We start from the raw sequence: 57,671 nt of genomic DNA, 5'->3' as shown, positions 1-57,671 counted from the left end.
CGATTTTGCGAGCGGCGCCCATCGGCAATCTGCACGTGATGTTCCCGATGATCGCGACTCTCGACGAACTGCGCGCCGCGAAGCGCATTCTGCAGGAGGAGGCCGGCGAGCACATGAGCCGCATCAAGGTCGGCGTGATGATCGAAGTGCCATCCGCCGCGATGATTGCCGAGCCGCTCGCGCAGGAAGCCGATTTCTTTTCCATCGGCACCAACGATCTCACGCAATACACCCTCGCGATGGATCGCGGACACCTGAAGCTCGCGAAGCAAGCCGACGCGCTGCATCCCGCCGTGCTGCGTCTTATCGGCATGACCATCGACGGCGCACACCGGCACGGCAAATGGGTGGGCGTGTGCGGCGGCATTGCGTCGGATGCGATGGCCGTGCCCGTGCTTGCCGGCTTAGGCATCGACGAGTTGTCGGTCAGCGTGCCGGCCATCGGCTCGATCAAGGCCCAGCTCGCGCGTCTCACGATGGACGAATGCCGCGCGCTCGCGGCCAAGGTACTGACCCTCGGCACGACGGCGGAAGTGCGCGCGCTCCTCGCTCGATACGCGGAATAGGTAAGAGGCGATCACCGGAACAAGCGGAGAGACAGCATGTTCAAGAACGCTTTCGGCGTGGTGCAGAAAGTCGGCAAATCGTTGATGCTGCCGGTCGCGGTGCTGCCGGTCGCGGGGTTGCTGCTCGGCCTCGGCTCCACCGACTTTCACGGCTATATCCCCGGCATCGTGCTCGCGCTCATGAAGAACTCGGGCGACGTGATCTTCAGCAACCTGCCGTTGATCTTCGCCATCGGGGTCGCGCTCGGCTTCACGGAGAACGACGGCGTGTCGGGCATCGCCGCGACCATCGGCTTTCTCGTGATGACGGCGACGCTCGGCGTCATCGCGACGTTCCAAGGCGTGAAGCCCGACACGATCATGGGCATTCCGTCTATCCAGACCGGCGTGTTCGGCGGCATTCTCGCGGGCGGCCTCGCGGCGTGGATGTTCAATCGCTACTACCGCATCACGCTGCCGCCGTATCTCGGCTTCTTCGCGGGCAAGCGCTTCGTGCCGATCGTCACGGCAATCGGTTCGATCGTGCTCGGCGCGATTCTCTCGGTCATCTGGCCGCCTATCGGCAGCGCGATCAAGGCGTTCTCGCACTGGGCGGCGGTGTCCGATCCGCGAACCGCTGCGACCATCTATGGTTTCGTCGAACGGCTGTTGATCCCCTTCGGCCTGCATCACATCTGGAACGTGCCGTTCTTCTTCGAAGCGGGCAGCTATCTCGATCCCACGACAGGCAAGGTCGTGCACGGCGACATCACGCGCTTCTTCGCGGGCGACCACACCGCTGGCATTCTCGCCGGTGCGTATTTCTTCAAGATGTTTGGCCTGCCTGCGGCCGCCATCGCAATCTGGCATTGCGCGAAGCCGGAAAAGAAAGTGGCGGTCGGCGGCATGATGGTGTCCGCCGCGCTGACCTCGTTTCTCACGGGCATCACGGAGCCGATCGAGTTCGCGTTTCTATTCGTCGCGCCGGTGCTGTACTTCATCCACGCGTGTCTCGCGGCATCGGCGCAGTTCGTCGCCAATACGCTCGACATGCACATGGGCTTCACGTTCTCTCAGGGCGCGATCGACTTCGTGATGTTCAACCTGATCGGCAACAAGGCGACCCACGCATGGTATGTCTTCATTCTCGGGCCGATCTATGCGGTGATCTATTACGCCGTGTTCCGCGTCGTCATCACGCGCTTCGATCTGAAGACGCCGGGACGCGAGGACGATACCGTCGAAGCAGCCGCGGGCAGCACGGCCGAGATGGGCGGACGCTCTCGCGATCTCGTGCTCGCGTTCGGCGGGCGTTCCAACATCAAGAGTCTCGATGCATGCATCACGCGGCTGCGCATCTCGGTGAACGATCCCGCGCTCGTCGACGATGCAAGGCTCAAGGCGTTGGGCGCGGCAGGCGTCGTGCGCGTCGGCAACGGCGTGCAGGCGATCTTCGGGCCGCTCTCGGAAAACATGAAGACGGACATGCAGGACTATCTGAAGCGCGCGGGCGCCGAGGCCGATCTGCCGGCGGCGGGCGCAAAAGCCGATGCAGGCGCTGCACAGCCGGCGAGTGCTGCGCCACCACCGATTTCTGCGTCCACGTCAAACGATTCGGCCTATGCGGCGCGCGCCGACAAGATTCGCGAGGCGCTGGGCGGCGGCGCGAACATCGTCAAGCTACAACCGCTCGCAGCGACACGCCTGCGCGTCCTGCTGAACGATGCATCGCGAATGGACAACGCGGCGCTGACGACCGCCGGCGTCCCGGCGACACAAAGACTCTCGAACGGCGAAGTCGATCTGATCGTCGGCCTCGACGCCGAAGCGCTCGCGGGCGCGATGCACTAGCACGGCATCGGGTGAAGGGCTTCGCGATGACGTTCACCCGTCGGGCGACGCGGCTAACATCGGAACTCCGCGTGCTTATTGAATTGCTTACGCAACGCCAGCGCCGTAGGTCCTTCTTTCGGAGTCCACATCATGCCCGCGCGCTCACTCAGGTTCATTGCGATCGCAACCGCCATGCTCGCCTTGTCGTGGCCTGACATCGCTCTGCCGACGCAGCAGGCGCAGCAACGCCGCGCCGGGCGCGATGTGCGCCAGGAGACGCGCCAGAGCGCCCGGCATACCAAACAGGACTGCCGCGCCGCGAACCAGCAATCGAATGCGCAATGCCGGCAGGACAAGCGCGAGACGAAGCAACATGGGCGTCAGGCTGCAAGAGAGATCAAGTACTGAATGCGCTCTTTGCGCAGTCAGATCAAACATCGTGGAGATCGCGCGCCTTGAATCTTGAACAGCGCGGCATCGCATGATATCGAATCGATAAGGCGCATAAGAACGAGCACAACAGAGCGCACCTACCGACCTAGCGAATCTCGCGCAGCGCGACGCCCCGTGACAACGCACGACGCGCGTTCCCATGCGCCCTTATTGAAGGAGACGTCGATGAACGATCGTTCCAGCACCCATCCGTCTGAAGGAAGTACGATAGAAGACGACGAACTACGGCTCATCGATGCATGGTGGCGCGCGTGCAATTACCTATCGGCGGGCATGATCTTTCTCGCGGAAAACCCGCTGCTGCGCGAGCCGCTCAAAGCGGAGCACGTCAAGCACCGGCTGCTCGGACACTGGGGCGCGAGCCCTGCGCTCTCGTTCGTCTGGGCGCATCTGAACCGCGTCATCAAGCGCGACGACCTCGATGTCGTTTTCATGGCCGGTCCCGGACACGGCGCGCCCGGCGTGCTCGGCCCGGCCTATCTCGAAGGCACCTACTCGGAGGTCTATCCCGACAAGAGCGAGGATATCGAAGGCTTGCAGAAGTTCTTCAAGCAGTTCTCGTTTCCCGGCCATATCGGCTCGCACGTGACGCCGGAAACGCCGGGGTCCATTCATGAAGGCGGCGAACTGGGTTATAGCCTGTCGCATGCGTATGGCGCGGTGCTGGACAATCCCGGGCTCATCGTCGCGTGCGTCGTGGGCGATGGCGAAGCGGAGACCGGACCGCTCGCGACCGCATGGCATTCGAACAAGTTCATCAATCCCGCACGCGACGGCGCGGTGCTGCCCATCCTCAATCTCAACGGCTACAAGATCGCGAACCCGACGATCCTCGCGCGCATCAGCCATCAGGAACTGGAGGCGCTCTTCGTCGGCTACGGCTACACGCCGTGTTTCGTCGAAGGATCGGACCATGCGCAGATGCACCGGAAGATGGCCGAGACACTCGATCGCGTCACCGCCGACATTCGCGCGATATGGGAGAACAGTCGCGCAGGCAAGGGCGCGGAACGCCCACGTTGGCCGATGATCGTGCTGCGCACGCCTAAGGGCTGGACCGGACCGAAGGAGATCAACGGTCACAAGGTCGAGGGCTCGTGGCGTTCGCATCAGGTGCCGTTCTCGGACGTGCATACGAACCCCGCGAATCTCGCGGTGCTCGAACGCTGGATGCAGAGCTACGAGCCGGAAACACTCTTCGACGCGAACGGCCGGCTGCGCGAAGAAATCCGCGCGCTTGCGCCGACCGGAACGCGGCGGATGAGCGCGAATCCTCATGCAAACGGCGGCGTGCTGCGCAAGCAGCTCAAGCTCCCCGACTTCCGCGACTATGCAGTCGATGTCGGCCAGGCGGGGACCGTCCAGCATGAGAACACTCGCCCGCTCGGCGAATTTCTGCGCGACATCATGCGCGCCAACATGGACACGTTCCGCGTGTTCGGTCCCGATGAAACGGCCTCGAACCGGCTACAAGCGGTTTATCAGGCAAGCAAGAAGGTCTGGATGGCCGACATGCTTCCCGAAGATGAAGACGGCGGCGAACTCTCGCGCGACGGCCGCGTCATGGAGATGCTCTCGGAGCACACCTTGCTCGGCTGGCTCGAAGGCTACCTGCTGACCGGGCGTCACGGCTTCTTTCATACATATGAGGCTTTCGCGCATGTCGTGGACTCGATGTTCAATCAGCACGCGAAATGGCTCGACATCTGCAAGAACCATGTGCCGTGGCGAGCGTCCGTCTCGTCGGAGACCATCCTGCTGTCGTCCACGGTCTGGCGTCAGGATCACAACGGCTTCTCGCATCAGGACCCGGGGTTCATCGATCTCGTGACGAACAAGAGTCCGTCCGTGACGCGAGTCTATTTACCGCCCGATGCCAATACGCTTCTCGTCGTGGCCGATCAGTGCCTGCGATCGACCGATTGCATCAATGTGATCGTCGCGGACAAACAGAAGCACTTGCAGTTCATGACGATCGACGAAGCCATCGTGCATTGCGCGAAGGGCATGGGCGTCTGGCGGCGCGCGAGCAATGACGAAAACGAAGAGCCCGATGTCGTCATGGCGTCGTGCGGCGACGTCGCGACGCAGGAAGCACTCGCGGCGACGGCCATCCTGCGCGAACATCTGCCGGAACTGAAGTTGCGCTTCGTGAATGTGGTCGATCTCTTCAAGATGCAGCCCAACACCGAACATCCGCACGGATCGAGCGTGCGCAACTTCGAAAGCCTGTTCACGCTGGACAAGCCCGTGATCTTCAACTTTCACGGCTACCCGTGGCTCATCCACAAGCTGGCGTACAAGTTTCGCAATCACGAGAACCTACACGTGCGCGGCTATAAGGAGAAGGGCAACATCAATACGCCGCTGGAACTCGCGATACTCAATCAGGTGGACCGCTTCAATCTCGTGATCGACGTGATCGACCGCGTGCCTCGCCTGCGCGGAAGCACTGCGCATTTGAGGGAGGACATGAAGAACGCGGTCATTCGCCACCTGGATTACGCGCATACGCATGGCACCGATCCGGACGAGATCACCGAATGGACGTGGCCTTATTGAATGCAGGCTCAGTCGCTGCGCTTTCTGGGGGCGCGCTCAGATCAGCCACCGCGCCGCATCGTCGAGCGCGCCGTCCGCAGCCGGCATGTCTCGCCGCGCGACGCGCACCAGCTGCACCGCGCGGATCTCGGGAGGCTGCATCGGCAAATGCGCGAGATGGAGCGTGAGTTCAGCGGCCCGCTCATCGCTGCGCGCTTCGACGACGAGGTTCATGCGGTTCAGGCGCAGCGTCTTGCGATCCACACGTATGAGCGCGGCAGGATGGCCGAGCACGTCCGCGAGCGCGCCGAGCTGCTGCTCCACGCCTTCCGCGCGCGAACCGAGCGATGCGAGCGCGGCCTCGTTTTCGGCGATCTCGCGCTCCAGTCGCGCGACGTCCGTCGATGCATTCCCGTATGCAGACGACACGCCGCTCATGCCCGACATGCCCGCGCCACGCCGTCCGAGCATCTGCATTCGCGCGGCGAGCAGTGCGCGCGTCTCCTTCAACGCCTCGCGTTGCGCCTCGTGCGCCGAGACGCGCGACGTGGCTTCCAGAGCCAGTTGCTCGATGACTCGCAGCACGATGTCATCCCTCAGCGCCGCTTCGGTCTCGTCGCAAATGCGCATGCGCTTGTCGTCGAAGCTCACGGCGATGCGCGGCACGTCCGAGCGCACCACGCCGGCCTCATCGGCCACGCCGAGCACGCGCCGCTCGATGAGGCGGCTACTCAGCACGGCATAGGCGTATTCCGCGGCGTAATGCGCGTCGAACCAGGTGCGCAGATCGTGCGATTGCCCGATGACGCTCGTAATGTCTTCCGAGGTCGCGAACATCGCGCGCAGATAGGCGTCGTCGGCCCAGGCGGAAGGCGTCGCATCGCGCGGCGGGGGAAGCGCGTCGACGAGCTCGCGCGCATAACGGAGCGCCCCGCGAACGAGCGGCCCGAGCCGCGACTCATAGCGATTCGCGAGGCGCACTTGCGGCGCGATTGCTGCGATGCGATCTAGCGCCTCGCGAATGTCCTCGGTGGAATCGGCATCGCTACGCGAGCGACCGAAACGCTGGCGTAGCCAGCCGAACGCGCTCATCGCGTGATGCGGACGCTGCGGTCCGAGCCTCGCGACGCAAGCCGTGTAACGTGCAAGGTCATGTCGATGCCTCTCGCGAACATGCCACACTTGCATAGATACCATCGGCATGTCATGCGCGCAACGTCGCATCGCGCGGGACGTCATTCGCGATGAATCACAGTTGCGATTCTATCGGCAGAATGCCGAGCATCCAGACGCCCGCGCGCTTGAGCGCCGACACGCCCGGCTCGCTGTCGAGCAGCGTCGTCCTTCCGTCGGCGTCGGTGTCGATCCATACCATGTGCGTGTCACCGTTACCGTCGTCCTGTAGCTCTACACGCCACGCGATGCGATCGATATTCGCGCCGATACCGTCCGCCACCTGTCCGGCCGCCGCCGCGCTTTCGCAATAGACACCGATCTCCGTATTCAGCTCGATGGAGCGCGGGTCGAGGTTCATGGAACCGATGAAAATGCGCGTGCGGTCGAACACATAGGTCTTCGCATGCAGCGACGCCTTCGACGAACCGAATGTCGATTTCTTCGTACTTTCGTGCTCGTCGGTCGATGCGACCGGCTTCAGCTCATACAAGCGCACGCCCGCTTCGAGCATCTCCTTGCGATAGCGTCGATAGCCGGCGTGCACCGCCGCGACATCCGTGGCCGCGAGGGAATTGGTGAGAACGGTCACGCGCACGCCCCGCGAGGTCATCGAGCGAAGCCAGCGCACGCCCTCTTCGCGCGGCACGAAATAAGGCGACACGATCAGCATGTCCTTCTCGGGATGCAGCTTCAGCGCCTTGAACTGCGAGATCAGATGGCCTTCGGCATCGCCGGGCGCGCGCGTGATTTTCGCGGGATCGTCGTAGAGCAGCGTCGCCTTGCCCCATGAGAACGAGGTGTCGCGCTGTTGAATGACAGTCGCGAGACGCTCGCGCACGTTCGCCACATAAGGCGAATGCTCTTCCGACAGAAGATAGGCATCGAGCTTCTCGCGATAGGCCGCTAGCGTGTCGGCGTCGGCATGACGTCGCATGAGATTTTCGATTGGATACGCCGCATCCGAATTCCAGTACAGATCGAACGCACTCGACACTTCGCGCACGACGGGGCCGTGCACGAGCACATCGAGATCGCCGAACGCGACCGTGCTCGATGCGCCGAAGTACTCGTCGCCGATGTTGCGTCCGCCGAGAATTGCGGCCTGATTGTCCGCGATGAGCGCCTTGTTATGCATGCGGCGATTCACGCGAAAGAATTCCGCTGCCGAGCCGAGTCTCTTGAACGTGCGATTCGCCACAGGATTGAAGAGACGCACCTGCACGTTCGGATGCGATGCGAGCGCAAGCAGAAACTGATCGTCGGCGTTCGTGCCGAGATCGTCGAGAAGAAGACGCACGCGCACGCCGCGATCGGCCGCGCGCAGGATGGACGCGGCCATCTCGCGGCCGGTGAGATCCGCGTGCCAGATGTAGTACTGGAGATCGAGCGTGCGATCGGCGGTCTCGCTCAGGATCACGCGTGCGATGAGCGCGTCCATGCCGTCCGACAGCAGGTGAAACGCGTTGTCGCCAGGATGCGCGGCCTCGCTCGCCGCGAAGGCGCTGCCGAGCCGCGTGCTCGCGGTGTCGGTCAAGGCGTGTGTTTGCTCGCGTGCGGCTTGCGGCGGAAGACTTGCACATGCCGTCATCAACAGCATGAGCGCAACCGTGATCCACTTGCCGAGTTTCATGGCGCACCCTCTGTATGGCGTGGCGAACCGTGTAGTCGCGCGCTATGTAGCAGCCGATGGCGGTAGATTCACGCATTTCAGGAGCGCAGCAAGAAGACGATGGGCCCGAGTCAGCGCCAGGCCCAAGTGCATCGATGAAATGACGGTCGTGTTCGCGGCTCGTTATAGCCCTCTATGGCTCGCCAACGCCCGCTGCGGCGCGCAAAAGTTCTGCCAATTTCTCGTTCTCGTCGATGCGCGCCTGTTCCACGGCCACGTCCGCGTCACTGCCCGCGCGCTGTGCCCACTGCTGCCGCTCGCGCGCGAAGATCAGGCGCTCGTGCACTGCGCGCAGCGCACTCCAGATCGCGTTATCGGCGGTTTGCGCGGTGGCTTCTTCCAGCGACAACACGGAGTATGCATGCCCGGTGTGGCATCGGTAGCGGAGCGGGCGGTCGTCGTTCAGCCGCCAGAGGGCGCCGTTGCAGCTGGGGCAGGTGAGCGCCGAACGCTGTCCGATCTCGTCGAGCACCTGCGGTTCGACGAGCCCACTCTCAGCAATCTGTGCCTCGCGGTCGAGGTCGGGCCGATTAGTCATGGAATGCTCCTTCCGCCGCTTTGCCCCCTTGACGGCCGCAAGAAGGACCGCCGGGAGGTCGTCCAGCTTCGCGATGACATCCGCGCCTCCGGCGGCTATCGCGCTGCGCGGCATCGACGGGGCCTCGCAGTCATCCGGATGCTGCACCACGCCGTAACCGCCCCGCGCGTGCACGGAGGCGAGGCCCGCGGCGCCGTCATCCAGGTCGCCACTGAGCACGACGCCCACGACGCGGCTTCCGTATTCGATGGCGGCCGATCTGAACAGCGGATCGGCGGCGGGCCGTGCGAAGTTCTCCGTCGCGGTGTCGAGCAGGCATAGCATGCCGTCGCGCAAGACCATGTGACGGTCGGGTGGCGCCACGTAAATTCTGCCACGCTGTAGCACTTCCTTGTGCTTCGGATGCGTCGCCGTATGAGAGCCCCAGCGCGAAAGCAACTCGGGCAGGACGCTCGGATGTCTGCCGATGTGCAGCACGATGCAAAGCGTGGCGTCCAGGTCCGCAGGCAACTGTGCCACGAGCGTCCTGAGGACGGGAAGTCCGCCGCGAGACGCCGCAATGACAACAATATCTCGATGATCCATAGGGCCTCCAACTCATGTAGGCCGCATTATTTGCGCCAGCCCTCGTTCGTACCCGTCGCGACGTCAGACCGGTGTGCTACGGCGGGCAGATTGCACGAAGCAGTTGATTCAATGCCGCCACGCGCCCGCGACACACCCGCGCCGATGCCCTAGCCGGTGGCCTGGCTTCCCTGATCGCGCGTCAAAACGCCCAGCGCATCCATCAGTTGCGAGAAATCCAGCGGTTTAGCCAGATGCACATCGTAGCCCGCTTCATGCGCGGCCTGAATGTCTTCATGCCGGTCGTGTCCACTGAGCGCGACGCAGCGCAGCGCAACCCATCCCGGATTCGCGCGGATCCGGCGCACCAGCTCGTAACCGTTCATGCCAGGCAGGTCGATGTCCGACACGACTGCGTCGATTGGCTTCTCCCCGAGAATCTGCAATGCCGTGTCCGCGTCCGTCGCGGCTTCGACCACCGCGCCTTCGAGTTCGAGCAGCGTAGTCAGCGATGCGCCGGTATCTTCGTCGTCTTCGACGAGCAGGATGTGCAGCCCGACGATACTCGCATTGTCTCGCGTGATGACGCTGACCGGCGGCGGGGTGTCCGCCGCCGGGAGCCATACCGACATCGTCGTGCCCATGCCGTGGCCTTCCGATGCCGCGGCGACCCTGCCGCCATGCTTCTCGACCAGTTGCTTGACGAGCGCGAGGCCGATGCCCAGACCGCCGCGAATGCGATCGCGCGGTCCCTGCCGGAACATGTCGAATACATACTCGACCATCGACGCGTCGATCCCCTGCCCGTCGTCGGCGACGTCGATGCGCAGCATGCGGCCTTCGTGCGACAGATTCAGCTTCACATGGCCGCCCGCATGGGTGAACTTCAGCGCGTTCGACACGAGGTTCCAGATGATCTGCTCGCACCGGACCGGATCGGCGAGCGCGATCGCAGGTCCCTCGGCCAGATGCGTTTCGAGCGAAATGCCGCGCGCGCCGGCGTCTTCCTCGCAAGCATCCGCGATGCTGCGCAGGATAGCGGACAGGTCCACCCGCTGCACTTCGAGCGTGAGCTTGCCCGTTTGAATGCGCGACCAGTCGAGCAGATCGTCGATGATCTGCGCCTGGCTGCGCACCGCCTGCTTGATGGAAACGGCCGCTTCGCGCACGGCGTCGATGTGCCGGACCTCCGGCAAGCGCGGCAGCATCTCCGACTTCACGCCTATCAGATTGAGCGGATGCTTCAGTTCATGCGACAGCACCGCGATGAACTCGTCCTTCACCTGATTGGCGCTCAACGCCTGCTCGCGCGCCCGCTGCTCCTGCTCCAGCGCTTCGCGGCTCGCGTCCTCGCGCTGCTTGCGCTCGGTCAGATCGCGAACGATCTTGCCGAAGCCGCTGAACGAGGCGTCCGATATCGGCGTGACCACGCCGCTGCAATAGATGCGCCGGCCGTCCTTCGTGCGATGCCAGCGCTCGTCGTCGGCGCGGCCTTCCCGCAGTGCGGTTTCCCGCTCGTGCGCGGGCACGAACGCCATCCGGTCGTTCGTCTCATAGATCAGCTCGATGTCCCGGCCGATCACTTCTTCTTCCGTGTACCCGAAGATTCTCTCGGCGCCCGCGTTCCAGCTCACGATCAAGCCGTCGCGGTCGTGAATGATGATCGCGTAGTCCTTGGTGGACTGCGCGACGAGACGCAGCCTCTGCTCGTTCGCGCGCGCCGCCTCTTCGGCGTGGTGCCGGTCCGTGATGTCGATGAGCGTGATCACCGCGCCGTCGATATGATCGTCGGCCGTGCGATACGGCAACAGGCGCATCAGATACCAGCGGCCCGACTCGCTCTGGATCTCGCGCTCGGTCAGCCGCAACGACTGGAACGACTGCCGCACGTCGTCGGCGAGTGTCGGGTAGCGCAGCGAATGCGTGATGTGAAAGAGCGAGCGGCCAATGTCGCTGTCGATGAGATTGAAGATCGCCGTCGCGTTCGGCGTGAAGCGCTTGATGCGAATCTCCTTGTCGACGAACACCGTCGCGATCTCGCTCGATTCGATGATGTTGTGCAGGTCGTCGTTGGCCTTCGCGGTGTCCTCGATGCGTGCCTGCAATTCCGCGTTCGCGGTGGTGAGTTCTTCGTTGACCGACTGGAGTTCTTCCTTGCTGCTTTCGAGTTCTTCGCTGGTCGAGCGCAATTCTTCGTTGATCGCCTGCAGTTCTTCGTTCGACGCCCTCAGCTCCTCGACCGACGTTTCATACTGCTCGATGATCGTCGCCAGTTGCTCGCGGCTCTGCTGTAGTTCCTGTTCTAGCTGCGCGAGCACCGGGTCCTGACCGGCGGCGTCGGCGTGTTCCTCGTCGGTCATGCGAGCCGACACTTCATCGAACACGATCAGCAGGAACCCGGCATTCGCGACCTTGTCGTGGAACGGCCGCACCGTCATGTTGATCCACGACGCGCGCGGCTCGTGTACCCACTTCACGCGGCGCGCCTCGACGCTCGTGCCGGTTTGCAGCGCACGGAAAATCGCGGTGCGAAGTTCGAGACGCAAGTCCGGCAGCACCAGCGACATGATGTTGCTCGACAATTCGCCGCCCGGATGGCGCAGGAAACGGCCCGCGTTGTCCGACAGATGCACGACGTTCGAGTCCCGGTCGATGATCACGCTCGGGGGCGCATACGTTTCCAGCGCGCGCTGATGCAGCTCCGTGAACGAGAAGCTGCGCTGCGCCGGACTGGCCGGCGCGCGCCGCGGCGCGGTAGGCACGCTTCGTTCGTCGGCGCTGGCCGTTTCGTGCTGCGACAGCGGCGGAAATCCGACCGGAGGCTTCGCGCGATGCGCGACCGTGCGCGCCCGGTAGATGCGCCATTTCTTGTCCACGACGACGAACAGGTCGTCGGCGGCATCGGCCGATTCGGCGGTGCCGAGAAACAGGTAGCCGTTCGGCCGCAGCGCAAAGTGGAATAGCTCGAGAATCTGCCGCTGCACCGCGCGTTCGAGGTAGATCAGCACGTTGCGGCAGGAGATCAGATCGAGGTGCGAGAACGGCGGATCGCGCAGCAGGCTGTGCGAGGCGAACAGGATGCGCTCGCGCACCGACTTGGCGATGACGTAGTGTGCGGACTGGCGCACGAAATACCGTTGCAATAGCGCGGGCGGCACGTCGTTCGCAATCGCGAGCGGATACGAGCCGGCGCGCGCGCGCGAAATCGCCGCTTCGTCGATGTCGGTGGCGAACACCTGAATCGAGCGGGCCGAGGCCGCCGCGTCGCGCGCCTGCGCCAGTTGCAGCGAGATGGAATAGGCTTCCTCGCCGGAGGCGCAACCGGCCACCCAGACGCGCACCTGGCCCTCGCCCGGCTCTTCGGTGAAAAGCGTAGAAATGACCTCGCGTTCGAGATAGTCGAACGCGCCGCGGTCGCGGAAAAACTGCGTCACGCCGATTAGCATGTCGCCGAGCAAGGCGTTCGCTTCGTCGGGCGTCGCGCGCAGGAAGTCGCGATAACCCATCAGATCGCGCTGTCCGTTGACCTGCATGCGCCGTTCGATACGCCGCAGCACGGTGGCGCGCTTGTACAGCCGGAAGTCGTGCCCCGTGCGCACGCGCAGGTGCATCAGTATGTCGGACAGCGCGCGCTCCGGGTCGTTGGCCAGCCGACGCGTGCGGTCGTTCGCCGGTTCTGCGACTTCGAGGCTTTCCAGTTGAATGCGCTGGGCATTCGCCGATAGTTCGATCAACCGCTGCGGCATTTCGGAGGCGGGCAGCACGATGTCGACGTGGCTCGTCGCAATGGCGTGCTGCGGCATCTCCGCGTACTCGGCATCGCTGGGCGTCTGCGCCATCGTGATCCCGCCCGCTTCCTTGATGCGGATGAGACCCGCCGCGCCATCCGATCCCGCGCCGGACAGCACGATACCGATCGCATGCTGCTCGTGTGCATCGGCAAGCGTGCGGAAAAAATGGTCGATGGTAAACGGCGGGCTCTCGGATGCATCGCGGTCGGTGGCTCTCAGGCAGCCATCCGACATTTCCAGCCGCTTGCCGGGCGCGATCACGTACACATGGTTTTTTTCGAGCGGCAGCGTGGAAGTCACCTGCCGCACCGGCATGCCGGTGGTGCGCTGCAGGATCTCGTCGACGTGACTCGCATGTTCTGCCGCCAGATGCACCACGACGACGAACGCCATGTCCATACTGCTTGGCGCATTCTCGAAGAAGGTCTGCAAGGCTTCGACGCCGCCGGCCGACGCGCCGATACCTACCACCGGAAACTGCAAGTCGCTCTTGACCGCAATGGGGGAACCCGTCGCTCGCTGGAGCGTCGACTTTGGCTTTGACACTGCGCCTCTCCTCGTCTAATGCGCGGCTGTGTTATCCACGAGCGATGCCGAATTGTGTACTGAAGTACCTATTGTAGGACCAGCGAAACGGCACAGCTATTGTAGGGCAGCCGTCGGGTCTCGGTCTCGCTTAAAGCATGACTGAACGGATGTCCTGAACGACCGATCGGACGGAGTTTAACGGAGGGGAGACTGCGAGACAGAATGAAGCCGACTGCGTGCTCGCGCCCGCGAGCCCTCGTCTTGCCCGCTTCGTGAGCCATGAAGTTCGGCCGCCCGACCGCCGTTCCGTGGCGCTTACACCGCGATCGTCTCGAAACTGCTTGTATTGATGTGAAACGGGGAATACAACTGTTGCTTTAGCCAGATCTCTAACGTGTGGTGCCGGCACGGAAACTGGGGCACGAATCGCAACTGCGGTTGGAGCAAGCGGGCGGCCAGGAGGCGCTATGACACGTCGCGTACCGTTGGACGACGAACAGGAGTGCGCGTTTTGGACGACGAACGTTGGGGCCAAGGGGACAACGGCCAATTGCCGTGTTCTCATCGGCCATCGCGATGAAGCTATTGGTGCATCGCTCGCCTTGCTCCTGACGCTCAAGAAGTACCAGGTCCTTTACGCCACGAACATCGCCACGCTACAGCGCCAGATCGCGAGTTGGCGCCCCCATGCGCTCTTGCTGGATACCCGGCTGGATGCGGATTCGCGTTATGCGTTCGTGCGCAGACTGCGCCAGGACGACCAGACGGCCCGATTGCTGATCCTTGCGATGAGCAACGTCTATCCGTTGGATTCTGTCGCGACGTTGAAACAGGCCGGTTTCGACGGGCACGTGCGAAGGCCTTGCTCGGTATGGCGCGTTATCGATCTCCTGGATAGCCACTTTTGTCGACAGGACGCCTGATAACCTTCCACAGCCTCTTGTTCATTTGGGTCTCCAAAGTAAGGGGCCGATTGCCCTCGCATTCGATGCACGCGCCGGTTCGGTGATGAGGCAGGGCCACTCATTACCCTTTGGCATATGTGCAATTACCTCCGATCGGCTACCCCCGATGCAGCACTTCCCGCAAACTCTCCACCGAGGGTTGAGAGCGAGCACGCGACGCGTCGCTTGCACACTCACTCACCAGGGAACTTGCCATTGACCCATGCTCAATCATCGGAGGTATCACATGACGGACACGAATACAGTCTTGATCGTAGGCGCATCGCGTGGATTAGGTTTGGCGCTAGCTGAGGAGTGGCTCGCGCGAGGGTGGAACGTGGTCGCCACCGTGCGCGGTGACAAGACGCCGCTGCATCGCCACGCGCAAGAATTCGGACAGCGTTTGCGCATCGAGCAGATGGATGTCACCAGAACCGAGGATATCGATAGCCTCGCGTCACGTTTCGCTGAACACGAGTTCGACGTTCTCTATGTCAATGCGGGTGTCGCGCTCGGGCCTGAAGATGGAGCCAGCGAGGTGTCGACCGAGGACTTCACGCGCCTCATGGTGACGAACGCGTTGAGTCCCATTCGCATCGTCGAACGGCTATGTGAAAAGGTGAAGGCGAACGGTACGATCGCGATCATGTCGTCGAGCCTCGGCAGCGTGGCACTCAACGAAAGCGGGGGATGGGAAGTCTATCGAGCCAGTAAGGCGGCCTTGAACACGCTCATGCGCTCGTTCGCTGCGCGTCACGCGGACGCTTCATGGTCTCTTGCGCTAGTCGATCCGGGGTGGGTGCGAACCGAGATGGGCGGGGCGGATGCGACGCTCGGCGTCGAGGAAAGCATTCCGGGAATCGTGAACCAGATCGAAGCGTTCTCGGGCAAGCCGGGCTTGCGTTATTACAATTATCGCGGGGAAACGCTTCCCTGGTGAGTCGCTTCGCGCGTCGACGACGTCAGCCCCACTTCGAATTGAGAATGATGTTGCACAGGTTCACGCGCTCGAAGCTCGGGTCCTTGTGCGCCAGGAAATCGTCGTTGAACGTGCCGAACGTGGTGCCCGGGCGATGCTTCATGCCGTCGTAGAAGGCATCGATCATTCTGGCGGCGAAGTCGGCGCCGCGCGGATAAGCCGCGACCACCGCCGCGCGCTGCGCTTCCGAGAACGCATCGAAGCCGCGCCCCGCTACGTCCATCCCCGCTCCGGCTTGCACCAGCGCAATCTCGCCATGCATGTGTTCGGGAATGCCCGGCGTCGTGTGAAGCGCCACCGCGGTCCACACCTTCGCCACGTCCGCCTCGTCGACACGGTGGCTGCGCAAGAAATCGCGTGCGGCGTTGGCGCCGTCCACTTCGAAGCGCAATTCGCTTTTGCCATACGCCGGCGTCAGACCGATATCGTGAAACATGGCGGCAACGTAGAGTAACTCCGGGTCGTACTCGATGCCGTTTCGTTTGCCCAATAACGCCCCCCATAGATAGACCCGCGTCGAGTGATTGAACAACAGTTCGCTCTCGATGTCGCGGATGAGTTCGGCTGCCTCACGCGCGAGCTGGCTGTCGGGAATAGCGACATGGGGGATGGCTTGAGTCGCTGCGGCTGTATCTTGCTTCATCGGTTACTCGAACGGGTTTTGTGAATCGGACAGTCATCGCGCGCCGAATGACACGCGGCGCTACAACCGGGAAGTTACGCTTCGCATGGGTCAGGGAACAGGCCCAAGATCGGTAAAAGCCACTGTACTATCGCGTCTATGGCAACACTTTCGATTGGACTCGATCGTGCCGGAGGCCTCCCGCTGTCGGCGCAAATCTATGGCTCGATCCGCCATGCGATCGAGTCGGGCCAGCTTGCCGCCGGCGCGCGGCTGCCCTCGTGGTCGGATCTGGCCGCGCAGTTGGGCGTATCGCGGGGCACCGTTCGTACCGCCTACGAGCGCCTGATCGACGAGCAGTTCGCGGTCGGACTGGGTGCGGCCGGCACGCGGGTCGTGGCAAGGCCCTCGCCCGCGACGGCCGGATGGTCGCCCGAGTCGCCGCCGCTTCCGGAGCTGTTCAACGATTTCAGCACGGCGCCGCTGGCGTTTCAGATGGGCGTGCCCTCGCAGGACGCGTTTCCGTTCAAACTGTGGTCACGGATTCAGGCACGCGCCGCCCGCCGCGCGGCAGCGGCTCCTGTCGGCTATCCGGACCCTCGCGGCGATCCCGAACTACGACAGGAAATCGCGTCGTATCTTGCGGTGTCTCGCGGGCTGCTATGCAGTCCATCGCAGGTCTTCGTCACCGCGGGTTTCGCGGGCGCTCTGAACCTCGCGATTCGCGGCCTGCGCATAGAAGGTGAACAAGCCTGGATGGAAGAGCCCGGCTTTCCGCTCACGCGCACGGCGCTCGGCCTCGCCGGCATGACGGTGGCAGGCGTGCCGGTGGACACCGAGGGGCTCGATGTCGACGCAGGCATGCGGATCGCGCCCACAGCCGCGCTGGCAGTGGTGACGCCGGGTCAGCAGGCGCCGCTCGGAATGACGATGTCGCTCGCTCGACGGCTCGCTCTGATCGACTGGGCCAGGCACCGCGATGCCTGGATCGTGGAAGACGATTATCTCGGCGAGCTGCAATTGAGAGGACGCGCTGCACCGGCGCTGGCCTCGCTCGACCGGGACGGACGCGTGCTTCACATCGGGACCTTCAGCAAGACCATCAGCCCGGCACTGCGCCTCGGTTATCTCGTTGTCCCGCAGGCGCTGGCACGCGGCTTCGGCGATGTCGCGGCGTGCCTTTCGCCCGCTCCGGCTGCATCCGTGCAGCACGCCGTCACCGAGTTCATGCACGACGGACACTTTCTTCGCCATCTGCGGCGTATGAAGCGTCTTTATGCGGGCCGGCAACAGGCGCTGCTTCGTTGTCTGCACGAACTGGGCTCGGAGTCGATCGAATTGCAGGGTTCCGCGGGCATGACCGTCGTGGCCGCGCTCACGCAACCCGCCGTATCGGATATCGAGATCGCCTCGCGCGCGCGAATGTTCGGGCTGGCCCCGGTCCCTCTCTCGCCCTGGTACACGACCGATCCGAAGCAGCAGGGGCTGCTGCTCGGCGTGACCAATCTCGATGAAAGAACCCTGGCGGGCAACTGCTCGCGCCTGCTCGAAGTGGTTCGCGGACACCACTGACCAGGCAGCGAGGGAGGTGGCGCGCACCGCCGTCTTGGTGCATTGAGAATGTTCATTCCTGGTGCTTTTGCGTGTCCCTGCGCGACACGACAATGCAAAGCACAAAGGAGCCAGACACCATGAACATTCGATTCATCAAGCGAGCCGCCTGTGCAGCCGTGGCGTTGGGCATTGCCGCATCCGCCTCGGCACATGGCGCGGCCGAGACCGTCACACCGAACTTCCAGCACGCCATTCCGAACGTTGCGGGCAAGTCGTTGACCGCGGTCGTCGTCGATTACGCGCCCGGCGCGGCGTCCTCGGCGCACAGACATGCGGGCTCGGCTTTCATCTATGCGTACGTCGTATCGGGCGACATCGAGTCGCAAGTCGATGACGGTCCGAAGCGCGTCTACCATGCCGGCGAGAGCTTCTTCGAGGAGCCCGGCTCCGTTCACCGCATAAGTCGCAATGCGAGCGAAACGCAGCCCGCGAAGCTGCTCGCGGTTTTCATCGCCGACAGCGACGACAGAACGCTGACCAGTCCCCTCAAGTAATCCATCACCTTCAGGAGTCACCTCATGAGCAAGCGTCTCGACTATGTTCAGATTGCGCCCGTGGGCGTCAAGGCCCTTGGCGGCGTCTATGGCTACGTGATGCAGAGCGATCTGTCGCCGGTTCTGGTCGATCTGGTCTACTTGCGCGTCTCGCAGATCAACAACTGCGCCTATTGCCTCGACATGCACACACGCGACCTGCTGAAGAAAGGCGTGAAAATCGAAAAGCTCGCGCTCGTGCAGGCATGGAGAGAAGCGGGCCATCTCTTCGACGACCGCGAGCGCGCAGCACTCGCGTGGGCGGAATCGGTCACGCTGGTGGCGCAGACCGGCGTGCCCGACGCGTCGTATGAGGCTGCCCGCGCCGTGTTCGATGAGCGCGAACTCGTCGATCTGACCATCGCCATCAGTTTGATGAATACCTATAACCGCATGGCAATCAGCTTTCGCAATACGCCGCAGGCCGTGCTGGAGCAATGAGGGTCACCGACGTGCAATTCATCTTTTAATAGCATGAGTAACCATGTCTGTTTCCGCACGTATGCTCTCTGAAGTTCGGGTTATGAGGAAAACGGCGGTATAGAGTCCTAAATTCGGCATGCGGCGCGCAAGTCCAAGCGCAGGGGTACTGAGGAAAGCCGACTACAAAGAGCTTGCTGTGCTTTTCGCCTGACGATCCGGCAGCACTCAATCTTGTTCGCGACCCGGCCTCTTGCGCCGACTCGGACGCTGGGATAATGAGGACCTCATGTACTCGAAGACCGTATCAATCCTCTTCTACATGTTTTTCACCTGCATTATCTTCAACCCGCGGGTCAATGGCTTCACGATTTACTTCTATCTTTTCATTCCTTTTCTCGACATCAAGTTCCTGCGCTTCCTTTCTGCCACTGTCCGTAGCTGGAGCGGTCCGCTGGCAATAGGTGCGGCAGTCAGCGCGATAGGCTCGCCGAGCGTCGCGCTGCGAGTCGTCTCCATTGCAGTGTGCATCGGCTACATGATGTACACCATAGGCGCCCGCATCTGCTATCTGCACCATTGGATGGCGATCAACGTCGCGTTCGCAGTCGTGCAATTCGCGGCCTATTACGTCGACCGAGGGCTTGCCGAAACGCTCGGCCCCGCCGCCCTCTCACGGATGATATGGGGCGAATATGCAACGCGCGCCTATTCCAACTTCTACGAGTTTCTGTTTTTTGCAAGAGCCTCAGGATTCTCGCGAGAAGCGGGCTTCTTCTCCTCTTTGCTCGTGGCTTCGCTCATCGCTCATCTTTTGATCGAGAAGGTCAACAAGAAGATCGTTGCCATGTACTGCCTCGGGCTGTTCCTGTGCTTCTCGAAGTCCTCGTTCATATTGTTCATATTTTTGGGACTCTATCCGTTACGGCACAGACTTCGGATGGTGCATCCGCTTGTCATGCTCGCCGGATTCATTTGCGTTGTTGGCCTAGTGGGCATTTATCTCGGTAGTCATACGTTTTATGGGTCGACCACATTCTCGCACCGACTCGGTGGTTATCCATTCATGTTCGATGCGTCGCTGGAGGACATATTGCGAGGTGTCACTGCCGACGACGTGCGCTCGCGGTACATGTATATGCCTTCATTCCGTCTGGTCGAATATGAGATCTCGTCTGGAGTGCCGTTCGCGGGCCTGCCTGCGAGCTTTGCAGAGATGGGGCTGTTCAGCGCGCTGCTCCTGCTTGGGTTCATTGCCTTCACCGCTAGCGACGGGTTTCTCATGCTGCTTCTCTTGCTCATCACCTCGACGGTCAGCATCACTACCGTGACATCATTCGTGGTGATCGGCTACCTCGTTCTCTATTGGCCGAGATTTGCGGCATATCGCGCGAAGCGCAGTTCCTTTCCGGCAGCCAGCTTTAAGCTCTTTCCGCTGGAACACTTCCAGCTCAGACGCCGCGAACGGCTCAGGCTGCCTTATACGCGTTGGAAGCGCAATGTAATGATCGTCACGAGTTCAAGGTCTAACCCCGGAAAAACGGTGTTGGCGGCCCAGCTCGCGTCCATGAATGCGAAGGCGGGCAACCGCGTACTGCTTGTGGACGCCGATTTTCGTCGAGGTGCGATCTCTGATTCGTTCGGGCTATCCGATTCGCTAGGACTTTCGCAGGTTCTCGACAGCAATATCAGAGTTCAACATGTCATTCATCGTGTTGAAGGTTTCAGGAACCTCGATGTGATGCCCGTTGGCAATCTGCTGCCGCACCTGAACCTGTCACTCTCCATTGGGCGCCTCTCGCGTCTGATGCGCGAGCTCACGTCCTACTACGACCTCGTTATCATCGACACGCCCGAGGTGCTGTCGGCTAATGACGCCTGCCTGATTGCGCCGCTCGGTGCTTGCACCTTGCTGGTCGAGCAACCCGACAGTCACGCTGCGGGCAATATGCAGGAGGCGGTGAGACGACTCGATCGGGTACGTGCCAATATCGCCGGAGTCGTCTTCGATGCGATGCCACGTCATGCTCCGCCAACGACGCAACAAAGATATGGCCACGTCCATCCCGTGACGCCATAGCCATACTTTCGTCGCTTTGACCGACTGCCTGCGACGCCGCTGCCAAAAATGAACGTCCGTTCGCAAGAGATAAGGCAACCGCCCGGAGCGCGCTGTCGATTCCCCAAACGCTGTCGTGCAGGCAGCCGCGACTCTGCAGGACCCTAGTCTCAATCAGCCGACGCGGCAAGATCCGTTGTCCACGCTGCGGTGCGCCACCGGCGACTCAGTCCTCCTATTAGTTTAATGAGCGCCCCAGGAGCGGCGGGTCAAAAAATCAAGGCCACGAAGTACTGCAGAGTAAAAAATACCTAATAGAAAATCTGCGGCCAATATTAAGGATCACAAACCGATCCTTTTACCGCCTCGACTCTTTGCCGCCCAACACGCCTGGTCAGTTATTCCGTATCCTTGGCGTCCTCGGGTGCAATTTTCTACTTATGATAGTAAGAAAACTTGGATTCTCTTTTTTCCGATACCGTTACATTCAGAAACATCGGAGGAGACTTATCAGACATATACTGCGCACACCTTGCTATAAAACGAAATTATTACTGTGTCGAATAAATTCTCAGCCCAAGTTAAGCATGTTTTACCTGTCGGAATCGATGGTAAAAACGACTTCATCTCGCGTCGAAGCTTTCTGTCTCTTCTCATGGCGAGTGCCGGCAGTGCGGCCCTGGCCGCGTGCGGGGGCGGGAGCGCAGGCGATGGTTCGTCGGGCAGCGTCGCAAACGTTGCAACCGGTGTCTCGAAGGCCGCATCGGCAAGCGGAACCGTCATTCCGCCGGCTTCGTCCATCACGGACAATTCAGGCAATGTCTGGACCCTCGTCAGCGGACACGTCACGCGTAACGGCTCCAGCGTGACTACCGGATCATCTGTCGCATTGGTCGTCATTCTGTATTTCAACGGCACCATCTACGCGAAGAACTCATCCGGCATCTGGTTCAAGAGCGGCAGTCCCTGGACGAACATCGGTTCGGCTGACCCGCGTGGAACGACGACCAATGCTGTCGCCAACAATTCTCTGTTCTATGGCATCAACGGCCATATGGCATGGGGGTCGGGCAGCATCTACAACACCATGTCGGCCGCCTCGCAGCTCGCTATCCTCAAAGACCTGGGCGTGACCAACTATCGTGCGGATGTATGCACGGCCGCTATGGCCCAATATCTCGCGAATGCGCTGAATGGACCGTTCAAGAATAGCGGCGTGTCCATTCTGCCCGTGCTCAATCCGCCCTCGATCGGTTGGAACGTCTCCCTGAGCGAGTCGGCCGCCTATACGCTCGGCTACAACCTTGCCACGAGCGTGACGAAGGTGCTCAAGGGTTTGGTCAAGTACATCGAATGCGGCAACGAACTGGACGTCAATGCGCGTTCCAACGGTAACGGCAATCTGACGAGCAATTGGGATCCCAAGGCGTGGGGTTCGTTCCGTGGCGTCATTCGCGGCATGGTCGATGGTGTCCGCGCAATCGACCCGACCATCAAAGTCGGCGTGGGTGTCGGTATTCCTCTCGCTTTCCGCGCACTGCAGATGCTATGGAACGGCATTACTCCGGACGGCTCTGCTAACGGTGTCTCGGGCGCCGCGACTATCCGCTGGGATTTCACGTGCTACCACTGGTATGAAAGCTCGGGCGACGTGGTCTGTGGATGGATCAACAATCAGTGCTTCGACGTGCTCCAGTCCCTGAAAGATGCGTTCGGCGTACCGATCTGGTTGACCGAATGGGGTTGGCACGGTCAGACGGACACGCCGGATCAGCAGGTTGCATATGTCAACAAGGCGCTGGCCGAGTACAAGTCGGTGAAGGACAAGTACAACCTTCAGTCCGTGATGATGTATGCCGTCATCGACGACCGCTTCGGACTTATCAAGAACGACGGGGTCACGAAGACGCCGGCTTATAACACTTTCAAGAATTTCGTTAAAGCCAATCCCGTTTGATCGGCCATGCAAGGAGCGCTTCGGTTCGGGAAGAATCGAAGCGCTCCGTGACTGCGCCGCAGTGATCGTCAGTATTTCCTGGCGGGCACAAGGTACTTCGGCAGTACGCCAAGTTTCCATTCGAAGCTGTCGTTGACCTCGATGGTCGAGGTCCCGCCTTGCCAGTCTATCTGTGTATATTTGCCGGGCGGAATGGGCACCGGCGTATTGACCGGACCGTCATCGGCGTCGCGTCTCCAACCCGCGATAACACAGTCGCCTTCGTCCCTTTCGCAGTATTGATAGACCTTGGTCGTCTCGTTATCGACGAACGAGCGCTTCCACATCCGATTTCCCACCGTCCGGAAAACCGTGGCGACGGCGACATACGCCGGCTTAGGCGACAAATCCAATCGCAAGAGACCGAAATTGGCTTCCTTGTCGCGTGGATTCACTCCGTCGTCGACAAAGTCATACCACATGACGGTTTTCATCGTGTTGAAGCGCCGTGACAGCAGGAAAGTGCGCGCCGCTGCCGCAGCCTGTTTGCGCTCCGACAAGCCGGCATCCTCAGGACTCGATGGCCATCCGATCTCCGTGACGTACACCCCGAGCGGCCCGACACCCGGTTTCGGATGAGATTGCGTCATGCGTTGCAGATGCTGCCATACGTTCGGCACGTTGACCTGAGAAAGCGGAGAGCCTTTCGCGCTATACCCGTGGTCGGGATCGTACGGAGACATGTACGGATGAATGCTGAAGCCGTCCTGATAGCCGAGCGCATCTGCCTTCGCAATCGCCGCAATGCAGTCGCCGCCCGGGCCGCCGCCCGCTCCGCCACCTCCGCAGGAAAGCACCGTGGCGTCGGGACTGTGCTTCTTGACGAGGGTATAGACGGGCTTGAGCAAAGCAAGGTAAGCGTCGTAGCCTCCCATGCTTGCGAAGTTCGGCTCGTTCCATACTTCCCACGTCTTGACATAGCCTTTGTAGAATCCGACGACCTTATCGACATAACGCAGAAAGAGCTCGCGTTCCTCCTGCGTCTGAGGGAAGCCTTGTGGTCCCTTAAACAGATTCGGATACGCCTGCTTATTCCCGAAGTCGAGCTCGATGAGCGGCTTCAGATTCATGCGAACTGCCTGGCGGACATATCCACCATAGTCGTTGTCATTGCGTGGCAATAGAAATTGTCCGGGCGTCTTTTCGATCGCGCTCCAATACACTTCATCGCGGATCCACGTGAAGCCCGCTCGCTTGACGAGCGGCAAAACAATCGACGGCACGCCCTTCTTATGCGCGAAGTGAGTCTGCACGCCTGCTTCGCTGAAGCTGCCCTGTCCGGCTGCGAGAACCGCGAGACTTACCTTCTGCGAAGCGACCTCATCACCGCTCCTCGACATGAGTTTCATGTCGAGCACATAGAGTCCTGCGCCCGGTAAAGAGACATTCACCGATATCTGCTGGCCGCCGGAAGCCTTGGTGCGCGACATCCGATAGTCCTTCAGCGGTGACTGCGAGACCTCACCGTTATCGTCGTAGCGATAAAGCGTTGCGCTGGCTTCGCCGTCGAACGCGCTCGCGGGTGCAACTTTGAACTTGATTCGTTTGTCGCCCGCGGCTTCGATGATCAGTGAACCTGGCGCGCTCATCAACTGCAACGCATCCTGAGCACGCACGGGGCCGGCGTCGATCAAGGCTGCAAACGGCGCGGCCAATACCAACGTGGCGCGGACCATCGCAATGAAACGCCGCTTTCGACGCGCAGGCTTCAGGGAATCTAATGTCCATCGCGAAAGGCGCATGCTTGCGCTACTCCGCAGTGGAGTGCGACATGTAAGCGCTGGCGTAAGCGTACGTACGTCTTTCGCTACGGCGCTTCGGAACTGCGTTGAAAATCACCCCTGCGATTCGCGCACCGGTCGAGTCCAGTCGCTTGATGGCGTCTTCGAGCTCGTCCTCGCTTTGCAGCCCCGGACGCACGACGATGACCGACGATCCCGCGTTGGCCGCGATGAAATTCGCATCGCTGACGGCGAGGACTGCGGGCGTATCGATGATGACGAGATCGAAGCGCTCACGCACATGCTCCAGAATCATCGGCAAACGCGGGGTCGAGAGCATCTTTGACGGATTGGCTGGCGAGCGCCCCGCCGTCATCAGCGACAGACCCGGTATGTCCGTCTGACCGACCGCGTGATCGACGTGCACCTTGCCTGCCAGCACTTCCGAGAGTCCGTCGATGTTTCTGCGCCCGAACATCGATGCGATGCGGCCGCGTCTCATGTCGCCGTCGATAAGCAACACGCTCTTGCCAGATTGCGCATGCAGCACGGCGAGATTCGAGGCCACGAAAGTCTTGCCGGTGCCCGGTGCGGCTCCGACAATAGCCAGCACGTTGTTTTGCGCCGGTGCGATGTCATGCATGAGCGACGCATGAACCGCGCGCAGCGCGTCCACGGCCATGTCCTTGTCACCGTGCGCCGAGAGCAGCTGAGTACCCTCCAGTCGCGCCTCGGAGGCCGATTCTTCGCTGGATACGCGCGCGGATGAATCGTCGGTCAATGAAAGAGCGCGGCTCTTGCTGGCCAGAAGCGACGGCTTCGACCTGCGATCGAGCCGCGCCTGAATCGGGCTGAAACTGACTTCTCCGAACACGGGCAAACTCAGACGGCGCTCGATTGCCTCTGGCGTTTTAACGTTGCGCGACAGTTGATCACGGAAGAAAACAAACAATAATCCGATAATCATCCCCGCAGCCGCGCCGCCAGCGATGATAAGGGGGCGCTTGGGCTTGGCCGGGTCCGTCGGATAAATGGCGGAGTCGACAAGATGCACGTTGCCAATCGTTCCTGCGCGCGTCACGGCCAATGCACTCGCCTTTTCCCGCATGGCGACGTAAATATCTTCAGCGACTTTCGCGTCGCGCGTCAGATCCATCAGCTTGCGTTCCGAAGCGGGCAGCCGCACGAAACGCTGGTCGAACGCCTGCTTCTGAGCGTTCAAGGTAGCAAGCTGTTCGTCGATAGTGCGTACTTCCCGCGTATTGGGAGCGAACCGGCTCGCCGTCTGCGTACGCTGCATTTGCAGCGCCGCGATCTGCCGCTCGATGTCGATGCTGCCCTGAAGATAGGATGACGCTTCGGTGCCCGGCGTCATCGAACTCGCAGACGTGCGGTATCGAGTCAATTCGCTTTCTGCGCGTTGCAGTTCCTGCTCCAGACGCGGCAGTTCGCCGATGATGAAATCGCGCGTCACACTCGCTTCCTGGCGGTGCTGATTGACGTGAGCCGCAATGTAGTTCTGAGCGATTGCGTTCGTAATCTGCTGCGCGAGGTTCGGGTCCTCGTTTTCGTAGACGATTTGAACGACGCCCGAGTCCTTCATCGATTCCATGACTTTCAAATTTTTCAGGAATCGAGTCATGGCCTGATAGTCGCTGTACCGCACAACCTTGAACTCGGTGCCTGCCCTGGCAACGAGGCTGTCGATCAGGATGGTCGTGCCGTCAGCGGTTGCGGTGTGGCCGACATTACCGTGAAGAATCGAATTACCGCTCGGATCGGTCAGCTCGAACGCGCCTTGTGGCAGGGCTCGCAAGCTCAGGGTCAAGTTCTCGAGACGCGCGGGCACTTCCAGCTTCGCGACCTTAACGACTTCGCCGCCCCATGCAAACGAATTCAGGCCGAGAATCGGCGCGGACGGCTCGCCTGTTGTCGCAAACAACTCGGAAATGCGGCCTAACAACGGCACTTCATGAGGCTTGACGACGACGTTCTGATTGTATTGTTTGATCACCGGCAAGAGCACTGCACGGCTCTGGATGATCTGCATTTCAGCGTCAGTCGGAAGCGTGGAAGGAACTGTTTGCGGCTGCGTCTGCGCATTGACGCCCAGGGCGTTAGGGTTGGGAAACTCAACCTTGACGAGTGCGTCCGAAGAATAGACAGGCGTGGCAATAAACGCATAGAGCGTTGCTGCACCCGTAACGAGGATAACTATGCTGGATACGAGCCACACGTTATCAACGATCAACTTCCAGAAATCGCTTGCAGAAAATGCGTCATCCACCCTCCTGGGCGGCACTGGGTCAAGACCAAGAATAGGTGTGTTCATCAGCAGATTCCTTACGGTATGTCCTGCGATAGCCTTCTCACGGTATCACTGGGCCGATTGACATCCGTCACTGTCAAACGAGCCAAGAAGCCTTCGGCTGATGCGGTGAACCGATTGTCGCCCAGCTCATTATTTGCGGGAGAGTGCTACATTCGGATTAACGGAAGTCTGTGTACGTGCGGCAAGCCACACTTCAAGAAGAGCAACAAGCAGAGATTATTTCGATCTAGATCGCACCGGTCCGCATGCGCATCCGGTGAAGTTCTTATCTTATTTTTATAGGACTATTAAGTGCTTGTGAAAGGCCTTTGAAAAGCGCCCAAGTGCTAATACGTGCGTAACATTATCACTGAAAAAAACAATGGGCGACGTCTAGCTTTTCTTCTTCTCGTATTCGTCTCTATAACGTATCGACCTCGGTGCAGTACGGCGCAATCGCAGCTTCCTCGCTACGAACCAATGTTGCCCGCGGCATTGGTCTAAGGGTTGCGATCGCGTCAGCCGCCGCAGCGGTTACACCCGTCCATCGTCGCTGTGCCTTCCGTGCAGCGTCTCTAGACCGCAGAGGCGCGTCCGGCGCGCGTCCATAAAAGCTCACGAATGGGCCTAAGTTGGCTCGGGCCTGCGCATACATTCTTCCTTTCTCCGTCAGCGTTTGCAGCTTCTTATCATTGACGGAACTCGCACTTCTCCGCAATCGATCGAGAGCGACATTGGCCGCGATCAGTGACTGGGCAAGCACAGGTAAGCCGCGCCCGAGGCCGACGTCCAGCAATCGAATCACCTTCGGAAGATCAGTTGTGCCTTCCGCAATGGCTCGCGTCGCCAGGAGAATGGCCGCGTCAGAGGAACCGCGCGCCATTTCGAAAAGACATTCCGCGTCCGCCTGGGAGAAGAGATCCAACGCACTGAGTCTTAACGCGGCGTAGCCCAACGCACATCCGGTTAGCGTGTCCTGTCCGATCGCGGCCCAGTCGAAGTTGTTCGAGAGTTCCCTTGCCACATCGGCCGAATATGTGCTCTGGCTTAAAGAAAGAAGAGTCAGTAGGACATTCGTCGAGGGAGACGAACATCGATTCACGGCGATTCGCAGTGGCTCCTCACAGGCGGTACATTCGCTGTTTGCCTTGAGCAGTACTTTGTTCCGTCCTTGGGGAAGTGCTATGAACATTGAACGAAGCTCTGGACCACCGATTTCCAGGACCGCTGGTTCGGTTATCGTCAGTTCAAACTGCGCCGCGTACGCATTTCGCTTCTCATGCTCGATCTTCAGGCTGCCCGGGCGCCATCTACTCAATCGCCGCGTCCAGAGCCGTCCCCAAATGTCGCGTGCACGGGTGTCAATGAAGCGCGCCCTCGCACGTTCTGACAAATCGACCTCGCCCGTCGCCCACTGTAGCCAGCACGGAAGATCATCGGGCGGGAGCCGTATCGTGTGTGTGGCGAACTGACCAATGAGAGGGATTCGACATGAAAAGCTGCTGCCGTCTCGTCTGATCAGTTCGAGCGAAAGGTACGTCAAGGCAGACGAACCCGGGATCGCACCGCGAGACTCTTTAGTTAGCGTAATGCGTTTGGTCCGCTTCGAGGTGAGAAGCCCTTGATCTACGATTGATCCGCTCTCATCGCTCAATCGAAAGGGAATGGCGCAATCCCCGTCGGTGTCTTCGGTTAATCTCGCAAGGCTCAGAATGACTACATGGACCATAGCCAAAACCTCCGCGCGCCAACTTCATTTCATAAGATGAGCAAGTGGAATAGCGACGTTTCACTTCTGACTTTCGGGGACGAAAGCTGACGCAGGACGGACGGTATCAACGAGAGGTGACAGCAAACGAGCAGTGACGCATTAGCATAACGCCAGCGCTTGTCCTGAATGTAAGCTATCCAAAAAAATTTGTCGGTTCACCCGTGACTGTCGACAGGTTACGAGTTCAGGGTCAGTCCCAATGTCGTTCGCAGTCTGAAGCAAAACATCGTATTGTTTCGGCGCCAATGCGGGTTTCCAACAATCAGCCAACGACAATTCCGGCGCTCCGTGCATCGGGCACGCATACAAGCGAATCGCCCCGAGCACGCCCCTCGCCCTCCTTCGCCACGAGCTCCCGAAACTGCTGCAACGGCATGGGCCGCCCCGTCAGGAAACCCTGCACCACATCGCAACCCGCATCGACGAGCCACTCAAGTTGCTTCGGGTCCTCCACTCCTTCGGCCACCGCGTCCAGCCCGAAGCTATGCGCCATCGAAAGAATCGCGGTCACGATCGGCTGACCGTCTTCGGGTAGCCGCTCGATGAACGACCGGTCGATCTTGAGTGCGTTCACCGGAAACGCATGCAGATAAGAAAGCGACGAATAGCCCGTGCCGAAGTCGTCGATCGACAGCAGCACGCCCGCTGCGCGAAGACGATTCATTACGGCAATGCCCGTCTCGCGGTTCGCAATCAGATGGCTCTCCGTCAACTCCAGTTCGAGCAGTGCCGGCGTCAGGCCGCTCGCGGCAAGCGCCGCCATCACGTCGCCGACGAAGGCCGGATGCCGCAACTGACGCGCCGACACGTTCACCGCCACGCGCACGGCAACAGCAGGCCACGCGGCATTCCACGTCGCGGCTGCTACGCACGCGCGCTGCAGCACCGAGCGCCCGAGCAGCACGATCAGGTCGCTGTTCTCCGCAATCGGTATGAATTCGCCCGGCGACACCGCGCCCTCTTTCTTGTGCGTCCACCGAGCCAGCGCCTCGGCGCCGACGAGCGTGCCGCTGCGGCAATCGAACTGCGGCTGAAACACGAGTTCGAGCGCATCGCTGTCGACGGCCTTGCGCAACTCCGCTTCGAGATACGCGCGCCGCTGCGCGGCGTGCATCATCTCCGGCGAGAAGCCGACCACCGTATTCTTACCAAGCGCCTTTGCTTCGTACAACGCAATATCCGCGCTGGTGATAAGACTGCCGCTGTCGTCGCCCGCATCGGGAAAGCTCGCATACCCCACGCTCGCCGTCACGTTGATCTCGCGGCCGAAGAAGGTCGCCGGGCGGCACAACGCCGTGCCGATCTCGCGCGCCAGTTCCGCGACCGCCGTGCGCTTCCAGGAGGTCGCGAGGGTCACCGCGAACTCGTCGCCGCCCATGCGGCTCACGATAGCGCGGCCTCCTACCGTGTCGCACAGCACGCGCGCGACGTGTTGCAGCAGTTCATCGCCCGCGCCGTGACCGAGCGTGTCGTTCACTGTCTTGAAGTCGTCGAGGTCGATCAACACGATGCCGAAATAACGGCTCGGGTCCTTCGCGCTTGCAAGGCGCTCTTCCAGCATTTCATAAAACGTGCGACGGTTCGGCAGATTCGTGAGCGGATCGGTGCGGGCGAGACGCTCGAGTTCGCGCTCAGCTTCGCTCACGCGCCGCCGCATCCGGTTCATCACGAGCGACGAGATCCACATCGCGCCGAGACAGGCAACGCCGAGAAAGCACGCGTATTGCGCGAGGTGCCGGTGCACGAGGTCGCTCGTCGCGACGAGCACCACATGTCCCAGCACGTGGCCGTTGTGTTCGATGGGCGCGCGCACGAAAGCGTCGCCGAGCGAAAGCGCGGGACGATGCTCCGTCGACTGCAGCGTGCCTTCCTCCTGTTCGTCTCGGGTGACGCCCGGGCGCGCATAGCGTGTGTAGAGCCGCCCGTCGCTCTTGTAGACACTGAGAGATTCGACATAAGGCACGCGGCCGAGCGAGCGCAAGACGTCCTGCATCGACGCTTCGTCGTCGAACATGAGCGACGCGCTCACGTTCTCCGCAATCACCGACGCCTGCAAGGACGCATCGTCGTAAAGCGCGCTGCGAAAGGCCACGGCCTGATACAGCAGCAGCACGACGCTCGCGACCACGAGCGCGATCCCCACGCTCACCAGATTCGCGCGGACGGTGAGGCGGCTCGTGTTGCCACTGCGCATTTTGATGGCGGTCACTTGAGCCTCCTTGCAAGCCGCAGCAGTTTGGAACTGAGCACGAGCTTGCGGCGCAGCGCCTCGGTATTGTTGATGTCGAACCGCAGGTGATCGTCCTGCGCGATCAGCACGACGACCGGCTCGCCCGGCGGAGTCGCGCCCACGCCCGCGACGACGAGCAGCGCATCGTCGGATGCGAGCGCATCGCGGATCGCCGCGTTCGTGTTGTCGCCGTCGTCGAGGACGAGCACGTCGCAATCGGCCAGGCGCTTTTCCGCGAGCGCGATGAAACGCCACACGCGCGCGCCGACCGTGCGCCCCTCGAGCGCGGCGAGCGCCTCGCGCATCGAACTGCGCGCGCTCGCGCAGACGCGCAGCTCGCCGTTGTGCATGCGGTCCGCGGGCCATTGCGTGAACTGCGTGAAGTTGAAGATGTACGCGCTTTCGAGCTTACGCATGTCCGCCTGCGCGTGCGCGTGCCATGCCGCGACCGATCCGGCCGTGCAGAGAGACAACGCTATGCAGCGACGCATCCACATCATCAGAACCCGTAGACCATTTTGGCGAGCAACGTGCGGCTCTGCTGCGCAATCACGCTCTGCACGAAGCCCGGACCGGCGGGATCGGCATAGCGGCGATCGAACACGTTATAGACGGACAAGGACAGGTCCGCGCGAGGCACGAGCTTGCGGCTATGAACGGACACGTTCGCCACGCAGTAGCCGCCGGCCGAACCGGCTTGTGCGAGCCGCGACGAGATGCACTGCGCTTCCGCGCCCACGCGCGCCCACTTCGCGAACAACGGTGCGCTCACGTTGAGCTTGCCCATGTGGCGCGGCGAATTCTGCAATGCGCCACCGCTGATGGAATCGCGCGAGAACTGATACGAGTAGCTCGCGCGGGCGCGCACGCCCGAGGCGAACTGCTGCTGCCACGCGAGTTCCGCCCCGCGTGCCTGCGCGCGATCGACGTTGCGAAAGACGTAGAGGCCCGTGTCGGGATCGACCGACTCCGTGATCAGATCGCGCAGCCTATAGCGAAAGAGCGTGACAGTCGCGCGCCCCAGAGTGCCGAGCGCGCGTTCGTAGACGATCTCCTGCGTGTCGATATGTTCGGACTTCAGCAACGGATTCGCAAGCTGGCCGCCATCGCCGGGAAACGCGTAGTACATCTCGTACGCGTTGGGCGCGCGATAGGCGCCGCCATAGATCAGCTTGAGCGTGTCGCTCGCGGTCGGCTGCCAGATCAGCGCAATGCGCGGGCTGAAGTTGCCGCCCACGTGCGTCTCGGTGTCGAAGCGCCCGCCGATATCGAGCGTGAGCGGTTCGGCGAGTTTGATTTCATCGTCGATATAGAAGCCCGCGCGCTGGCTCATGCGATGATCGTCGAGCAGTTTGGCGTACGGCGCGACGTTGTAATTCCATTGATCGCGCGCCGCGTTCATCGTGTAGTCGACGCCCACCATGATGCGATTGCGCGGCACGGTGCGCACGGTCGCGTGGACGTCGCCGCCATACCAGGCCGCATGATCGCCGTCGACGTTGGCGGTTCCGGGCGCTGGCGGCTGTAACGCGCGGGTCGAGTAGTCGTAGCGGCCCGCATAGAGTTCGTAGTCGATCGCGATGTCGTCGCGCACGGTCTGCGTGTACGTGGCATCGGCGAAGGAATGCGTGTCGCTCACGCTGAACGGCGCGTTGAACACGGCGTCATACGGCGCGCCCGGCACGTCTTTCGTCCGGTTGCCGTAGCCCGCGCTGATGCGAAAGCCGCCCATGCCGAACTTGGCGAACACCGTCTGGTTGCGCTCGCCGTCGAGGCTCTGCGCGACGCCGTGGTTCTGGTCCGGCGTATCGAACTCCGGATAGTAGAGGTCTTGCCCGTGGCGTTCGTAGGCCGTGGCGGACAGCACGAGATCGGCGCCGTTCGCGCCGTGCCAGCCGTATGTGCCGCGCGCTTCCTTCTCGCCGAAGCTGCCGACCGCGCCCGCGACTTGCGCGCCGCCGATTGCGCTGCCCTTCTTCGTGATGACGTTGACGACGCCGAACAACGCATTCGAGCCGTATACGGCCGATCCCGGACCGGGTATGTACTCGATGCGCTCGACAAGATCCATGTCCACCGGAAAATCCAGCCCGACCGGTGCCTGGCCATAGACGGCATCGTTCATGCGCATGCCGTCGATCAGCAGCAGAAAGCGGCTGTTGTAGTCGCCCGGACGCTGGAAGCCGCGCGCACCGAGATACGAATACATGCGGTCCGAACTGACATAGAGCCCCGGCAGCGTTGCAAGCGCGTCGGCGAGCGTGCGCCAGCCGTAATCGCGGATGTCGGTCGCGGTCAGGACCATCACGGCGGCAGGCGCGCTCGACGCGGACTGCTCGATGCGCGTGGCGCCGCTCACGGTCAGGTTCATCAGCGATTCGAGCGGCAGCGACGCGAGATCATCGCTCGCGCCGCCGTTGGCCTGTGCGGAAGCGCCCGCCAACGATGCCGCGGACGCGGCATCGACGGGCGAGGTCCATGCGCTCAATGCCGCGGCCAGGACGGTTCCGGCAAGCAAAGGCACCGACGCTGCGGCGAGGCAAGGGCGTCGCGATGGGGCACAGGGGATCAACATCTCTCGCGGCTTTCTTATGAACGTTTCCGTTCGTTTTTATCGGCAAGGATGCGGGGGCGCTTTAGCGGGATCTGCTGGTGCCGCCTGGCGCGCCGTGTCGAATCGGCAATTCTTCCCTGAACCTGCGCGTATGGCTGCGCAGGGCCGTTCGCTTCAGAACCGCTCGACCCACGGCCTCAGTTCGATCTCCCATGTCCAGGCACTGCGATGCTGCCGATGAACGTGAAGATATTCCCGCGCGATTGCATCGGGGTCGAGCAGCGCGTCGTGCGCATCCGCGCGGTCGCGCTGCAATCCGCCGCTCGCAATGCCGCCGTCTATGACGAAGTGCGCGACGTGAATATTGCTCGGAGCCAGTTCCCGCGCGAGGCATTGCGCCATGCCGCGCAGCGCGAACTTGCCCATTGCGAACGGCGTCGAGCCCGGCAGGCCCTTCACGCTCGCGGTGGCGCCGGTCAGAAGGATGGAGCCGCTTGCTCGCGCCAGCATGCCCACGGCCGCCGCCTGGGCGACCAGCAGCCCGCCTATGGCTGTGACGTCGAGCGCCTCGCGCAGCCGGCCGGCGTCGATCTGTCCGACGGGCGAACGATAGCGGCCGCTCGCGTTGTACACGACGAGGTCCGGAACACCCAGCTTGCCGCTCACCTGTGCGAAAAGATTCTCGACGTCGGCCGCCCGGCTCGCGTCGCACGCGACGGCGAACGCGCCGGTTTCATCGACGAGTGGCGCGAGCTTGGTCGTGTCCCGTGCGGCAAGCGCGACCTGCATGCCCTCGTTCGAAAAGAGCCGCGCCAGCGATGCGCTCAGGCCCTGCCCGGCGCCGACGATCAGCGCCGTTTCCGTTCGATTCATGGCGTCTTCTCCGTTTCGACACATCGAGCCGCGACGAACGTTCGACTAGAACCGCCGGAAGATCGGTTCGAGCAGGCGAAAGTCCAGCGGCTTCTTGAGGAATACGTCCCACGCTTGCGGGCCATCGGCAGGGCGCATTTTTCCCGACGTAAGAACGACAGGAATGCGCGCCAGTCCCGGGACGGATCGAAGTCGTTCGCACAGCGTCACGCCGTCGAAAAGGGGCATTTCCCAGTCGGTCACGACCAGGTCCGGCAGCGTGCGAATAGCGGTGGCGAGCGCGTCGACGCCGTTTCGCGCCAGAAGCACGTGAAAGCCGCGCGACTCGAAGACCGCTTCGAGCGCGTGAAGGGAGAGTGTGTCGTCATCGACCAGAAGAACGCAAGTCATGAGGCCGCCGGCGTGAAAGTCATCTCGGCTCACGCAACCCTTGTGCCGCGACTCGGGCGGCTCGTTGCGGCTTTCTGGAAGCAGCGCGTCGCGCCACGCTTTCCCTAGCGGCTTGCGCAGGATGATGGCGTTGCCGATTCAATCGGGTGCGAGCGTGTTTCGGTTGCCGGTAGGGAGCGTGATCGGGGTGGCGTTGCAAGCTCCATGCAAAGCACGCGGTATCGAAGCTGTAATCATCGTGAGCGTGATGCGCCGCTGACAACCATCCCGATGCGCGCAGGCGGCGGACATCATCAGTCCGACCGCCACCCACGTCGCCACCTCTCGGGATTCAGTCCGGCGCCGCGACGTTTCGCAATCAGACGTTGGGCGTGCCGCTTTGCGGATCGGCCGGCGTGGCCGGGTCGGCCGTGGTAGCCGCAGGCGCGTAGTTCACGATGTTGGGCAGTCGCGGGCTGCTCGAATTCGTGCTGTCGAGAATGCGCGATTGAATCGTCGTGTTGTCCGTCACGCCCCAGAAGTTGTTCGAGAAATCGAGCGTATGGATCGTCGACGCGTTATACGTGCCGTGCGCCGCGATGACCTGGCGATTGAGATTCGGCGAATCCTTCTTGAAGAGGAAGGAATTATTCTTCGCGATGCCGGTGGGCGCGCCCGTCGCCGGGAAATCGTCGATCAGCACGAGTCCGTCCACCATGTTCACGAACACGTTGTTCTGCATGACGACCGAAGGATCGAATGCGAACGCGGCCGAGTCGACGAACGTGTTGTACTTCAGCGTGGCGTTCTTGAAGCTCGGATAACCGTTCGTTCCCGCCTGATAGGTCGTGACGCCCGCGCGAACGATCCGCGTGACGTTCATCCGGTACGCCTGGCTGTAGGTCATCGAGAACGGCGCTGCGGGGCTGATCTGCACGAACGCGTCTTGCAGCAGCGTGTGCTGAATGCTGACCGTGCCGCCGCCCACGGTGCCGTCCACGTTGCTGACGGTCACGCCGAGCAATTGCGACTGGTTGCTGCCGCCGACGTTCAGTTGCCCCGCCACGTTGATGATGCCTGTGTTCGGCACCGTGCCGATGCAGTCGGCCTTGCAAGGCACGGGCTTCAGGCCCTCGACGACGACGCCATCCGGAATCGTGAGCGTCGCGCCCTTGGCGACCTGCACCGTTCCCGCGATGTAGTACGGCGAGCCGCTCGCGGGCCACGTCGTATTGGCGGAGATGATGGTGCCATCGGCGATGACGGTTTGCGGCTGCGCGTACACGTAGGCCGTGACGACCTTGCCCGACGCATCGGAACACACTTTGGTCGCGTCCGTGGTGAAAGGACCGCCCGAGCAGACCGTAGCCGTGGAACCGGACGCAGGCGCGGCCGACGCCGCCGTCGTTCCACCGTTCGATGCACCCCCGCCGCCACCGCCGCCGCACGCAGCCAACACGACACTCAACGCAACCGCTGCACGTGATTTCATTTGCTTCCCCGTATCTGCTTTCGCTTGTTCCGCCTCTCAAGTCGGGCGGTCAGGGAGAACAGTACACGCTGGGCAAACGCGCAATTGTGCGGTGTTTAACGTATCGAATGAATTCGTCTTACCTTTGACTTCGGCGTGTCATTCGGCGGCGGATCGCACGCCTTTCATGCGGCATTCAACCGGTATTCAACCGGCATTCAGGTTTCCGCTCAACCGCGCGTGAAACGCCCGGCTGCGCTCGTCCAGCCCCACGAACTGCACGGCCACATCGCGCTGCCGATACTTGTTCTCGATGGAATCCAGCACCGCGACGGTCGATGCATCCCACACCTGCGATTTCGCGAAGTCGATGACGACCGAGCGTGGATCGGCCTCGTACTCGAACTGGTCCACGAGATCGTTGCTGCTGCCGAAGAAGAGCGGTCCGTGCACTTCGTAACGCACGCTTTCGCCGTCGTCCGATACGGTGCGCGTCGTGCAAATGACGTGAGCGACGCGGCGCGCGAACAGGACCGTCGCCAACAGCACGCCGCCGACCACGCCGATCGCGAGATTGCCCGTGTACACGGTCAGCCCAATGGAAGTGAGCATGACGGATGTTTCCATGAGCGGCATGCGGCGCAACGTGGCCGGGCGCAGACTGTGCCAGTCCACCGTCTTGACCGCGACGACCATCATCACGCCGGCGAGCGCGACCATCGGGATGCGCGCCATCACCGAACTCAGGCCGGTGATGAGCAAAAGCAGCGTGGCCGCCGCCGCGAGCGTGGACACGCGCGTGCGCGCCCCGCCGATCTCCACGTTCACGACCGTCTGCCCGATCATCGCGCAGCCGGCAATGCCGCCGAACGCGCCCGCGCCGAGATTCGCGAGCCCGAGCGCCCACGATTCGCGCGACTTGTGCGAACGCGTGGCGGTCACTTCGTCGACGAGCTTCGCGGTCAGCAGCGTCTCCAGCAAGCCGACGAACGCAATGGATACCGCCGTCTGCCATACGATCTTCAACGTGCTCAGATCGAACGGCACGGACCAGAGCGTGAGGCCGGGCAAGTCCGACGACATGGGACGGTCGCCGCCGACCGTCGGTACCGACCAGTGCAATGCAATGGCGAGCACGGTGGCCACGATGATCGCGATGAGCGGCGCCGGCACCGCCCGCGTCACACGCGGCCCGATCACGACGATAGCGAGCGTGATCGCGAACAGCACGTACACGGCAAGCGGTTTGTCGACGAGGTGCGGAATCTGCGCGCAGAATATGAGGACGCCGAGCGCGTTGACGAAACCGAGCATGACCGAGCGCGGAATGAAGCGCACGATGCGCGCGAAGCCCAGCGCGCCGAACGCGATCTGTATCAAGCCCGCGAGCAGCACGGCGGGCAGAATGTAGCCCGCGCCGTGCGCGTGGACCATCGGCGCGACGACGAGCGCCACCGAACCCGCCGCGGCCGTCACCATGGCGGGCCGTCCGCCGAGCAGCGACGTGACGATCAGCAGCACGACCGAGGCGAACAGCGCCGAACGCGGCTCGACGCCCGAAATGAAGGCGAACGAAATGACTTCGGGGATCAGCGCGAGGCTCGTCACGACGCCCGCGAGAATCTCCCGCACCCATTCGGCGCGTGAAGACGGAAATGATAGGCGCGAGACGACGCGCGTTTGAGTCCCGCTCGCGGGTTGAGTCATGACGGTATGGATTCGGACGAAGACGTGCGGCGCGAGTGCGCCGGTTGGTGACAACAGAGGCTCGGCCCGCTAGCAACGCGATGGCTGCGGTTCGCGCATGCGATGCGTCGGGTCGCGACGAAGAGCGCGTATTTTAACAGGATGGTGAAAACCGCGTCCGGACGGGGCGCTCGCTCAACGCGTCAGCGTCATGAGGATGTCCGAGTACCACGCGCTGTTCAGGCCGAGCGTTTCATCCACCTGCACATCGCGCGAGCCCATGTCGATCGTCGATGAGTGAATCCCCAGCAGCAGCCACGGCAGGCGCGGTTCATCAGTACTCCCTACCTTCGACGGGTCGCGCGTGACGACCGGCGCGCCGCTCGTGCCGCGATGCGTGCGCGCATCGGTGATGAAGCATCCCTTGCCCTGAAAGCGCAGCCCGAACGCCGACGCGATGACGCCCTGCCTCACGACCGGCAGATGATGCAGCGAATCGTGAAAGCCCAGCGGAAAACCGACGATCAGCACCGAAGCGCCGACCGGCAGCTCGCCATCGGGCTTCGGCAGATGCTCGGGACCGAACGCATCGAAGCGCGCGGTTTCAGGCAGGCGATCCCGCTCCAGTTCGAGCACCGCGACGTCGATCGCGCCGCCGTCGTCCGCGCCTTCGCGCCAGAGCGCGACGCCATCCGCATACAGCGGCAACGAGAACCACGTCGAAGCGCCGAGGTTGTCGGCGTCGATGTGCAATTCGATTTCGAGCCGATCGGGGAAGTGCTCGCTCGGCGCATCGCTCACCACATGACGGCTCGTCACGAGAAAGAGCCGTTCATCGCGAGCAAAGAAAAACCCGCTCGCATTCGTCAGATGCGCTTCGCCCGCGAAGGTCCTGACGCGCGCAGCGGTGAGCAGCAGCGCATCGACAGCGGGCTTGCGCGGCACCGGGCGTTCATCCGAGTCATGCGTGCTCGGTAGCAGGGCATCGCGTCGCAATTGGCCGAGCAGGACGACCAGCGCATCGCGTTGCGGCGTTGCTTCGTCGGACGATAAAAACGCCTCGACCGGCATCTCCGATGCCTGCCCGCCCGAAGCCGCGTTAGGGACATGCTGAACGACGCGCGATTCGTCGGCGCCGATACGCAAGCGCCATGTATCGCCGTTGGGGCTCGAATAGACGTCGAGGATCTGCGCTTGCATGAGTGAGTGTCCTGTTGAAGCGCCATTGCGCATTGCGCTGATGACGACTGTGCGGCGAGCGACGCGAGCGCCCGATGTGAGTCTTTGATTCGAAGCCGCGATGAATGCTAATGCGGACCATGAGGCGCCAGGGAATCACGCGCCTCTTGCAGGAAGGATGTGTCGAGTGCGGTCCATTATAGGCACATCATGCGGCAACGTCGTGGCCTCTTTGAACGCTTAGAGTCGCTCGGGACGCCAGCCGGAAATTTCGCTGTACAAAGTCTCCGAAGCGCGTACGATGGACTGGCTGAGCGACTCGTGACCGACGGCGAATGACCCCCGCATGGATTGCGGCCGCGCAACGCGGCCAATGCGTCATCACTACCGATACCTTCCACGCCCACTACTTATTTGCCGCCACCGCGCGGCGCGAGAGCCTCTCATGACAGTCGACTTCCGTCTCTACCGTGGTCTGGAAATTTATCCGCTCGTGTTTTCGCATCGGCCGGCGGTCCCGGGCCGCGCGCACAATTACGACGACGGTTTCGACGCCGCCGTGCGCATTCAGGAGCCGGGCGTCGCAGACGGCATGACGCGAAGCCGCGTGTTCAGGCTCGACGCGCGAGAGCCGTTCCGCAATGCGGGCGACGCGCGGCGCGCATCGACGGCGTATGCCGAGACAATGACCGACACGTGCGCGAAGGATCGGACGCTCTTCGATTGACGCGCACAACGGCTGACACGCCGCATCGAAGGAAGGCATCATGCAACCGACATCATCCCGCTATCGCATCGACCCGACGCCCCGCAGGGCGGACGGCGAATACATCGCTCACGCGCGCATCAGTGCGACCAACGCGGACGGCAGCGAGACCGACGTCCTCATGAGCGGCGATCTCGCAGGCTTCGACTTGCGCGACGACGCGGTGGCCTTCGCCCGGCAATGGGCGCAGGAATGGCTCGCCGCGCGGTTCGGCTCGTTCGCGGACGAAGCGCCCGTTGCAGGCGCGCATCGCGCGATGACGGATGAACGCCCATCGCGCGGTGAGTCGTCTTTGCCGTGACCGGACAGCCGCGCGCACTCGCCATGCGAAGCGGTCTTTGACATTTCGCCGTGAACGCATCACCATAAGTTTCCAATGTAAATATGCGATGCAGCCGTCATGGTCGACAAGAGCGAAAGCGGTCTCGCCGAGCCGACGCGCGCGAGAAAGCGCGCGACGAAGCCAACGGAAAAAGAACAGCACAAGCCCTATCACCACGGATCGCTGCCGCAAGCGTTGTTGCAGGCCGCCGAAGTCGTTCTGAAGCGCGAAGGCATCAGCGGGTTGAGCCTCAGAGCTATCGCGCGCGAGGCGGGCGTGTCGCATACCGCGCCTCAGCATCATTTCGGCGACACAGCGGGCGTGCTGAGCGAACTCGCGGCCGATGGCTTCATGCGTCTGTCGGCGTGCATCGCGGATAGCGCGCGCGAAGTGCACGACGCGTCGGAGAGGCCGAGGGCCATCGCGCGTGGCTATATCGACTTCGCGAAGAAGAATCCGGATCTCATGCGGCTGATGTCGCGCGGCGAGATGCTCGATGCCGAAAGGCCATCGCTCATCGAGGCGCGACGAACCGCTGGTCTCGCGTTGGCCGGCGTGTTCGGCGACGCGCCGCTCGGCCCGCCATCGGGCGAGCATACTTTCGGGCCGATGGAGGCCTCGCGCGCCGTCGCGCTCACCGCAGCGTGGGCGTATGTGCACGGCCTCGCCTTGCTGCTGATCGATGGCCGTCTGGACGGACTCGCCGCATCCGCCGAAGGCATTCGCCATGCAGACGATCTGGTCATGGCGGCAATCGATCAGGTGCAGTTGAGCATCGGCAAGGCCTCATGACGGGCGATGCTGGCGGCGCGGGCGACGCGTGCTGCGCTCACGACCGCGCGAGCAGCAAGTCGCGCAATGCGCCGAGCGCCGCCGAAAAGTGTCCCTTGCGCCACACGAGCAGCGTGCTCACCCGGCCGAGATCGCCGAGCGAATGCAGTTCCACTTCGTCGGCCAGTCCCGCGAGTTCGAGCACCGAGCGCGGCGCGACGGCCACGCCCGCGCCTGCTGACACGCACGCGACAATCGCGTGATACGAACCCAGCTCCAGCACGCGCGCCGGCCGGATGCCTTGCTCTTCGTACCAGCGCATCGCATAGGCGCGATACGCGCAGCCGCGCTCGAACGCGACGAGCGTGAGCCCGGCGATCTGCTGCGCCATGGCGGTCGGATGCTGCCCGCGCGGCGTGACCAGCACGAGTTCTTCCTCGAACACGGGCACCGTTTCGAACTGTTCGGCTGGAAGCGCGTTCGGCTCGATGGGGCGCGCGAGCACGGCGGCATCCACTTCATAGGCGCGCACGCTGTCGATGAGCGCGCGGGTCACGCCCGTCGCCAGTTCCAGCGTCACGTCCGGCCACCGTTGATGGTAGGCCGCCAGCACGCGCGGCAGCCGGCTCGCGGCCGTGCTTTCCATGGTGCCGAGACGCAAACGCCCTTGCGGACGGTTCTCCCGCACCGCGTGACGCGCTTCGTCGGCCAGCGCGAGCAGGCGCTCGGCGTACGGCAGCAGCGTCTCGCCGGCGGGCGTAAGCACGAGCTTCCGGCCGTTGCGCTCGAAAAGCTCGGTGCCGAGCGTCTCCTCCAGTTGGCGAATGCGCGTCGTCACGTTCGACTGCACGCGATTGAGCTTGGCCGCCGCTTTCGTCACGCCGGCTTCGCGCACGACAGTCCGGAAAATCGCCAATGAGCCGAGGTCCATGATCTGCATCCGAGATTGATTCCATCTTGATTATTCATTTTTCAAGATGCGGCGGTCAAGCTAGCATCGGGTGACTGCTCGTCTTTTTTGATCCTCATGGCTACGTCTGCTGAAGCTCACGCACCGTCAACCCATTCCGCGCGCGATGCGGCGCTCGCCTGCGCCGTCGCGCTCGCCGTGGCGCTCGGCGTCGGTCGATTCGCGTTCACGCCGCTCTTGCCCTTGATGCTCAAGAGCGGCGCGCTCGATATTCGTCAGGGCGGATGGCTCGCATCGGCGAATTACGCGGGATATCTGATCGGCGCGCTGACGTGCGCGGCGATTCGCGTCGATCACGGCCGCATGGTGCGCCTCGCGCTCGTGACGACCGCCGTCTTCACGCTGGCGATGGGCGTCGTGCACGCCTTCTGGGCGTGGACCGTCATACGCTTCGCGGCGGGCGTCGTCAGCGCGTGGGCGTTCGTGTTCGCATCGCAATGGGGCCTGCGGCGTCTCGCGGAATTGAACGCGCACGGCATGAGCGGCGTGATCTACGCGGGACCGGGTGTCGGCATCGTCGCGACTGGGCTGCTCGGCGCGGGTGCTGCCGCGTACGGCGTCAGCGCGCCGTGGGTCTGGGCGGGCTTCGCGGCGTGTTCGGCCGTGGCGATCGCGTTCATCTGGCAGGCGTTCGCGCTGACGCCTTCGCCGGCCTCCGGGCACGCGCACGCTGCAAGCGCCAGCACGCACGCCTCGACGCGTGACGATGCGTTCTGGCTCGTCGGCCTGTATGGTCTCGCCGGTTTCGGCTACATCATCACCGCGACGTTTCTGCCGGTCATCGCGCGACACGCGTTGCCGGGGTCGCCGTGGCCCGATCTGTTCTGGCCGGCGTTCGGGCTGGCGCTGATGGTGGGCGCGGTCTTCGGCGCGCGTCTGCCGATTGCATGGGATAACCGGCGCTTGCTGGCTGCGTGCTATCTCGTGCAGGCGGCGGGCATATGTCTCGGCGTCGTGTCGCCGACCGCCATCGGACTCGGCGCGGGCACCGTGCTGCTCGGCTTGCCGTTCACCGCGATCACCCTCTTCGCCATGCGCGAAGCGCGCCGCTTGCGCGGCGATGCGGCAGCCGGCCTGATGGGCTACGCGACGGGCGCCTATGGCCTCGGACAGATCGTCGGGCCGATCGTCGCCGCGCCGATTGCCGAGCGAACCGGATCGTTCTCATACGCGCTCTGGATCGCGGCTGCGGCGCTGGCGCTGGGCGCGGTCGCGTTGGCAATCGTGAGCAGGCGCGGCGGCGGCGCGGACGCTTAGCGAACCGCGCCTCGCGTCGTTATGCGTATCGGACGCTCGCCGCAGGCCTAATTCGACTCGGCCTGCCCTTCGGCGGCCTTGGTCCTGCGCGGCTTCTTCGCGGGCTTGGGAGCTTCGGCATCCGCCGACTTGCTGCCGCGTTTGGCTTTCGGTTCGCTCGCAGCGGCGGCAGACTTCGCCTTCGCTTCCGTCGCAGGTTCCTTCGCCTTCGTCGGCTTCTTCGCGGCGGACTTCGGCGCCGATTTCGCCGCTGTCTTCGTCGCGGTCTTCGCTGCGGTCTTCACCGGCGTCTTCGTTTTGGCTTTCGTCTTCTTTTCGGTCTCGGACGTATCGGAAGTATCAGGAATTGCGGAGGCCGCAGCGGCCTTCTTGCCCTTCGCCGGCTTCTTTGCGCTCGACGCCGCATGCTCGTCGATGACCGCATCGCGCGACGGCGCGACGCCTTCTTCCTTCAGTTGAGCGATGGCCTGCTGCCAATACACGTGATCGCGCCCGGAATGTCGGCCATCGGCCTCCCAGAGGAGATAGGCACGGGTTCGGATATCTTCTTCGCGCAACTTGGACTGCATCGTGACTCCGAGAGCTGAGTGAGGTTCAAGCGAACATATCAGGTCGTCTCGCGCCCATCAACCGCGGACCGCGCAATCGACGACCGTTCTCGCTCAAGGCACGCGCCATGCCCGCTTTCGCGCGTTGCGGCGGCAGCGGGCGCATCCCCGCGCCGCCGCCATGCCGCCGCTCTCACACGACCTCGATGGTCACGTCGATATTGCCGCGCGTCGCCTTCGAGTACGGGCAGGTCCGATGCGCGCCCTCGACGATCGCGTGCGCCGTATCGCGGTCGATGCCCGGCAGGCTCACCGCAAGCCGCGCGCGCAGCAGATACGCGCCGTCGTGCGTGCCGAGATCCACTTCGGCGTCGACGGCCGTATCGTCGGGCAGCTTCACTTGCAACACGGCGGCGGCCTTGCGCATTGCGCCGATGAAACACGCCGACCAGCCTGCCGCGAACATCTGCTCGGGGTTGGTGCCCGCGCCCGCCGCGCCGGGCGTCGAGAGCTTCACGTCGAGCCGGCCGTCGGAGCTGCGCGCGTGTCCTTCGCGGCCTCCGGTCACACGCGTTTTGCCGGTATAAAGCACAGTGTCCATGTGTGTCGTCATGGTGATCCTCGAATGGTTGGTGTCGGCCTATGCGCGATGCGCGAGTCTTCAGCTACCGCGATAGAGACTAGCCAGCGCCGCGATCTGCCCGCTCTTTTGCGCCTGCACGAGTTCGCTGCGGACTTCAGCGCGCGTCTTGCCCATGACGCGATGCACCGCCGACGGCTGCGTATCCTGCGACGCGGGCGCGGTATCGTTGACTGCGGCTTGCGCGGCTCCCGCGAATGCGCTGGCGGCGACGAACAAAACGATGATCGAGGTCTTCATGATTAAGCTCCTAGAGGTTGAACGTGATCTTCGAATGATTGGAAATCAGGCGATGCCGAACGCAGTCACTCAGCTACCGCGATAGAGACTGGCCAGCGCCGCGATCTGTCCGCTCTTTTGCGCCTGCACGAGTTCGCTGCGGACTTCAGCGCGCGTCTTGCCCATCACGCGATGCACCGCCGCCGACTGCGTATCCTGCGACACGGGCGCGGTATCGTTGACTGCGGCTTGCGCGGCTCCCGCGAAAGCGCTGGCGGCGACGAACAAAGCGATGATCGAGGTTTTCATGGTTAAGCTCCTTGAGGTTGAAAGTGACGACGCTTATCAGGTGCCGGCCCGCGCACAATTGCCTGTGTACTTGCGTGTGTACTTGCGTTGTCTGCACCGTCTGCTGCCGTGACGCCATTGGAACGCGCCCGTGTATCCGCCATGTTTCATGAGAGCGCCCTGTTCGAATCGCTCTGTATCAGGCCGCTTCCGGATACATGCCGATACAAACGCGGCGCCGCGCGCTTCTCAGCTCGATCGACGCATGAGCGACGCGTGCAACGCTATGTATCGCGCGAAGCCGCGGATACACTGCGATACAAAACGCGCCGCCCGCGTGTCGAAACCGCGCGCGTTCTGGGCTATAAAGCTTGCATGTCAACGCTGGAGTCATCCGTGAAACGCATGCTGGCAATCGTCGCCTTCCTCGCGGGCGGACTGGCGGCCGAACTCGCGCATCCGGTGCAGTGCCTGTTGCTCACGCCCGCCCGGGTGCAATTCAAGCGCAAGAAGCCATGAGCGATCGATGGAAACCACCGACCACGTGCTGATCGTCGACGACGACCGCGGCATCCGCGAACTGCTCGCGACATATCTGGAGAAGAACGGCATGCGCGTGTCGCTTGCCGCCAATGGCCGGCAGATGCGCGCCGTGCTCGAACAGGGCGCGCCGGATCTGATCGTGCTCGATCTGATGCTGCCGGGCGAAGACGGACTCGTGCTATGCCGCGAATTGCGCGCGGGCAAGTTCCGCTCCGTTCCGGTGCTCATGCTGACCGCGCGCAACGAGGAAGCCGATCGCATTCTCGGCCTCGAAATGGGCGCGGACGACTATCTGCCGAAACCCTTCGCCGTGCGCGAACTGCTCGCGCGCATGCGCTCCGTTTTGCGCCGCACGCGCATGCTGCCGCCCGGCATGCAGGTGACGGAGAGCGCGCCCGTGCTGGCTTTCGGCGACTGGCGGCTCGACACGACCGCGCGCCATCTGCTTGATGCCGACGGCACGATGGTCGCGCTCTCCGGCGCCGAATATCGCTTGCTGCGCGTGTTTCTGGATCACCCGCAGCGCGTGCTCACGCGCGATCAGTTGCTCAATCTGACGCAAGGCCGTCAGGCCGATCCGTTCGACCGCTCCATCGACCTGCTCGTGAGCCGCCTGCGTCAGCGCCTGAAGGACGAAGCGCGCGAGCCGCGCTACATCAAGACGCTGCGCAGCGAAGGCTATGTGTTCTCGGCGGCGGTGACGCCGCTCGGCGGTACGCCATGAGCGCGCGCATCGGGGTATCGGAGGAAGCGCCGCGCGCAGCCGCCGCGTGGCTGCGCCTGCCGCGCACGCTCTTTGCGCGGCTCGCCGTCATCTTGCTGATCGGGCTCGCGGTGGCGCAGGCGGCCGCGTTCTGGCTCACCATGACGGAGCGCGACCGGAGCATGACGAACGTGATGACGGGCTACGTCCAGCGCGAAGTGGCGAGTTCGGTCGCGCTGCTCGATCATCTGCCGCCCGGCGAGCGCGCCGCGTGGCTGCCGCGGCTAGCGCGGCGCACGTACGATTTCATTCTCGGTCCGGGCGTGAGCGGCGCGCCGCCCGACGCCGCGCTGTCCGAGCGATTCGCGCAGTCGATCGCCGAGGGCATCGGCAAGCGTTATCCGCTGACGGCGAACGCGGTGCCCGGTCACGCCGAACGGTTCCAAATTCACTTGCGCCTCTCCGACGGCTCGCCGCTCACCATCGACATGCGCCCGATGCAGGGCACGCCGCTGTCGAGCTGGCTGCCCTTCGTGCTTGCGTTGCAACTTGTCGTGGTGGTTGCGTGCTGCTGGCTCGCGGTGCGCCTGGCCACGCGCCCGCTGGCGCAGCTGGCGCAGGCGGCCGACACGCTCGGTCCCGATCTGAAGGGACAGCGCCTGCCCGAGGAAGGCCCGGACGAAGTGCTGCGCGCGGCGAAGGCGTTCAACGCAATGCAGGATCGCGTCGCGATGTACATGGCGCAGCGCATGCAGATCCTCGCGGCCATCACGCACGATCTGCAAACGCCGATCACGCGCATGCGCCTGCGCGTGGACGTGATGGACGACAGCGCGACCGGCGCGAAGCTGCGGCAGGACTTGCAGGAGATGGAAACGCTCGTGAAAGAAGGCGTGACGTACGCGCGGACCTTGCACGGCACGCAGGAAGCGCCGGTGCGTATCGATCCGGATGCGCTGATCGAAAGCATCGTCGACGACTACCGCGACGCGAGAAAGAGCGTGTCGCTCGAAGGCCGCATCGGCCATGCGATGGTGACGCGTCCGCAGGCGTTGCGGCGCATCGTCGGCAATCTCGTCGACAATGCGCTGAAGTTTTCGGGCGCGGCGGAGATCGAGATGAAGGCGCTCGCCGATGGCCGCGCATGCATCTCGGTGATGGATCGCGGACCGGGCATTCCGGAAGCGTCGCTCGAAGCGGTGTTCGAGCCTTTCGTGCGGCTGGAAAGCTCGCGCAATCGCGATACGGGCGGCACCGGACTGGGACTTGCCATCGCGCGGCAACTCGCGCGGGCGATGGACGCCACCTTGACGTTGCATGGGCGCGAGGGCGGCGGGTTGGAGGCGCGGCTGGTTTTGTGAGTGGTTGTTTCGCGTTGCATGCTGCACGACTCGCTCGCGCGATGCGACGCTCACGGGAAGGATGAGCACGGCGGCGAGTGCTTGCGATCGCGCGGGCTATTGACGCGACGTGGACCTCGAATTGTGCGAAGGCGGCGGTTTGGAAGCGCCGCTGGTTTCTTGAACGACCGTTACGCGTTGCATCCTCCACGACGTGCTCGCGCTATGCGATGCTGGCGGAAAGCTCGGGCAATCGGGACACGAGCGGCACGCCGCCAGCGCTTGCGATCGCGCGGGCTATCAACGGCAACTTGCGTTTGATCCGCGCGAAGGCGGCGGTTTGGAGGCGCCGCTGGTGTCGCGAACGGCGGTTATGCGTTGCATGCTGCATGAGTTTCTTGCGCGATGCGACGCTCGCGGGAGGTCGAGCAATCGGCATGTCAGCGTGGCGCGGAAATTCGCGCGGGCTATCAACGGCAACTTGAGCTCGAATCGTGCGGAGGCGGCGGTTTGAAAGCGCGACTGGCGTGATAACACCGGTTAGAAGTATGAGCAGACGCATCGCCAAGACGCGACGTCGAGTGGAAGCTTGAAGCAATCCAGACGCGACCGGCACACCGCTGAAACTCGCAATCGCGCGACAACTCGCGATGAACGCCACGACGGCATCCGCGCAAGGCGGCCGTACGAAAGCGCGGCTGGTGTCGTATCGCGCGAAGGCCCGGCGTTCGCACCGCGCAACCACTTCCGCGCGATGCAAACGCCATCTCCATCACGGACGCGCGTACAACGAGCCCAGACCGACGACCTCACCCTGCCGCGCGCCCGCCTGCGACGCGCCGGCCACTGCGCCGCCATATGCGGCATCGCCCGAATGCAGACGTGCAACGGCAGCCTCTATGTTCTTTGGATACTGCGAATGATCGCTTGCCGGGTTATAGCCGGCGTGCTCCAGTTGAACGAGTTCGGCACGCACTTGCGCGCGCGTGATGCCGTCCGCGCTCTGCGCAAAGGTTACGATGGGCGCGACGGCAAGCGCGGCGGCAGCAATCACTTGCATGGCTTTCATGATGTTCTCCGAAGGTCGAGGGGTGACTGCAAGACCGGAATCGAATCGGCCTTGCATGAGACGTATTGAAACGCGCGAACGTATCTGGCTTGTTTCCGCCAGCACTCCCCGCTGCAAGCGCATGTGTCACGCGCCGCGCCGGATACATGGCGATACAAAGATCAGCCGAAGGTGAATGCATAAGCTCGCGCGCCGCCGTCGAGAAACTCGATCTGGAACGTGCGGTCATCGACGGTTCCGCTCTGGCGCACGAGTTGATAGAGGCGCGCGGCATCGACGACGCCGTTGCCGTTCGCATCGACGTCCGCGCCGTGCGACGCGCCCGGCGCCGCGCCATCCACGGTCACGCGAAAGCGCACCGGCTTGCCGTCGGCGGCGGGCGCGAGCACGAGATGAAGATCGCGCGCATGAAAGCGATACGCGATGCGCGCATGCGGCGCCACCGGCACGGCCGCCTCCGCGCCGATGTTCCACTGCCCGCCGAGCGCCCATTCGTTCAGCGCAAGACGTGGCGGCAGCGCGTAGTCGGCGGCGGCATCGCGCACGACTTGCTGGCTGGGCGCCTGTCCTTCTGCCTCGCGATAGCCGACATACGTTTCGCTCGACGCCTCGTGCGCCGGATCGGCGGCCACTTGCGTGCCGCTCGCGACGACGGCCGGGCGCGCGTTCGCGTCCGGCGTGCTGGCCGCATCGCCGAGCAATTGCCGGATCACATGCTCGGCCTCCTGGTAGCCGCCCTCGCCGAAGTGGTGATAGCGGATGCGCCCTTCCTGATCGACGATATAGAACGCCGGCCAATAGCGATTGCCGAACGCCTGCCAGATGCGGTAATCGTTATCGACCGCGACGGGATACGGCACGCGCAGATCCCGCAGCGCGCGCTGCACGTTGCCGGTGTCGTGCTCGAAGGCGAATTCGGGCGTATGCACGCCGAGCACGACGAGCCCGTTGCCGCCGTACTGCTGCGCCCACGTCCGCAGATACGGCAGCGTGCGCAGGCAGTTGATGCACGAGTACGTCCAGAAGTTGACGACGACGACCTTGCCGCGCAACGCATCGCGCGTAAGGGGCGGCGAGTTGAGCCACTGCGTCGCGCCGTCGAGCGCGGGCAGCGCGCCTTGTACCGGCAGGCGTGCCGATGCGTTCGGGGACGACATCGCCACGCGCACGATGCGCGGCTTTTGCGCATCGCCGGGCGACGGCGTGCGCGCGGACAAGAGCGCGACGAGCCGACTTTCGATGCCATCGGTCGAGACGCCATTGACGAGCGCGAGCACACGCGTGTCGACGCCCGAAGCGATAGCGGCGACGGTCAACAGCACGAGCGCGCCCATCGCGCGGCGCACGTGCTCGCCGATGCCGAACGATCGCTTGAGGCCGTCGAGCGCGCGCTTGCCGAGCGACGATGCCACCGCGAGCGCGCACGCCGCGCCTGTCGCGTAGGCCGCGAGCGCCGCGCCGGTGTGCCAGCTCGCGCCATTGAGCGCCGCGCCGGAGAGAATCGCGCCGAGTATCGGACCGGCGCACGGCGCCCAGAGGAGCCCGGTGGCCGCGCCGAGCAGCATCGCAGGAAGAATGCGGCGCGATGCGCTTTGCGCCTGAGACCGCGCGATGAAGCGATCCGCCAGCGCAGAGAGCGGCGACGCCAGGCGCGCGGCGATAGCGGGAAAGAGCAGCGACGCGCCGAACAGCGCGAACAGCCCGAGTGCGAGCCAGCGGCCGAACTGACTCAACTGCGCCGCGCCCGCGAGACCCGCCGCGCCCACGCCGGTGACGAGCGTGAACATGCCGGCGAGGCCGGCTAAGAGCGGCAGCCGATCGGTGAGAAACGGCCGGTCGGTGCGTGCGAAGATGAGCGGCACGACCGGCAGAATGCAGGGACTGAGCACGGTGAACGCGCCGCCCAGAAAAGCCACGATGATCAGCAACATGACACTCCCCTCCATGAATGAGCGATGGCGCTATTTCACGGCTGACATGTATCGCGCGAATGTCTCGATCAGGGCGTTATGTATCGCAACGTATCTGCGGCGCGCGGCGATACATGACGACGCGATTCGCTCCGACGCGGGACACAGTGCGGATACATCGGCGCGCTGCAATACGGGCTGACATCAACCACCCAAGGAGAGTCACCATGTACGGTCGTCTGAGGATTGCAGCAGTCGCGCTCGGCATCGCGGCGACGGCGGGCTTTGCGGCATTCGCCTCGAACGGCGCTTCGGCGCTCGGTTCCGCGGCTATCGCGAACGGAGAACAAGCGCCCGAGTTCACGGGCATCGACAACTGGTTCAACAGCGCGCCGCTGCAGTTGAAGCAGTTGCGCGGCAAGGTGGTGCTCGTCGATTTCTGGACCTTCGACTGCATCAACTGCGCGCACACGCTGCCGTATATCAAGGAGTGGAACGCGCGTTATCGCGACAAGGGGCTCGTGGTGATCGGCGTGCATTCGCCGGAATTCGCATTCGAACGCGATACGGGCAATCTCAAGAAAGCGATTGCCAAGAACGGCATTACGTATCCGGTCGCGCAGGACAACCAGTTCGCGACGTGGCAGGCTTACGGCAATCAGTACTGGCCCGCGCTGTATCTGATCGATCAGAACGGCAAGCTCGTGTATAGCCACTTCGGCGAAGGGCAGTACGCGCAGACGGAGGATAAGATCAAGAGCTTGCTTACGGGTGGGGAGAAGCGGGAGTGAGGGCCGTTGGCCGGCTAGTCAGCGCGGCTTCGCTTCCGCGCTGACGGAACATGCTGCCTACAAATACTCCACGTTCCCATCCACGCTGACTGAACATGCTGCCTACAAATACTCCACGTTCCCATCAACGCTAATAGCCTGCCCCGTGACGTTCCCCGCCGCAGGCGAAGCAAGAAAAAGCGTCATCGCCGCGATATCCTCGACCGTCACCATGCGACGCAGCGATATCTTCTTCAGATACTCGTCGCGCATGGCATCGAACGTAACGCCGACCGACTGCGCGCGCGCCGCGATCACGCGATCCATCCGTTCGCCCTGCACCACGCCGGGCAAGATCGCGTTGACGCGAATGTTGCTCGGGCCAAGCTCGATAGCGAGCGACTTCATGAGGCCCACGAGCGCCCACTTCGTCGCGGCATACGGCGTGCGAAATGCATAGCCGAGCCGCCCCGCCACCGACGACATCGTGATGATGCTCGCCCGCTCCGACGTCTCTTTCATCAGCGGAACGGCCTTGCGCAAGAAGTAGAACTGGCTGTTGAGATTGGTCGTGACGGTGCGCTCCCACTGCGAGGGATCGAGTTCTTCGACCGGCCCCGTCGGACCCGCGATGCCCGCGTTGTTCACGAGCACGTCCAGACCGCCGAGCGCGGCGCGCGCATCGTCGATGACGTGATCGACCTGCTGCGGATCGCTCACGTCGGCCACGCAGCCATGCAGCGACGCATGCGTGGCCGCGAAGCGCTGGACCGCCGCGGCATCCACATCGCAGATGAATACCTGCGCCTGCGTCTCAAGAAAGGCTTGTGCAATGCCCGCGCCGATGCCCGACGCCGCGCCGGTAACGAGAACGCGCAAGCCCGGCTGCGGTTTCAGAAGTTCGAATGTGTTCATGTTCAAGTGGACCATGCGTTAGCACGCGGCGGTATCGAAGCATCGAAGCCTCAAAGCATCAAAGCATCAAAGCGTCATGCCGCCGGATACCTCGATGACCGCGCCGTTGATATAGCTCGCTTCGTCGCTTGCGAGAAAGGCGTAGACGTTGGCGACTTCTTCGGGCCGCCCGAGGCGTCCGAGCGGCACTTGCGCGCGCATCTTGCCGAGCACGTCGTCGGGGATAGTCGACAGAATCGGCGTCTCGACGAAACCCGGCGCGACCGCGTTCACGCGAATGCCCTTCGGCCCCAGTTCACGGCTCCAGGTCTTCGTGAAGCCGATGACGCCGAACTTGGATGCCGCGTAATTGGTCTGCCCGAAGTTGCCGTAGATGCCGACCACCGAACTCGCATTGAGAATCACGCCCGAGCCTTGCGCGATCATGCCGTCCACCACCGCCTGGCTTGCATGGAACACGGCGCGCAGATTCACGTCGATGACGGCATCGAACTGTTCGATGGTCATCTTCTGCAGACGCGCATCGCGCGTGATGCCCGCGTTGTTCACGAGCACGTCGATTCTGCCGTGCCGCTCGCGCACGGCGGCGACCATCGCATCCACGCTGTCACGGTCGGACATGTCGACGCGAAACGCCGAAGCCTCGGCGCCGGCCTCGCGGCATTGCGCGATCACGTCCTTCGCGGCTGAGTCGTTGATATCGCACGCGACGACGATCGCGCCTTCGCGCGCGAACTTCAATGCCGTGGCCGCGCCGATGCCCTGTCCCGCGCCCGTGATGATCGCTACTTTGTTCTGGAGTCTCATCGTTCAAGTCTTCTCGTGTCAGTCAGGAGTGGATGGCCGCCTTGCCATTGCTCATTGCCGACCCCGCGCCCGCTTCGCGCCGGATCGCTCGCGCGAAGACCGGCACGAGCGCAAGCCCGAGCACCGAGGCCACGACGATCACAAGGAAGCCCGAATCGCTGCGCCCCGTGACCGTCTCCGTCATGCCGAAGAGATACGGTCCGACGAATCCGCCGATGAGCCCGATCGTATTGATGAACGCGAGGCCCGCCGCTGCCTGAATGCCTTGCAGCCGCTTCATCGCAATGGCCCAGTACGAAGGCAGGACGCCGCCACCGAAGAACGCCGTGACCGCGAGCAATGCCATGCGCGCCGCCGGATGGGCCGTCGCCACGAACGCACAGGCGCCCGCGACGAGCCCAGCCGTGAGTATGCCCAGATACACGCAGTCGTTGCCATAACGACGATGGATGCGCGGCAGGATCAGCACGCCCAGCAGAAAGCCCACGCCCACGCTGCTCGACAGCAGCCCGACGATGAACGGCGAACTCACGTGCATCTGATGAATCATCGCGGGCGTGAAGAAGTACAGCCCGACGAAGGCGACCTGATTCAGGAAGTAGATGAGCCCGATGAGCACGGTCGTCGGCCGCTTCAAAGCCGAAAGCCAGTCCGCCGACGTGAGCTCCGGATGCCCGTGCGTGTCGATGACCGCGCGCGCTTCGAGGGCTTGCGCTTCATCGGACGAGAGCCAGCGCGCATTGTGCGGACGCTCCGGCAGCTTGAAGTACAGCAGCACGCCCGCGAGCACGCTCGGGATGCCTTCGATCATGAACATCCACTGCCAGCCGTGCAGGCCGCCGATGCCGCCCAACTGCATCAGCGCGCCGCCGATCGGATTGCCGAGCACCAGCGCGAGCGCCGGCGCCGTGTAGATCCAGCCCACCGCGATAGGCCGGTCAGCGGGCGCGAACCACAGCGTCACCATGTACATGAGCGCGGGAAAGAGCCCCGCTTCCGCGATGCCCAGCAGCACGCGCAGCACATAGAACGACCACTCGCCCTGCACGAACATCATGGCCGTCGAGAGAATGCCCCAGCTCACCGCGATGCGCGCGATCCAGCGGCGCGGCCCGATGCGATGCGCCGCGAGATTGCTCGGCACTTCGAGCAGCGCATAGCCGATGAAGAAGATGCCCGAGCCGAGCCCGTATGCAGCCGCGCTGATGCCCACATCGGCGGCGAGTTGCACCTTCGCGAGCGCCACGTTCGTGCGGTCGAGAAAGGACATGAAATAGATCGCGCACATGAGCGGGATGAGCCGCAGCATCGCCTTGCGCGTTGCGGCGCGATGGATCGCGTCGACCGTGTCGTTGAGAGCGCCGGTGTCCATGTTGTCTCCTGAAAGATTGGCTGCCGTTGTTATGTGTTGCTATGTGTGCTTTAGGCAGGCCGTGTGGATTCGATAAGTGCGTTAATCAGAGCGTGACGTGATCGCGTCCTTTGAGGCCGAGCATCGCGCGGGCGTCCGCGGGCGTCGCGATCTCGAACGACAGGTCTTCGAGAATGCGGCGGATTTTCCTGACCTGCTGCGCGTTCGATTCTGCTTTCACGCCCTTCGCGAGATAGATGCTGTCTTCCAGCCCGACACGCACGTTGCCGCCGAGAATGGCGCTCATCGTGACGAGCGGCATTTGATGGCGACCCGCGCCGAGCACGGAGAACAAGTAGTTTTCGCGGCCGAACAGGCGATCGGCGGTGGCGCGCATCACGGTCATGTTCTCCGGGTCCGAGCCCATGCCGCCCAGAATGCCGAACACCGACTGGATGAAGAACGGCGGCTTGACGAGCCCCTGATCCACGAAATGCGCGAGATTGTAGAGATGCCCGAGGTCGTAGCATTCGAACTCGAAGCGCGTGCCCTTGCCGCCCAGTTCGAGCAGGATGTGCTTGATGTCCTTGAAGGTGTTGCGAAAGATCATGTCTTCCATGCCTTCCACGTAGCCCTTTTCCCATTCATAGCGCCACGTCGAGATCTTCGATGCCAGCGGATGAATCGAGAAGTTCATCGAGCCCATGTTGAGCGAGCACATCTCAGGGGCCGCTGCGAGCGGATACGCGAGCCGTTCTTCGAGCGTCATGCGCGTGCTGCCGCCCGTCGTGATGTTGATGACGGCATCGGTCGCCTCGGCGATAGCGGGCACGAACTGCCTGAAGATGTCGGGGCTCGGCGTGGGGCGTCCGTCGTTGGGATCGCGCGCATGCAGATGGATGATCGCGGCGCCCGCTTCGGCGGCTTCGATCGACTGTGTACGGATATCGTCGGGCGTGAGGGGCAGATGCTCCGACATCGAAGGAACGTGCGTGGCGCCCGTGACGGCGCACGAAATGATGACCTTGCGGCCGGGATTGCTCATGATGCTGTCCTCGTCTCCATATGCCGCCGCGCTTCGCGCAACGGCGGCTTGTGACACTGATGTTAGTGAGTTAGCATCGGGCCGGAAAGGTCATTTCCGGACAGGCGAAAGTCCTGCGAGGACATAGCGAATCCAGCGAGCAAGTCATGGCGACGATCCGGCCCCCACTCAACGAACGCATGTATGCGCCGTACAAAATCGCGGCGCTGGTCGAGGTCCTGGCGGAGCAAGGCATCGCGCCCGCCGACAGTCTGCGCGGCACGGGCCTGAGCGTGGAGGCGTTGCAGGATGCGTCCGTGCTCACGTCCATCGGCCAGTACGCGACCGTGTGCAGGAACGCGATCTCGCTATCGTGCGATCCCGCGACGCCGTTCATGGTCGGCAGGAAGCTGCATCTTTCGGCTTACGGCATGTACGGGTATGCCCTCATGTCCTGCCTCTCGCTGCGCGACTACTTCAAGCTGGGCGTGAAATATCATCGGCTCGCCACGCCTACGGTTGCCATCGAATGGACCGAGTATCCGGACCGCATGGTCTGGACGTTCCCCGACGCGTTCATCTCTAGCCCGTCGCGCGAGTTGCGGGAGTTCATCATCGAGCAGCAGTACACGCAGCATGTCACGCATCTGCAGGATGTCGCGGGCGGGCTGTGTCCGCCGATCAAGGCATGCTTCTCGTATCCCGCGCCCGCGCATGCGGACATTTACCCGGACTATCTCGGCTGTCCTTGCTACTTCGAGCAAGAGCAATGCGAGCTGATCTACGACAGCGCGATTCTCGATCGCAAGCCGCAACTCGCGCATCAGCTCACGGCGTCGCTCTTGCAGGAAACGTGCGACAGGCTCATCGGTCAGGCGAAGACATCGAGCGGTGTCTCGGGCGAGGTCTATCAGATACTGATGAGCACGCCCGGCGTCTTTCCCGGCATGGAGGCCACGGCCGAGCAGATGCACATGACCACGCGCACGCTGCGGCGGCGTCTGCAAGCGGAAGGCACGTCGTTTCTCGCGATCGTCGACGATGTACGCCGCTCCCTCGCGCTCGAGTATCTGAAGACGACAAAGATGAATACCGACGACGTCGCCATGCTGCTCGGCTTCAGCGACACGGCGAACTTCCGTCGCGCGTTGAAACGCTGGACGGGCAAGGGACCGGGCGAACTGCGAAAATAACGTTCGGGATCCTTACTATGTTGCGGCGTCCTTCAATGCCTCGCGCACATGACGCACGAAGCGGGCCGTGACCGCATTCTCTTTCGCCGATGGCCACGCCAAACCCACGCGCCACTTCGCATGTTTGCCGTTCAGCGGCAGGACGGTTGCATCGCGTAGCAAATGCTGCGCGCGCGACGGAATGAACGCGACGCCCACGCCCGCCGCAACCGACGTGAGCACCGATTGCACGTCTTCCGCGTGCTGCGTGACGTGCGGCACGAAATGCCGCTCGCCGCACCATCGGTCGATCTGCGCCGCGAGACCGGGACCGCGTGCGCGCGACAACGCGATAAAGCCGATGTCATTCAGCGCGCCGAGGTCCGTCGGAAGCCGCTTGTAGCGGCTATCGGCGGGCATCGCGAGCGCCAGGCCTTCGTCGATCACTCTGAACGATGTCAGTCCGCTCGCCGCCGGCAGGCGCATGAAGCCTGCATCGAGCTTGCCCGCGAGAATGCGACGGCTCTGCTCCGATGAGGAGAGATCCGAGAGCGTGATCGCCACGCCGGGATTCTGCCGGCGAAAGTCCGCAATGAGCCGCGGCACCAGCGTCAGCACCGAGAGACAAATGCCGATGCGCAAATGCCCGGTTCTGCCGCTGCTGGCATCGCGGGCGCGGGCGAGGATATCGTCGGCGTCGCGCATCAGTGCCTGCGCATCCGGCAGAAACGCTTCACCGAAGGGCGTCAGCTCCGCCCCATGCCTGCCGCGTTCGAACAGCTTGCCGCCGAGGCTCGCTTCCAGCGCGACGATCTGCTTGCTGAGGGCGGGCTGGCTCAGGTGCAACGCCTCCGCCGCGCGGCTGAAATGACGCAGTTCCGCCACCGCGAGAAACGTCTTCAACAGTTTCAGTTCCATTCGATGCCGTTATCAGATGCGGAAAATGATTCATTTTACAAATGGATCGCGGAATCGTTGAATGAGGGCTCGAATCGAATACAAGGAACGGACATGACATCTCGTACGACCGTGCGTCGTCGCGCTGCGCGTCGCGGCAACGACATGCAGGCTGAAGCGGCTTCGGTGAAAGATGAAACGAAGACATCGTCTCGACCGCCGCGTTACCGGGCGGTCGAGAGCGAAGAAGAGGATAGACGCGCGACCGGATCGATCGCGTTGAGCTTTGCGGTAGTCAGACGCGGCCCATGATGAGCCGCAAGTCAAAACGATGCGTGTATTAAACCGCCCGCCGCACCAGCATTTCCCTGATCTTGCCGATGGCCTTCGTCGGGTTGAGTCCCTTCGGGCACACATCG

Annotated in this window: 49 protein-coding genes and 1 pseudogene (1 of these 50 running past the window's edge); 21 read left to right on the top strand and 29 right to left on the bottom strand. The window is 62.9% G+C overall.

What is annotated here, in order from left to right:
* The 4 genes from ptsP to NCR35_RS22165 form a co-directional block, all read left to right on the top strand.
* Positions 1–566: the end of a phosphoenolpyruvate--protein phosphotransferase gene (ptsP, locus tag NCR35_RS22180; RefSeq protein ID WP_250536100.1), read on the top strand. It extends 1,969 nt beyond the left edge of the window; only the last 566 of its 2,535 coding nucleotides appear in the window; its start codon lies beyond the left edge, outside the window; it ends in the stop codon at positions 564–566.
* A gap of 36 nt (positions 567–602) precedes the next feature.
* Complete coding sequence (gene ptsG / locus NCR35_RS22175; RefSeq protein WP_250536099.1) at positions 603–2,396, top strand: PTS glucose transporter subunit IIBC; 1,794 nt, start codon at positions 603–605, stop codon at positions 2,394–2,396.
* 174 nt (positions 2,397–2,570) lie between these two features.
* Positions 2,571–2,786, top strand: a complete 216-nt coding sequence (locus NCR35_RS22170; RefSeq protein ID WP_250536165.1) for a hypothetical protein — start codon at positions 2,571–2,573, stop codon at positions 2,784–2,786.
* 210 nt (positions 2,787–2,996) lie between these two features.
* Positions 2,997–5,393, top strand: a complete 2,397-nt coding sequence (locus NCR35_RS22165) for a phosphoketolase family protein (protein ID WP_250536098.1) — start codon at positions 2,997–2,999, stop codon at positions 5,391–5,393.
* 36 nt (positions 5,394–5,429) lie between these two features.
* On the opposite strand, the gene NCR35_RS22160 is transcribed toward NCR35_RS22165, so the two are convergent.
* The 4 genes from NCR35_RS22160 to NCR35_RS22145 all read right to left on the bottom strand — a co-directional run bounded on the left by NCR35_RS22160 (position 5,430) and on the right by NCR35_RS22145 (position 13,656).
* Complete coding sequence (locus NCR35_RS22160; RefSeq protein ID WP_250536097.1) at positions 5,430–6,464, bottom strand: hypothetical protein; 1,035 nt, start codon at positions 6,462–6,464, stop codon at positions 5,430–5,432.
* Positions 6,465–6,621: 157 nt separating this feature from the next.
* Positions 6,622–8,178 (bottom strand): phospholipase D family protein, encoded by a 1,557-nt coding sequence (locus NCR35_RS22155; RefSeq protein WP_250536096.1) that lies wholly within the window; start codon positions 8,176–8,178, stop codon positions 6,622–6,624.
* A gap of 172 nt (positions 8,179–8,350) precedes the next feature.
* Positions 8,351–9,340 carry a chemotaxis protein CheB gene (locus NCR35_RS22150; protein ID WP_250536095.1) on the bottom strand — a complete coding sequence of 330 codons (990 nt, stop codon included), beginning with the start codon at positions 9,338–9,340 and terminating at the stop codon, positions 8,351–8,353.
* 149 nt (positions 9,341–9,489) lie between these two features.
* Positions 9,490–13,656 (bottom strand): CheR family methyltransferase, encoded by a 4,167-nt coding sequence (locus tag NCR35_RS22145; protein ID WP_250536094.1) that lies wholly within the window; start codon positions 13,654–13,656, stop codon positions 9,490–9,492.
* A 449-nt stretch (positions 13,657–14,105) separates the two neighbouring features.
* On the opposite strand from NCR35_RS22145, the gene NCR35_RS22140 reads away from it, so the two are divergent.
* Together NCR35_RS22140 and NCR35_RS22135 are read left to right on the top strand one after the other, a co-directional pair.
* Positions 14,106–14,561: a response regulator gene (locus NCR35_RS22140; protein WP_250536093.1), complete on the top strand. Its 456-nt coding sequence runs from the start codon at positions 14,106–14,108 to the stop codon at positions 14,559–14,561.
* A gap of 268 nt (positions 14,562–14,829) precedes the next feature.
* Entirely contained in the window at positions 14,830–15,522 is a 693-nt protein-coding gene (locus NCR35_RS22135; RefSeq protein WP_250536092.1) for an SDR family NAD(P)-dependent oxidoreductase, read from the top strand.
* A 22-nt stretch (positions 15,523–15,544) separates the two neighbouring features.
* Here the strand turns inward: NCR35_RS22135 and NCR35_RS22130 are convergent, their stop codons facing one another.
* Positions 15,545–16,204 (bottom strand): HD domain-containing protein, encoded by a 660-nt coding sequence (locus NCR35_RS22130; protein WP_250536091.1) that lies wholly within the window; start codon positions 16,202–16,204, stop codon positions 15,545–15,547.
* A 138-nt stretch (positions 16,205–16,342) separates the two neighbouring features.
* Between NCR35_RS22130 and pdxR the strand changes: the two genes are divergently transcribed.
* The 5 genes from pdxR to NCR35_RS30035 all read left to right on the top strand — a co-directional run bounded on the left by pdxR (position 16,343) and on the right by NCR35_RS30035 (position 22,766).
* Positions 16,343–17,755 carry a MocR-like pyridoxine biosynthesis transcription factor PdxR gene (gene pdxR / locus NCR35_RS22125; protein ID WP_250536090.1) on the top strand — a complete coding sequence of 471 codons (1,413 nt, stop codon included), beginning with the start codon at positions 16,343–16,345 and terminating at the stop codon, positions 17,753–17,755.
* A 119-nt stretch (positions 17,756–17,874) separates the two neighbouring features.
* Positions 17,875–18,291 (top strand): cupin domain-containing protein, encoded by a 417-nt coding sequence (locus NCR35_RS22120; protein ID WP_250536089.1) that lies wholly within the window; start codon positions 17,875–17,877, stop codon positions 18,289–18,291.
* Positions 18,292–18,315: 24 nt separating this feature from the next.
* A complete protein-coding gene (locus NCR35_RS22115; protein ID WP_250536088.1) occupies positions 18,316–18,771 on the top strand; it encodes a carboxymuconolactone decarboxylase family protein in 456 nt (151 codons plus the stop codon).
* Between the two features lie 268 nt (positions 18,772–19,039).
* Positions 19,040–20,830, top strand: coding sequence for a tyrosine-protein kinase family protein (locus tag NCR35_RS22110; RefSeq protein WP_250536087.1), 1,791 nt, complete (start codon positions 19,040–19,042; stop codon positions 20,828–20,830).
* A 535-nt stretch (positions 20,831–21,365) separates the two neighbouring features.
* Positions 21,366–22,766 carry a glycosyl hydrolase gene (locus tag NCR35_RS30035; RefSeq protein ID WP_250536086.1) on the top strand — a complete coding sequence of 467 codons (1,401 nt, stop codon included), beginning with the start codon at positions 21,366–21,368 and terminating at the stop codon, positions 22,764–22,766.
* Between the two features lie 68 nt (positions 22,767–22,834).
* Here NCR35_RS30035 and NCR35_RS22100 read toward each other — a convergent pair whose 3' ends face one another.
* The 11 genes from NCR35_RS22100 to NCR35_RS22050 form a co-directional block, all read right to left on the bottom strand.
* Positions 22,835–24,481 (bottom strand): glycoside hydrolase 5 family protein, encoded by a 1,647-nt coding sequence (locus NCR35_RS22100; RefSeq protein WP_250536085.1) that lies wholly within the window; start codon positions 24,479–24,481, stop codon positions 22,835–22,837.
* A gap of 73 nt (positions 24,482–24,554) precedes the next feature.
* Positions 24,555–26,858 carry a polysaccharide biosynthesis tyrosine autokinase gene (locus NCR35_RS22095; RefSeq protein WP_250536084.1) on the bottom strand — a complete coding sequence of 768 codons (2,304 nt, stop codon included), beginning with the start codon at positions 26,856–26,858 and terminating at the stop codon, positions 24,555–24,557.
* A 400-nt stretch (positions 26,859–27,258) separates the two neighbouring features.
* Positions 27,259–28,566, bottom strand: coding sequence for a hypothetical protein (locus NCR35_RS22090; RefSeq protein ID WP_250536083.1), 1,308 nt, complete (start codon positions 28,564–28,566; stop codon positions 27,259–27,261).
* A gap of 304 nt (positions 28,567–28,870) precedes the next feature.
* On the bottom strand, positions 28,871–30,817 hold the full coding sequence (locus tag NCR35_RS22085; protein ID WP_250536082.1) for a putative bifunctional diguanylate cyclase/phosphodiesterase: 1,947 nt from the start codon (positions 30,815–30,817) through the stop codon (positions 28,871–28,873).
* Entirely contained in the window at positions 30,814–31,254 is a 441-nt protein-coding gene (locus tag NCR35_RS22080; RefSeq protein ID WP_250536081.1) for a YfiR family protein, read from the bottom strand. Before NCR35_RS22080 ends, NCR35_RS22085 begins: the two co-directional genes overlap by 4 nt.
* 83 nt (positions 31,255–31,337) lie before the next feature.
* Positions 31,338–33,326, bottom strand: coding sequence for a TonB-dependent receptor plug domain-containing protein (locus NCR35_RS22075; RefSeq protein ID WP_502801712.1), 1,989 nt, complete (start codon positions 33,324–33,326; stop codon positions 31,338–31,340).
* A 240-nt stretch (positions 33,327–33,566) separates the two neighbouring features.
* Positions 33,567–34,265: an SDR family NAD(P)-dependent oxidoreductase gene (locus NCR35_RS22070; protein ID WP_250536080.1), complete on the bottom strand. Its 699-nt coding sequence runs from the start codon at positions 34,263–34,265 to the stop codon at positions 33,567–33,569.
* 45 nt (positions 34,266–34,310) lie between these two features.
* Entirely contained in the window at positions 34,311–34,655 is a 345-nt protein-coding gene (locus NCR35_RS22065; RefSeq protein ID WP_244851443.1) for a response regulator, read from the bottom strand.
* Positions 34,656–35,013: 358 nt separating this feature from the next.
* On the bottom strand, positions 35,014–36,126 hold the full coding sequence (locus NCR35_RS22060; protein WP_250536079.1) for a hypothetical protein: 1,113 nt from the start codon (positions 36,124–36,126) through the stop codon (positions 35,014–35,016).
* 186 nt (positions 36,127–36,312) lie between these two features.
* Positions 36,313–37,812: a SulP family inorganic anion transporter gene (locus NCR35_RS22055; protein ID WP_250536078.1), complete on the bottom strand. Its 1,500-nt coding sequence runs from the start codon at positions 37,810–37,812 to the stop codon at positions 36,313–36,315.
* Between the two features lie 174 nt (positions 37,813–37,986).
* Positions 37,987–38,991, bottom strand: a complete 1,005-nt coding sequence (locus NCR35_RS22050) for a S1 family peptidase (protein ID WP_250536077.1) — start codon at positions 38,989–38,991, stop codon at positions 37,987–37,989.
* Positions 38,992–39,415: 424 nt separating this feature from the next.
* Between NCR35_RS22050 and NCR35_RS22045 the strand changes: the two genes are divergently transcribed.
* From NCR35_RS22045 to NCR35_RS22035, 3 genes are all read left to right on the top strand, one after another.
* Positions 39,416–39,697, top strand: a complete 282-nt coding sequence (locus tag NCR35_RS22045; RefSeq protein ID WP_250536076.1) for a hypothetical protein — start codon at positions 39,416–39,418, stop codon at positions 39,695–39,697.
* A gap of 40 nt (positions 39,698–39,737) precedes the next feature.
* On the top strand, positions 39,738–40,037 hold the full coding sequence (locus tag NCR35_RS22040) for a hypothetical protein (RefSeq protein WP_370650768.1): 300 nt from the start codon (positions 39,738–39,740) through the stop codon (positions 40,035–40,037).
* A gap of 99 nt (positions 40,038–40,136) precedes the next feature.
* The gene (locus NCR35_RS22035; RefSeq protein ID WP_250536075.1) at positions 40,137–40,850 is read left to right on the top strand and encodes a TetR/AcrR family transcriptional regulator; all 714 of its coding nucleotides are present in this window, start codon (positions 40,137–40,139) and stop codon (positions 40,848–40,850) included.
* A 37-nt stretch (positions 40,851–40,887) separates the two neighbouring features.
* Here NCR35_RS22035 and NCR35_RS22030 read toward each other — a convergent pair whose 3' ends face one another.
* Positions 40,888–41,760, bottom strand: a complete 873-nt coding sequence (locus NCR35_RS22030; RefSeq protein ID WP_250536074.1) for a LysR family transcriptional regulator — start codon at positions 41,758–41,760, stop codon at positions 40,888–40,890.
* A gap of 96 nt (positions 41,761–41,856) precedes the next feature.
* On the opposite strand from NCR35_RS22030, the gene NCR35_RS22025 reads away from it, so the two are divergent.
* Entirely contained in the window at positions 41,857–43,056 is a 1,200-nt protein-coding gene (locus NCR35_RS22025; protein ID WP_250536073.1) for a YbfB/YjiJ family MFS transporter, read from the top strand.
* A 47-nt stretch (positions 43,057–43,103) separates the two neighbouring features.
* On the opposite strand, the gene NCR35_RS22020 is transcribed toward NCR35_RS22025, so the two are convergent.
* From NCR35_RS22020 to NCR35_RS22005, 4 genes are all read right to left on the bottom strand, one after another.
* Positions 43,104–43,625 carry a DUF2934 domain-containing protein gene (locus tag NCR35_RS22020; RefSeq protein ID WP_250536072.1) on the bottom strand — a complete coding sequence of 174 codons (522 nt, stop codon included), beginning with the start codon at positions 43,623–43,625 and terminating at the stop codon, positions 43,104–43,106.
* A 172-nt stretch (positions 43,626–43,797) separates the two neighbouring features.
* Positions 43,798–44,217, bottom strand: coding sequence for an organic hydroperoxide resistance protein (locus NCR35_RS22015; RefSeq protein ID WP_284503214.1), 420 nt, complete (start codon positions 44,215–44,217; stop codon positions 43,798–43,800).
* A 48-nt stretch (positions 44,218–44,265) separates the two neighbouring features.
* Positions 44,266–44,484, bottom strand: a complete 219-nt coding sequence (locus tag NCR35_RS22010; RefSeq protein ID WP_250536071.1) for a DUF4148 domain-containing protein — start codon at positions 44,482–44,484, stop codon at positions 44,266–44,268.
* 69 nt (positions 44,485–44,553) lie between these two features.
* Positions 44,554–44,772 (bottom strand): DUF4148 domain-containing protein, encoded by a 219-nt coding sequence (locus tag NCR35_RS22005; protein ID WP_250536070.1) that lies wholly within the window; start codon positions 44,770–44,772, stop codon positions 44,554–44,556.
* Positions 44,773–45,147: 375 nt separating this feature from the next.
* Here NCR35_RS22005 and NCR35_RS29925 point away from each other — a divergent pair, with 375 nt between their 5' ends.
* From NCR35_RS29925 to NCR35_RS21995, 3 genes are read left to right on the top strand one after another with little or no spacing between them, the layout of a single operon-like run.
* On the top strand, positions 45,148–45,270 hold the full coding sequence (locus NCR35_RS29925; protein WP_255775099.1) for a hypothetical protein: 123 nt from the start codon (positions 45,148–45,150) through the stop codon (positions 45,268–45,270).
* A gap of 7 nt (positions 45,271–45,277) precedes the next feature.
* Positions 45,278–46,018: a response regulator gene (locus tag NCR35_RS22000; protein WP_250536069.1), complete on the top strand. Its 741-nt coding sequence runs from the start codon at positions 45,278–45,280 to the stop codon at positions 46,016–46,018.
* The gene (locus NCR35_RS21995) at positions 46,015–47,358 is read left to right on the top strand and encodes a sensor histidine kinase (RefSeq protein ID WP_250536068.1); all 1,344 of its coding nucleotides are present in this window, start codon (positions 46,015–46,017) and stop codon (positions 47,356–47,358) included. The genes NCR35_RS22000 and NCR35_RS21995 overlap by 4 nt, the downstream gene beginning before the upstream one ends.
* A gap of 751 nt (positions 47,359–48,109) precedes the next feature.
* Here the strand turns inward: NCR35_RS21995 and NCR35_RS21990 are convergent.
* Complete coding sequence (locus NCR35_RS21990; RefSeq protein ID WP_250536067.1) at positions 48,110–48,406, bottom strand: DUF4148 domain-containing protein; 297 nt, start codon at positions 48,404–48,406, stop codon at positions 48,110–48,112.
* A 161-nt stretch (positions 48,407–48,567) separates the two neighbouring features.
* The gene (locus NCR35_RS21985) at positions 48,568–50,337 is read right to left on the bottom strand and encodes a cytochrome c biogenesis protein DipZ (protein WP_250536065.1); all 1,770 of its coding nucleotides are present in this window, start codon (positions 50,335–50,337) and stop codon (positions 48,568–48,570) included.
* Between NCR35_RS21985 and NCR35_RS21980 the strand changes: the two genes are divergently transcribed.
* Positions 50,336–50,518 (top strand): hypothetical protein, encoded by a 183-nt coding sequence (locus NCR35_RS21980; protein WP_250536064.1) that lies wholly within the window; start codon positions 50,336–50,338, stop codon positions 50,516–50,518. The two genes, NCR35_RS21985 and NCR35_RS21980, sit on opposite strands and share 2 nt — an antisense overlap.
* Before the next feature lie 25 nt (positions 50,519–50,543).
* Positions 50,544–51,107 carry a thioredoxin family protein gene (locus NCR35_RS21975; RefSeq protein ID WP_250536062.1) on the top strand — a complete coding sequence of 188 codons (564 nt, stop codon included), beginning with the start codon at positions 50,544–50,546 and terminating at the stop codon, positions 51,105–51,107.
* 102 nt (positions 51,108–51,209) lie between these two features.
* Here the strand turns inward: NCR35_RS21975 and NCR35_RS21970 are convergent, their stop codons facing one another.
* The 4 genes from NCR35_RS21970 to kce form a co-directional block, all read right to left on the bottom strand.
* The gene (locus NCR35_RS21970) at positions 51,210–52,001 is read right to left on the bottom strand and encodes an SDR family oxidoreductase (protein ID WP_250536060.1); all 792 of its coding nucleotides are present in this window, start codon (positions 51,999–52,001) and stop codon (positions 51,210–51,212) included.
* A 66-nt stretch (positions 52,002–52,067) separates the two neighbouring features.
* The gene (gene fabG, locus NCR35_RS21965; RefSeq protein ID WP_250536058.1) at positions 52,068–52,808 is read right to left on the bottom strand and encodes a 3-oxoacyl-[acyl-carrier-protein] reductase; all 741 of its coding nucleotides are present in this window, start codon (positions 52,806–52,808) and stop codon (positions 52,068–52,070) included.
* Positions 52,809–52,830: 22 nt separating this feature from the next.
* Positions 52,831–54,180 carry an MFS transporter gene (locus tag NCR35_RS21960; RefSeq protein ID WP_250536057.1) on the bottom strand — a complete coding sequence of 450 codons (1,350 nt, stop codon included), beginning with the start codon at positions 54,178–54,180 and terminating at the stop codon, positions 52,831–52,833.
* An 85-nt stretch (positions 54,181–54,265) separates the two neighbouring features.
* On the bottom strand, positions 54,266–55,204 hold the full coding sequence (kce, locus tag NCR35_RS21955) for a 3,5-dioxohexanoate:acetyl-CoA acetone transferase (RefSeq protein ID WP_250536055.1): 939 nt from the start codon (positions 55,202–55,204) through the stop codon (positions 54,266–54,268).
* Positions 55,205–55,350: 146 nt separating this feature from the next.
* Here kce and NCR35_RS21950 point away from each other — a divergent pair, with 146 nt between their 5' ends.
* A complete protein-coding gene (locus NCR35_RS21950; protein WP_250536053.1) occupies positions 55,351–56,376 on the top strand; it encodes an AraC family transcriptional regulator in 1,026 nt (341 codons plus the stop codon).
* Between the two features lie 15 nt (positions 56,377–56,391).
* Here the strand turns inward: NCR35_RS21950 and NCR35_RS21945 are convergent, their stop codons facing one another.
* On the bottom strand, positions 56,392–57,273 hold the full coding sequence (locus NCR35_RS21945; RefSeq protein ID WP_250536051.1) for a LysR family transcriptional regulator: 882 nt from the start codon (positions 57,271–57,273) through the stop codon (positions 56,392–56,394).
* Positions 57,274–57,592: 319 nt separating this feature from the next.
* Positions 57,593–57,671 (bottom strand): annotated as a pseudogene (gene sdhB, locus NCR35_RS21940) (succinate dehydrogenase iron-sulfur subunit); the annotation flags it as partial.

This window comes from Caballeronia sp. AZ10_KS36 (assembly GCF_023631105.1).
Taxonomy (GTDB): domain Bacteria; phylum Pseudomonadota; class Gammaproteobacteria; order Burkholderiales; family Burkholderiaceae; genus Caballeronia.
Note: the sequence above shows the minus strand (reverse complement) of the source record. Positions and strands in the feature narration are given on the sequence as shown.

What these genes read in the sequence shown, in the direction of transcription:
- ptsG (WP_250536099.1), top strand. Translation starts at nt 603, where the DNA reads ATGTTCAAGAACGCTTTCGGCGTGGTGCAGAAAGTCGGCAAATCGTTG.
- NCR35_RS22170 (WP_250536165.1), top strand. Translation starts at nt 2,571, where the DNA reads ATGCTCGCCTTGTCGTGGCCTGACATCGCTCTGCCGACGCAGCAGGCG.
- NCR35_RS22165 (WP_250536098.1), top strand. Translation starts at nt 2,997, where the DNA reads ATGAACGATCGTTCCAGCACCCATCCGTCTGAAGGAAGTACGATAGAA.
- NCR35_RS22160 (WP_250536097.1), bottom strand. Translation starts at nt 6,464, where the DNA reads ATGAGCGCGTTCGGCTGGCTACGCCAGCGTTTCGGTCGCTCGCGTAGC.
- NCR35_RS22155 (WP_250536096.1), bottom strand. Translation starts at nt 8,178, where the DNA reads ATGAAACTCGGCAAGTGGATCACGGTTGCGCTCATGCTGTTGATGACG.
- NCR35_RS22150 (WP_250536095.1), bottom strand. Translation starts at nt 9,340, where the DNA reads ATGGATCATCGAGATATTGTTGTCATTGCGGCGTCTCGCGGCGGACTT.
- NCR35_RS22140 (WP_250536093.1), top strand. Translation starts at nt 14,106, where the DNA reads ATGACACGTCGCGTACCGTTGGACGACGAACAGGAGTGCGCGTTTTGG.
- NCR35_RS22135 (WP_250536092.1), top strand. Translation starts at nt 14,830, where the DNA reads ATGACGGACACGAATACAGTCTTGATCGTAGGCGCATCGCGTGGATTA.
- NCR35_RS22130 (WP_250536091.1), bottom strand. Translation starts at nt 16,204, where the DNA reads ATGAAGCAAGATACAGCCGCAGCGACTCAAGCCATCCCCCATGTCGCT.
- pdxR (WP_250536090.1), top strand. Translation starts at nt 16,343, where the DNA reads ATGGCAACACTTTCGATTGGACTCGATCGTGCCGGAGGCCTCCCGCTG.
- NCR35_RS22120 (WP_250536089.1), top strand. Translation starts at nt 17,875, where the DNA reads ATGAACATTCGATTCATCAAGCGAGCCGCCTGTGCAGCCGTGGCGTTG.
- NCR35_RS22115 (WP_250536088.1), top strand. Translation starts at nt 18,316, where the DNA reads ATGAGCAAGCGTCTCGACTATGTTCAGATTGCGCCCGTGGGCGTCAAG.
- NCR35_RS22110 (WP_250536087.1), top strand. Translation starts at nt 19,040, where the DNA reads ATGTACTCGAAGACCGTATCAATCCTCTTCTACATGTTTTTCACCTGC.
- NCR35_RS22100 (WP_250536085.1), bottom strand. Translation starts at nt 24,481, where the DNA reads ATGGTCCGCGCCACGTTGGTATTGGCCGCGCCGTTTGCAGCCTTGATC.
- NCR35_RS22095 (WP_250536084.1), bottom strand. Translation starts at nt 26,858, where the DNA reads ATGAACACACCTATTCTTGGTCTTGACCCAGTGCCGCCCAGGAGGGTG.
- NCR35_RS22090 (WP_250536083.1), bottom strand. Translation starts at nt 28,566, where the DNA reads ATGGTCCATGTAGTCATTCTGAGCCTTGCGAGATTAACCGAAGACACC.
- NCR35_RS22080 (WP_250536081.1), bottom strand. Translation starts at nt 31,254, where the DNA reads ATGCGTAAGCTCGAAAGCGCGTACATCTTCAACTTCACGCAGTTCACG.
- NCR35_RS22070 (WP_250536080.1), bottom strand. Translation starts at nt 34,265, where the DNA reads ATGAATCGAACGGAAACGGCGCTGATCGTCGGCGCCGGGCAGGGCCTG.
- NCR35_RS22065 (WP_244851443.1), bottom strand. Translation starts at nt 34,655, where the DNA reads ATGACTTGCGTTCTTCTGGTCGATGACGACACACTCTCCCTTCACGCG.
- NCR35_RS22060 (WP_250536079.1), bottom strand. Translation starts at nt 36,126, where the DNA reads ATGAAATCACGTGCAGCGGTTGCGTTGAGTGTCGTGTTGGCTGCGTGC.
- NCR35_RS22055 (WP_250536078.1), bottom strand. Translation starts at nt 37,812, where the DNA reads ATGACTCAACCCGCGAGCGGGACTCAAACGCGCGTCGTCTCGCGCCTA.
- NCR35_RS22050 (WP_250536077.1), bottom strand. Translation starts at nt 38,991, where the DNA reads ATGCAAGCGCAGATCCTCGACGTCTATTCGAGCCCCAACGGCGATACA.
- NCR35_RS22045 (WP_250536076.1), top strand. Translation starts at nt 39,416, where the DNA reads ATGACAGTCGACTTCCGTCTCTACCGTGGTCTGGAAATTTATCCGCTC.
- NCR35_RS22040 (WP_370650768.1), top strand. Translation starts at nt 39,738, where the DNA reads ATGCAACCGACATCATCCCGCTATCGCATCGACCCGACGCCCCGCAGG.
- NCR35_RS22035 (WP_250536075.1), top strand. Translation starts at nt 40,137, where the DNA reads ATGGTCGACAAGAGCGAAAGCGGTCTCGCCGAGCCGACGCGCGCGAGA.
- NCR35_RS22030 (WP_250536074.1), bottom strand. Translation starts at nt 41,760, where the DNA reads ATGGACCTCGGCTCATTGGCGATTTTCCGGACTGTCGTGCGCGAAGCC.
- NCR35_RS22025 (WP_250536073.1), top strand. Translation starts at nt 41,857, where the DNA reads ATGGCTACGTCTGCTGAAGCTCACGCACCGTCAACCCATTCCGCGCGC.
- NCR35_RS22020 (WP_250536072.1), bottom strand. Translation starts at nt 43,625, where the DNA reads ATGCAGTCCAAGTTGCGCGAAGAAGATATCCGAACCCGTGCCTATCTC.
- NCR35_RS22015 (WP_284503214.1), bottom strand. Translation starts at nt 44,217, where the DNA reads ATGACGACACACATGGACACTGTGCTTTATACCGGCAAAACGCGTGTG.
- NCR35_RS22010 (WP_250536071.1), bottom strand. Translation starts at nt 44,484, where the DNA reads ATGAAGACCTCGATCATCGTTTTGTTCGTCGCCGCCAGCGCATTCGCG.
- NCR35_RS22005 (WP_250536070.1), bottom strand. Translation starts at nt 44,772, where the DNA reads ATGAAAACCTCGATCATCGCTTTGTTCGTCGCCGCCAGCGCTTTCGCG.
- NCR35_RS22000 (WP_250536069.1), top strand. Translation starts at nt 45,278, where the DNA reads ATGGAAACCACCGACCACGTGCTGATCGTCGACGACGACCGCGGCATC.
- NCR35_RS21995 (WP_250536068.1), top strand. Translation starts at nt 46,015, where the DNA reads ATGAGCGCGCGCATCGGGGTATCGGAGGAAGCGCCGCGCGCAGCCGCC.
- NCR35_RS21990 (WP_250536067.1), bottom strand. Translation starts at nt 48,406, where the DNA reads ATGAAAGCCATGCAAGTGATTGCTGCCGCCGCGCTTGCCGTCGCGCCC.
- NCR35_RS21980 (WP_250536064.1), top strand. Translation starts at nt 50,336, where the DNA reads ATGACACTCCCCTCCATGAATGAGCGATGGCGCTATTTCACGGCTGAC.
- NCR35_RS21985 (WP_250536065.1), bottom strand. Translation starts at nt 50,337, where the DNA reads ATGTTGCTGATCATCGTGGCTTTTCTGGGCGGCGCGTTCACCGTGCTC.
- NCR35_RS21975 (WP_250536062.1), top strand. Translation starts at nt 50,544, where the DNA reads ATGTACGGTCGTCTGAGGATTGCAGCAGTCGCGCTCGGCATCGCGGCG.
- NCR35_RS21970 (WP_250536060.1), bottom strand. Translation starts at nt 52,001, where the DNA reads ATGAACACATTCGAACTTCTGAAACCGCAGCCGGGCTTGCGCGTTCTC.
- fabG (WP_250536058.1), bottom strand. Translation starts at nt 52,808, where the DNA reads ATGAGACTCCAGAACAAAGTAGCGATCATCACGGGCGCGGGACAGGGC.
- NCR35_RS21960 (WP_250536057.1), bottom strand. Translation starts at nt 54,180, where the DNA reads ATGGACACCGGCGCTCTCAACGACACGGTCGACGCGATCCATCGCGCC.
- kce (WP_250536055.1), bottom strand. Translation starts at nt 55,204, where the DNA reads ATGAGCAATCCCGGCCGCAAGGTCATCATTTCGTGCGCCGTCACGGGC.
- NCR35_RS21950 (WP_250536053.1), top strand. Translation starts at nt 55,351, where the DNA reads ATGGCGACGATCCGGCCCCCACTCAACGAACGCATGTATGCGCCGTAC.
- NCR35_RS21945 (WP_250536051.1), bottom strand. Translation starts at nt 57,273, where the DNA reads ATGGAACTGAAACTGTTGAAGACGTTTCTCGCGGTGGCGGAACTGCGT.